Raw genomic sequence first — 57,671 nt, 5'->3', positions numbered from 1 at the left:
ATAGTTCTCTAAGTTTGATTTTGGATTTTTCTTGATTTCCATCCTAAATGTTTTTAATAGTTCGCTAATTTAATTAATTTATTTCAACTTTTACAAGCTTAATCTTTAAATAGCTTTATTTTTCTTAAAAAAAAGTTATAAACTATGAAAGCTATTAAAATACCCGTCGTGTTTGCCATTATATCTAAAACCTCTCCTGATCTATATGACGTTGTTGTAACTTGTAGAACCTCAATAATTATGCCGTAAAAAAAACAACAAAAAACAGTAATATATTTATTAATTTTTGTTGTTTTTAAAGCTAACAACCATACCAAACTTAACACGAAATAAGCAAAGGTATGTTCTAGCTTATCTATATGGTTAATTTGTATAGGAGCTTTTTCTATTTTTACTAAGCTAATAATAGCAATACTTAAAGTTATTAGTATTGCTATTATGGTTAGTTTATCCTTTAATAAGTTCTTGATATGCTTCAGCACTTAATAAATCTGCTACTTGTGAATCGTCAGATAATTTTACTTTTATCATCCACCCGTTTCCATAAGGGTCAGAGTTTACTAGTTCTGGTTCATCTTCTAAAGCTTCATTAAACTCTATTACTTCTCCTGATAAAGGCATAAAAAGGTCTGAAACTGTTTTTACTGCTTCTACAGAACCGAAAACTTCTTCAGCATCTAATTCCTCATCTAATGTATCTACGTCAACGTATACGATATCTCCTAACTCTCCTTGTGCAAAATCAGTAATACCAATAGTTGCTACACCATTTTCTACTTTAACCCACTCGTGGTCTTTGGTGTACTTTAATTCTGATGGAATGTTCATTGTAATGATTTTTTATTGTGTTTGTTTTAATTTCCTAAGTTGTATACTAAATTAATTCCTGCATTAATAGATTGTCTTGGAAAAGTGGTAGAAACTGCATATTCAAATGTTTGGTGATTGTAATAAAAAGATGCTGTTAAATTGCTGCTTAAATTATAGTCGGCAATAAATTTTAATCCAAATAATTTCTCCCCTCCTGTAATCTGACTATTTTCTTCATCTACACTTCTTATCAATGTTAAGTTATCTCTTAACGATATATCAGCTCTTAAATTTATATCTCCTTTTAAAGTTTCTTTTTTTCCTGTAAATCTAGTGACAAATTTAACATCTCTTATCTTGTATCCAAACCCTAAAACATATTCTGTTCCTTTAACATCTGTTAAAGTATTATTATTAAAGTTTAATGTTAAAGATCTGTCTCTTCTTATCTCTCCTTTGAATGAAACTGAATTCTTCATTCTAAAATCTACTTTTATTAATGGTGAAAACTCATCAATTAAAGTTGCGGACGAAATTAAGAGTTCTGGTTGATAATTACCAGAAGTATTTGTATTTGTTTCTCTATTATTTGAATCATACTGTAAATTATTAGAATAGTTACCTATTGTATACGATGATTTGTAACCATGTGATAGAGTAAATGAAGTAAAGTTCTTCTTAAACCATTTATATTTCATAAAACCATTATAGCGTAATGTCCAGTTAGGAATCGGAATATTTTTAAAGATTCCTGTACTTACCGAATTCGGACTATTACCAGAATATGCAGCAATAAATGCTGGAAGCATTGCTTGCTGTCCGTTTGTTTGATACGCTGCTGTACCCGTATTAGGCAAGCCTGTTTCTGCCGATAGTCTATTTGAAATAGTGCTTCTATAATCTAAGAAGTTTTGATATAATGTTTCATTATCAGTAAAAATAGTTCCTAACATAAAATGGCTAACACTATAATTACCTGTTTCAAAAGGTTTTATATTCGGGTCTTGCTCAAAACCTCCACTACCATTTGAAACAACATCTAACTGCTGTGTTAAGTTACTTGTTTGAATTCTGTTCCCTCGTAAATCAATAGTTAAATCTCTAAAAGGTTTTACAGACACATTATAATCTAGTTTTTTATATCTTGTTTTAGAGTAATTCTTACTGTAATACTCATCTCCAGCGTTTCTAGTAATTAACCATCCATTTTCAATTGCTGTATTTAAAATATCTGTTTGACTACCAAATACAAATCCTAAAGTTGGAGCTAAGCCTCCATCAAAACCATTTCTTCCTAAAAATCCAACTGAAGGCTTATATCCTTGTAGTAAAGTTCCATTATTTTGAGAGTAACTAATTTTTGCTCTTTTTACCGATGTTAACACATCATATACTCCCTTTCCTAATTTTTGACCAAAAGTAGCTTTCTTTTTAAGCTTTGGCTTTTGGGCTACTTGATTTCCTCCTAATGTAGCTGTTCCTTTTTGAGTTGGTTGCTTTTTTGTTCCTTTTAACAATAGTTTATCTACACCAACAATTTTATAAAAACGACCGAAATCTATATTTGTGTTTAAGTTATGTGTATTGGCATTCTGAATCATGTTTCCTACTTGCTCAATATAACTTTGTGAACCTGCTTTCCAATCAAAATCAGCTGTATATCCGTAATCTGCATTGATAAAATTCAAGAATGGAAACTTATTTAATGGTAATTTATAAGTTGTATTTAACTTTTGATGGTAATTATCTGGTCTTCCTATACTGAAAAATTGATCGTAAACTTCTAATTGTTCATCTTCTCCGAAACTATCGTATATATAATTGTTTGTCGCATTAAAGTTTAATTGTAATGACTTAGTTAAGTCGAAACCGATTGTATAATCCCAATTAAATAAAAATCTTCTTTGTATGAGTTCTGGTTGAGCAGGTAAAGGATTCACTGGGTCAATAATCAAGTTTCTTGACTGTTGACTGTTATAGTTTCTATTAATTCTTGAGTTTAATGCTATTGTTTTAGGTACTGGATTAAAGTTTAAATCTTTTATAAATTGTAAGTACCTACTTTTAAATCCTTCTGATTTTTTAAATGGCTCTATACTAAAAGGAACAAAAGTGAAATTATAACTAGCACCAGCCATTACATTTTTGTTTACATAACTTTCAATATTGTAATCTTTATGAAACTCCTCGCTATGTGAATATGAGGCTGAAAAATTCTCTACATCATAAAATTTAGGTTTCTTCTTACTTTCTGGGTTTCTATTCTTTTTTACATTAATGAAACTAATACTTTTCCTTCTTGTATAATCTTGAGCATTTTTACTATTTGGGTTTTTATCAATTGCGTCTTCTAATTCTACATCTTGAAATTGTGGATCGTATTTTGGGTCTCTAAACTCTTCTCCATAACTATAATTCATAGGTACTTGCATGTTCCATTTTTTTGGCATCATTTTACCTAACTGAATATTGGTAGCTACACTATATTGTTTTATTTCTTCAATACTTCTTTGTTGTACACGATCTTCTACATTACCAAAACCTATGGTTGACATTCTTCCAGCTAAAGAGACATCCATTACATCAGCCATATTAGCATCTGCATTTACAACTGCTGCCCATCCTCCTTTGTTATCAAAGCCTACTGCACGTAATTCATTAAACCAAACTTCAACAGTTTTATTATCGTTAACTGTATTTTTAACCCCTAACATCACCGTTCTTACTTGAGCTAAGGTTGGGTTTCCTCTCACAGAAATTTTTAATCCATTAGAGCTTATCGACGAGTACACATCAGTAAGATTGCTTCCTGTTGGTCTTTCAATTTTTAGGTTAGCTAACTCTTCTAATGGAATATCTAAATTATTTTCCTGAGGCCAAACATCTAAAGATGAAGCGTTTGATGTAGATATTTTTAATGGCTTTTCTACTTGGTAATAGTTATCGTTTAAATCGGTACCTAAACGTATAATTGCTACCATTTCATCATCATTTGCGCCTGTAACGCTATTTTGATTTTCAGCATGTAAAAACATACGCAGCTTTTTATACCTACGCATATCAATACTAATATTTTTATAAATGGTTCTAACCTCGTCAGCTTCTAAGTCAGTTACCTTTAACGTTACAGATTGCTCGTTTTGACGTTGAATTCTATTGGTTCCTTGCAAACGTTCTCTTTGAATTCCTGGTGGCAGTTTATAACGGTCTTGATTTTGTTCAATGCTAACTACTCCTACTTCAAACTTGTTTAATTTATTTGAATCTAAATCCTCAGGAGGAGTGTTTGTATCTGGTAATGTTTTTGTATAACGTCTCCAATCTCCTCTTACCAATTCTAATTCTCCAAAACGTAATACTACTGGCATTTTGAATTGCGTTAAAAACATTCGTATAAAACGAATGCTATTAAAATCAGTAATTCCATTAATTTTTTGAGCATCAGTAACATTTCTAACAGGTATTCTAAATTGATACCATTTAGTGGTTCTTGTTGCTCCGTTTAAAAGTGTTACATTTTGTGTTTTTACATCAATAATATTATTTTGACCTAATACTAAATCTGTTTTATTTAGAGAAACCTCATACTCAAAATAACTATTCACAGGATTCATTGTTTGATCCTTATTGATGTCTTCTGTATCTGGGTAGGTGGTTGATGATGTTGGATATGATTCGTTTGACTGACTCGCTGTTGGTGAGTTACCTTCTGTACCGTTAAAGTTTTTATATCTGGATAAAACTGATGGATTGGTGTTTTCTATTTCTCCTCCTCTAAAAAACTGGAAATTATCTCCCGCTGGGTCATCTAGTCCAGCAAATGCAGGGAATTTTATTCTTTCTTCTTCATCACTTAAACCGTCTAAACCAATATCTTGATTCGTTCTTGCATCATTACTAGAGTCAAAAGCATATAAAATAGAAGGATTTATAGGGGTATCTCCCCAAATAGAAGTTTGGATATTACCTCCGTCAGCTTTTTGTCCATCGGCAGGGAGCCCATTTTCATATTGCTTTCTTCCATCTTTTAATATATCTTCAGAAACATTACCTAAGTTTATAAATAATTTCCCTACTTGATTTGTTGGGTCATTTGGGTTAATTCCTGCAGGCAAACCTTCTTCAGTTGTAATTGAATAGTTTTCATACGGATCCATTAACCAAAATTGAATATACTCAACATTTGCTTGCTCAAAATTATTCGTGGTTAATGCTCTCATAATACCTCCCCAGCGCTCTTCAGCTGTTACACTGCTTGCATTTTCATTATAGTTATATGGTCCTCTTTCTGCAGGGTAATAAGCTAAATCTAAGGTTCTAACTAAGTTTTGTTGTGTAATATCTAAATCTGTGTTAGGAAATAATTCATTATATCGAATTTGACGTACCTCATCTCTAGACAATTCATTCTCATCAATATTACTTGGTCTGTTTCCACTTCCGTAGAATAGTTGATCAATATTGTACCAAGCTAATTTCCCTCTTTTGTAATTGTATTCTAAACCAAAAGTTCCTCCATCAAAACCTTGAGATTCTGGCGTACTCGCTAAAAACCATTGCTGTGGTGAGTTTAAGTTAATTGGTATTTGTGAAGCTTCAAAATCATCTAAATATGAAGTTGCAGTACCATCAACATTAATTCCACTAGGAGATCCTGGTAACAAATATGCCATGTCCGCTCTAACCGAAACATTTGACGGAGCTTCAGTTTCAACGAAAGGCAGTTTGTTTGCTAGTTTTGTTAAATAGGGTACTTCTGAAGAATAGTCTAAGTTCAAACCTAACATAATATTATCTATAGGCTCTCCTCCTAAATTTACCTTAGGTGTAATTGGCTTTTCACTAACATTTAAAAAAGTTCCTCCTAAAATAAAATCTTCAGAAAAACGATGTTCAACATCAATTCCTATAAATGTTTTTCGTTGCTGATTAAAAAATGTATTATTTTCTACAGATGCGTTAATTGGAATTCCTGAAGCTTCTAAACCTGGGTCTAAAATTTGCACACGACCTAATTGATAATCTACCACATAATCTATCCCTTCAACCAATTGTCTTCCTCCAGCTGTAACGCGAACTGACCCTCTTGGAACATTGAAAGCCCCCAAAGAGATCCCTCTACTTGTTTCTGATTTAAAATATCCTTTTAAGAAGAATTTATCTAAGTTCTGATACTCGTTTTTAGCTTGAATTTTAGTAGTTAAATATAATTCTTCGAAACCGTATTTTGTTTGATCTGTTGGATTGGTTAATTTCAGTAATAAATCTTCACCAAATGGTTCTGGTTCAGGAAACAAAATGTATCCTCTTTCAGAATTCACCGTAATTCCTTCTACATAATCAAAAAAACCATCTCCATTTGTAACTGCATATTCACTTTGGTCTAATTTATCTAAATTCAGCAACCTTAATAATGGTTCATTCTTTAACGCTGTATTTGCTGCATTTTGTAAAGTGTTTTGTAAGGTTCCTGTTTCATCATCACGATACAATAACTCAAAACGAAAACCTTCACGTTGTAATGGAAATGCTCCTAAAGCATATACGTTTTTCATCATTAAGCGCCACGTAGGAAAAGGCTCACCGGGACTATTTGCTGTAGCTGTTCCTGGTCGAACTGTATTTAAAATTTCACTACGTAATAATTTTACTGCTAGGTTTGCTGGTGCAACAACTCCATCGTTTGAAAACTCTCCTACTCTAAAAACTGTTTCACTATTAGAGGCTCCTACCACAGTATATTCAAAAGCTACTGCTAAAACTTCTCCGTCATTTAATCGTCTATTTAACGAGATAAACCCTAACTGTGGATGTAGTTTGAATTCATTAGGTTGTAACTTACGAGCATTTTGTAAGTATGTATAGTTAAAGCCTTGTCTCGCTGGAACACCAATACCATTAATTGCAGCATCAATAGTTGCAACATCTCTAATCCCACCTGAATTTGCTGTTAATAAAGAACTTAAATTATTCACTCCATTATAAGGTATAATTTCAGAATTAACTGATATAGCTCCAGGTGTTGTTGTTATTTCAGCTGGATTCACTTCATTTGCATCATCAGATTCTCCTAAATCGGCAAAAGCTACAATACTACGATAATCGGTTACGTTTTGATTTCTATTAGTTACCCAAACCTCAACTCTAGTAATATTTATAGGACTGTTAATTAAAGGGTAATTCTCTAAAGCTTCTTTGTAATTTTCTCTAAAATATTGTGATAAAAAGAAATGTCGGTCATTATCATAGTCAGATGCTCGTAATTCAAATGGTTCTATGGTTGCTCCACCTTCAGCAACTACTGTTTTAGATTGTGAATTTTGCTGTGAGAATGCAGCTGTAACATATGTTTTACCAAACTGCAATTCTGTTTTTACCCCAAATAACGATTGTGCTCCATTAATAAGTGAGTTTTTAATTGGCATACTAATATTACCTGCCTCGATATTTCTAATAATATCATCTTCGGTTGGAGTATATTCTAACTTAATAATATTTTGAAAATCAAAAGTAGATTGGGTATCATAATTTGCCGTTACCGTTAATCGTTTACCTACTTTTGCTTGTAAACTCGCACTAATTTGTTGATCAAAATCAAATGTAAAGCTGCTTTGATTTTCAACAGAGATTTGAGGGTTTTCATTGTTTTGATATACACCTCCAAGTTTAATATTTATTTGTCCTGTTGGGTTTACCTCAACAGTGTTACCTCCAAAAACAGATTCGAAAAACTTAGAATTTACATAGTATTTAGGTAATAAGTTTTTACGAGCAGCCTCACTGCCCTTCTTTTTAGGATTAGTAGCGTCTACTTTTTCTTTAAAATAATCTTTTAAATCATTTTTTAAGCGGTATTCATTATACTCTTTAGGTGTCATAAAAATAGGGGTACCTACATAGTAATCTCCTATTTTTTCAACAATCATAAACTTATTCAACACCTTATCATAAGTTACTACTTTTTGAGAAGGGTTGTTTAAATAAAGTGTTCCGTTTTGGTTATATTTAAAATTATACTTAAGGGGAATAACAGTATCCTGTTTAGCATTACTTGTCTTATTTTTTTGAGTATTTTGTGAAAACGAAACAACACTTACTAAAATAGCAAGTGCTGTAAGTAGTCTATTAATAACTGCTTTTTCCAACCTTTTTTATAAGTTTTTTAACGCCTGTTTTATAAGTTTTTCAACACTAGCATCAGGTGTTTCTTTTAATATATTCCCTATTACCTTGTCAGCTTGTTTTCGTGCAAACCCAAGAACTTCTAAAGCAGATAACGCTTCTTCTTTATTTGTATTGTTCTGTACCACAGAAACTTCATCTATATCAAAAGTTTTTAAGACTTTGTCTTTTAAATCAACAATAACTCGTTGTGCAGTTTTAGCTCCAATACCTTTAACCGTTTGAATTAATTTTACATCTCCAGAAGCTATTGCCTGTGAAACCTCTTGTGAAGTCATAGAAGACAACATGGTTCGCGCAGTACTTGGTCCTACTCCTGAAACCGAAGTTAGCAACCTAAAAACTTCTCGCTCTGTTTTTGTTGAAAATCCATATAACGTATGAGCATCTTCTCTAATGGATAAGTGTGTATATAACAACACATATTCATCGTTTGGTAATAATGAATATGTGTTTAAAGAAATATGCATTAAATATCCTACTCCATTGCAATCTACAACAGCGTATGTAGGATTTTTTTCCACAAGTTTTCCCCTTATTTGTGTTATCATCTAGCTATTTTTTTCTATTGGTCTAAAATAGAAAAAATTATCTTTTAAAAAAATTTCTCTTATCTTATTGAGAAACTTTGTTTTTTGCTTTCATTTCCTTGTTTTGAGCATCTACAACTGCTACTGCAGCCATATTTACCATTTCATCTACACTTGCCCCCAATTGCAAAATGTGTACTGGCTTACTCATTCCAAGTAAAATTGGCCCTATAGTTTCTACTTCATCAACAGCTTTCATTAACTTATAGGTAATATTAGCCGATTCTAAATTTGGAAAAATTAATACGTTTGCTCTTTTTCCATTTAGTTTAGAGAAAGGAAACTCTTTTGCTAATAGTTCTGGATTTAAAGCAAAATCTGCTTGCAACTCACCATCAACTACAACATTTGGATAATGACGGTGGATGTAAGAAACTGCTTCTCTAATCTTAGTTGAACTTTCAGATTTTGATGATCCAAAATTTGAAAATCCTAACATTGCAACGTTTGGTTTCATCCCAAACATTTTAGCCAACACAGATGTTAACTGTGTAATTTTAGCTAAATCTTTTGCTGTTGGATTGATATTAATTGTGGTATCTGCTAAGAACATAGGCCCTTGCTTCGTTAACATCATATTTGTTGCTGCAACTCTTGTTACTCCATGATCCTTTTCAATCAATTCTAACATAGGTTTCACTACTGAAGGATAAGGTCTTGAATATCCTGTAATCAATGCATCTGCCTCCCCAGAATTCACCATCATTGCTGCAAAATAGTTGCGTTCACGCATCCATTTTTGTGCCTCTAAAAACGTAACTCCTTTACGTTGTCTTGATTTCCAAAATATTTCAGCATATCGGTTTCTTCTTTCTTCTTCCTCATCTGTTTTAGGATCAATAATTGGCACATCAGCATCAAATCCTAACTCAGTTTTCAGTTCTAAAATAATTTCTCTTCTTCCTAATAAAATCGGTTTTCCAATTTTTTCTTCATAAACTCTCTGTGCTGCTTTTAAAACATCTAAATGATCTGCTTCAGCAAACACTAATCTCTTAGGATTCTTTTTAGCTCTGTTGTGTAATAAGCGTACTTCTTTACTTCCTGTTCCTGAACGATCCATCAACTCCTCTCTATACCTATCCCAATCATCGATAGGTTCTTGAGCAACTCCTGAGTCCATCGCTGCTTTTGCTATTGCTGGTGGAATTTCATAAATTAACCTTGGGTCAAATGGTTTGGGTATAATATATTCTTTTCCAAAAGAAAGGCTTACTTCATCATATACAATATTTACCTGTTCTGGCACTGATTGTTTTGCTAAATCTGCTAATGCGTGTACAGCAGCCATCTTCATTTCTTCGTTAATTTTTTTGGCGCGTACATCTAATGCTCCACGGAAAATAAAAGGAAAACCTAATACATTGTTCACCTGATTAGGGTGATCTGACCTTCCTGTTGCCATGATAATATCGTCTCTTGTCGCTATAGCTAAATCGTACTCAATTTCTGGTTCTGGATTTGCCATTGCAAAAACAATTGGGTTTTTCGCCATTGACAAAAGCATTTCAGGAGATACCACATTTCCTTTTGACAAACCAATAAACACGTCGGCATTTAACATTGCTTCCTCTAAAGTATTTACATCTTGATCTGTAGCAAATTCCGCTTTTTGTGATGTTAGATTATCTCTATCTTTTCTGATAACCCCTTTACTATCACACATAATTACGTTTTCACGACTCGCACCTAAAGCTAGATACAAACGCGTACATGATATTGCTGCGGCTCCGGCTCCGTTCACAACAATTTTTACATCCTTAATATCCTTTTCATTAATCTCTAATGCATTTTTTAAGGCTGCGGCTGAAATAATTGCTGTACCGTGCTGATCATCGTGCATTACAGGAATATCCAACTCCTCTTTTAATCTTCTTTCAATTTCAAAAGCTTCAGGAGCTTTAATATCTTCTAAATTAATTCCCCCAAAAGTAGGAGCTATAGCTTTTACTGTTTCAACAAATTTATCAACATCAGTAGCATCTACTTCAATATCAAAAACATCAATATCAGCAAAAATTTTAAAAAGTAATCCTTTTCCTTCCATTACTGGCTTGGATGCTTCAGGACCAATATTACCTAACCCTAAAACTGCTGTTCCGTTCGAAATAACAGCCACTAAATTGCTCTTTGAAGTATATTTATAAACGTTGTTTTTATCTTTCGCTATTTCTAAACAAGGTTCAGCAACACCTGGTGAATACGCTAATGATAAATCGTGTTGTGTTGCGTATTTTTTGGTAGGTACTACTGCTATTTTTCCTGGCTTCGGTTTGGCATGATAAAGTAAAGCTTCATGCCTTTTTCTAGAATCTCTCATAGGTTCGTTCTTGTTTGTTTGAACTTACAAATATACATTTTGTTTGTTAAGTAAAAGTAACTTGCTTACCTATAAAAGTTATATTATCTCATTAAACTCCTTTGGCTATTAACCCTAACTTTTGAGAATTATAAACATCATGAATAAAATTATTAAAAAATAATTAACAACCTGATAAAAGTCATATTTAGTCTTTCTTTTTCTTCTCAAATTTGCCCTAACCTTAAACCAATAGAAATGGAAACTACACAAAGACACATTATTAACGAAGAAGTACAATGGGATAAAACAAAAACCATTGTAAGCAAAACTGATGTTTACGGAACTATTTTATATGCTAACGATGTTTTTTCTAACACCTGTGAATACAGTACCATTGAGTTAGTTGGCGAACCTCATAATATTATCCGTCACCCAGATATGCCCAAGGTAGCTTTTAAAGTTTTATGGGACGCTCTTAAGAAAGGTGAAAACTTTCATGCAATTGTTAAAAACCTAACAAGAACCGGCAGATATTACTGGGTTATTACCGACTTTACCATTGATAAAGATGAAGAGGGTAAAATTGTAGGGTATACCGCTAGAAGGAAAGCCGTTCCTGATGGAGTTGTAAAAAAAATTGAACCTATATATAAAACACTTTTAGACATTGAAAAACTTAAAGGTGAAAAAGCTAGTGAAATGTATTTTGATGCCTACTTAAAAGAAGAAGTTGGTAAAACATATAATGAATTCGTAGTTGATTTGTTTAATGAAGAGCTTTCTAAAGAAGAAGCTGAAAAAATTAAGAATGAAACAAACCCTTTAAAGAAAGGATTAAATTGGTTTTTCTTTGGAGAAACAAACCCAACATAAATTTACTACCCCTAAATAATCCCTCTTAAAATGTTTTTAAAAGGATTGAAACAATTGTTTCAATCCTTTTTTTTCACATTTACTCCTTATTGTTAGTTAATAATACAATTCTATTATCAAAAAATAAAAAACTAACATAATTCTATTATCATATAACTAATATTTTAGACCAAATAAAAATTACATTCTCTTACCATAACTAAAAATCCTTTCAAAGCAAACTCCTACTTCAAAAACCTTATATTTGTTGATTATTTTTTGAGTAAACCACCCCGAATAACTATTAAAACAAAAAAAATGCACACAAACAATTCTCTTAGACCTTCTAAAGTTATAGATGAGGAAATAAAATGGGACAAATCAAAAACAATTATTAGTAAAACAGATCCTGCAGGGACTATTTTATATATGAACGATACCTTTGAAGAGGCTTCGGAGTATAATAAAGTAGAACTTATAGGAGAACCTCATAACGTTATTAGGCATCCTGACATGCCTAAGGTAGTCTTTAAAATATTATGGGATAACCTAAAGCAAGGAAATAATTTCCATGCTATTGTTAAAAACTTAACAAGAACAGGTAGGTACTACTGGGTTATTACTGATTTTGATGTAGAAAAAGATGATAACGGAAAAATCACTGGATATACTGGTAGGAGAAAATCTTTACCTGAAAACGTTATAAAAAAAATTGAACCTTTATACAAAACGCTATTAGAAATTGAAAAAGTTAAAGGTGAAAAAGCAAGTGAATTATATTTTAATTCTTTCTTACAAGAAGAGGTTAACGCATCTTATGAAGATTTTGTTGTAAAATTATTTGAAGGAGAAACTGTCAACGCAAAAGAAACAGAAAAACAAACTCCTGTAAAAGAAAGTGGAATGCTAAAAAAAGGACTTAATTGGTTTTTCTTTGGAGAGACGAATCCTAAATAATCTTTAAAACATAAATAAAACCGCTTAGAAAAGCGGTTTTATTATTTTATAAAGTCAATATTTCTTAATAACCCTGAAAACTTAGTACGCTTTACTGCCGATTTTTTAAACACTTTACTAAAGGTTTCTTGTGTTAACTCTTGCCAATCACGTTTTGTCATTTGCAGTAAGTTTTCTTGAGGCGTAAATAGACTTTCTTTGTGCGGTTGTGAAAAACGATTCCATGGGCATACATCTTGGCACACATCGCAACCAAACATCCAATCTTGCATTTCTCCTTTAAATCCTGACGGAATTGCATCCTTTAGCTCAATTGTTAAATATGAAATACATTTACTTCCATCAACTGTATTATTAGGCAAAATAGCTTGAGTTGGGCATGCATCAACACAACGAGTACAACTACCACAATGATCTGTTTTAAAAGGGTCGTCGTATTCGAGTTCTAAATCAATAATTAATTCCGCCAAAAAGAAAAACGACCCTTGTTGTTTTTGAATTAACAACGAGTGTTTCCCGTTCCAACCCAACCCTGATTTTTTTGCCCAAGCTCGTTCTAACACAGGAGCAGAATCAACAAAACAACGACCAGAAACTTCTCCTATTTCATCATTAATCAACTGTAATAATTCTCGTAATTTATCTTTGATGATATGATGATAATCTTGTCCGTAAGCATATTTAGAAATCTTATAACTTCCTTCTTGCTGAACTTCCGAAGGAAAATAGTTGTACGACAAGGAAATTACTGATTTTGCACCATCTACCAGCAGTCGTGGATCTAAACGTTTATCAAAGTGATTTTCCATATAATGCATTTCACCGTGATATCCATTTTGCAACCATTGCTCTAAACGAGGTGCTTCTTCTTCTAAAAAATCAGCTTTTGCAATACCACAACCTAAAAAACCCAAGCGTTTTGCTTGTGCTTTTATAAAATTTGAGTATTGCTGTTTCTTATTCAAAATACATAGTTTTATCGCCGCAAAATTACCAAAAGAAAAATTATAATTTTATTCACTTTCTATTTACAAATAAATGTTGAAATTTGTTCGTTAGTATTACATGACAAACTTTATTCATAATGAAAAAGATATATAAAATATTATTAGGTATTATAGTTTTTTTCTTCATCCTTTTGATTAGTACTCCCCTACTATTTCAAGATAAAGTGATGAACTTGGTAAAAACTACTATTAACAACAACGTAAACGCCAAAGTTGATTTTAGCGATTCTAGCTTAAGCCTACTTAGAAATTTCCCAAATGCATCAGTTCAATTATCTAACCTAACAGTTATTAACAACACTCCTTTTGAAGGTGATACTTTAGTATATGCTAAAGAAGTAAACTTAGCATTAAAACTTACAGAACTTTTTAAAGCTTCATCTGAGCAGCTAAACATTAAATCATTTACTATTGATGATGCTCTAGTAAACGTATTGGTTGATAAAAAAGGAAATGCTAACTACGATATTGCAAAACCTTCTGAGACAGAAGAGACAAAAAATGAAGAACCATCTACTTTTGGACTTTCCATTAATTCATATGCCATTAATAATGCTACGATAAAATACAATGATGAGCAAGGTAAACTAAACCTTGAACTAGCTGAGTTAAACCACAGTGGAAGTGGTGACTTTTCTCAATCTAATACAGAACTAGATACTCAAACATCTACTTTAGTTTCTTTTGGAATGGACGGTAATTCGTATGCAAAGAATCAAAAAATAGAGTTAGATGCTATTTTAGGAATGGATTTAACTAATATGAAGTTTTCTTTCTTAAAAAATGAAGCTAAATTAAATAACCTTCCTTTGGTTTTTGATGGTTTTGTTCAAGTAAACGAGAAAAACCAAGAGGTTGATATTAACTTTAAGACACCTTCGTCTGACTTTAAAAACTTTTTAGGTTTAATTCCTGAAGCCTATACTAAAAGTATTGCTGGAGTAAGTACTACTGGTAATTTTAGTGTAAATGGAAAAGTAAACGGAATTATTGATGATAAACACATTCCGAAATTAGACATTTCTATGAAGTCAAATAATGCTTCATTTAAATATCCTGATTTGCCTAAAAGTGTTCAAAACATTAATATTGATGCGCAAATAAAAAACACTACTGGTAAAACCGAAAATACGTTTGTTACTATTAATGGTCTTTCTTTTAAGATTGATCAGGATACTTTTTCTGGAAAAGGAAATATTTATAATCTAACTACCAATCCAAAGATAAATGCTAGTTTAAAAGGTGTTTTAAACCTTGCTAATATTAATAAAGCATATCCTATTGATTTAGAAAATGATTTGAGCGGAATTTTAAAGGCTGATTTGCATACGGAGTTCGACATGAAAGCGATTGAAAACAACACTTTAAGTCGTATTAAAAATAATGGAAAAATGGAGGTGAGCGACTTTATTTTTTCTTCAAAAGATGTTGTAAATCCACTTCATATTAAAAATACAGTGGTTAATTTTACACCTGGTACCATTACCTTAAGTAAGTTTGATGCTACCTCAGGAAAAAGTGATTTAAATGCTACAGGAACAATTAAAAACCTGTTAGGCTTTTTACTTTCTGACAAAAAACTACAAGGAAACTTCAAGCTAAACTCAAACAATTTTTATGTTAGCGATTTTATGCAAGAAAGCCCTGAAGCTATTGAAAAAAAAGAGGAAACATCTAAAAAAGACACACCTAAAGAATCTTTAAAAATTCCTGCATTTTTAGACTGTGCCGTTTCTGCAAACGCTCAAACTGTATATTACGATAATTTGACTTTGAAAAATGTAAGAGGAACATTGCTTTTAAAAGACGAAAAAGCCATTTTACAAAACATGAATGCCGGTATTTTTAATGGTCAAATTGCTTTAAACGGAGAAGTTAATACACAGCAAAAGAAACCTACATTCGATATGAAGTTAGGCATCAAATCTTTTGACATTTCTCAATCATTTACTAGCTTAGACTTATTACAATCATTAAGCCCTATTGCCGGAGCTATGAATGGTAAATTAAATTCTGACATTGATTTAATGGGAAGTTTGAATGACGATTTTACTCCAAACCTTACTTCAATTTCTGGTAATGCTTTAGCTGAACTATTGACAACTAGCATTAATCCTGAAAAAACAAAAGCACTTAGTTTATTAAACAATAAATTGTCTTTTATTGATTTAAAAAAACTAGATTTATCTGATATTAAGACATATTTATCTTTTAAAGAAGGTAATGTGATTGTAAAACCATTTGATTTAAAGTATAAAGATATTGGTATTACTGTAGGTGGTAACCATGGATTTGATAAAACAATGAACTACAACGTTACACTTAATGTTCCTGCTAAATATTTAGGTAATGAAGCACAAGGATTACTTGCAAAATTAAGCGCGAAAGAACAACAAAACATAACAGTTCCTATTACTGCTAATATTACAGGTAACATGACAAGTCCTTCTGTAAAAACAGATTTATCTTCATCGGTTACTAAGTTAAGCCAGAAATTAGTTCAACAACAAAAAGACAAGTTAGTAAACAACGCTATAGGTAGCTTATTAGGAAACAAAAAGAAGGATAGTACTAACACAACCAATAAAAAAGACGAAACCGTTAAAAAAGTAACAGATGTTTTAGGTGGTTTGTTCGGAAAGAAGAAGAAAAAACAAAAAGATACTGTTAAGTAATCTTTTGTAACATTATTTCTTTTTCATAGTCTTACATTATATATTAAGAGAACTTTGTAAGTTATTTAACACTTCTTAAATACAATTTACAAAGTTCTTCTTTTATGTTTGTCACCAACAACTAACTGACTATGAAAACCATAACTACATTTTTATTTTTAGCATTCTCTTCAATTGTTTTTTCTCAAATTACAGGAAAGGTTACCGATATTAAAAACCAACCTATCTCTTTTGTAAGTGTATATTTAGAAAATACTATTACAGGTGCTACAACCAACACAAACGGCAACTATGAATTAGCTTTTAACTCAACAGGACAGCACACTCTAGTATTTCAAATGTTAGGTTATAAAACTGTTAAAAAAACAGTTGAAATTAACTCTTTTCCTTTTATCTTAAATATTGTTTTAACTGAAGAAGAAGTTTCCTTAGATGAAGTCTTAGTATCTTCTAAAGAAAACCCTGCTAACAAAATTATTAGAAATGCTATTGCTAGTAAAGCAAAAAATACTGATAAATTTGCTGAGTATACTGCCGATTTTTATTCTCGTGGTTTATTTAAAGTAAAAGATTTACCGAAGAAGTTTTTAGGACAAGATATTGGTGACATGGGTGGTGGATTGGATTCTACTAGAACAGGCATCGTTTACCTGTCTGAAACCGTATCTAAAATCTCATTTCAAAAAAGACCTAAAAACTTTAAAGAGCATATTATAGCTTCAAAAGTTAGTGGACAAGACAACGGAATTAGTTTTAATCAAGCAGAAGAAGTAAATTTTAACTTCTATGAAAATTCTTTTGATTTAGCTGATGTTAAAGTTATTTCTCCTATTGCTAATGGTGCTTTTGGATACTACAACTATAAACTCACTGGTGTTTTTTATGATAAAAACGGAAAACTCATTAACAAAATTCAACTTTTACCAAAACGTAAAAACGATCGTGTTTTTAGTGGCTTCATCTATATAGTTGAAGATGATTGGGCTATTTATGGTGCCGATGTTATTGTCACTGGTGCACAAATAAGCCTACCAATTGTAGATTCACTACACATTAAACAAAACTATAATTTCTCTACTAAAAACAAAGCTTGGGTACCTGTTACTCAAACTATAGATTTTAAAGCTGGTTTATTTGGATTTCATTTTAATGGACGTTTTTCTGCTGCTTATTCTAACTATAATTTCAACCCTAACTTTACCGAAGATACTTTTGGTAACGAAGTACTTTCGTTTGCTGAAAATGCTACAGAAAAAGATTCGGTATATTGGAATGAAATTCGTCCCGTGACTTTAACTTCTGAAGAAATATCAGATTACAAATTAAAAGACAGCATAAAAACTATTCGAAAATCGAAGAAATATTTAGACTCTATAGACACTAAAAATAATAAGTTTAAACCGTTAGATATTCTTTCTGGGTACACTTACCGAGATTCTTACAACAAGTGGTCGTTAAGCACTTCTTCCCCCATTGAAAGCCTTAACTTTAATACGGTGCAAGGGTGGAATTCTTCTTTAGGTGTTAACTATCGAAAATCACTTAACAAAAAAGGAAAACGTTTTAGTATTGGGGCTAATGTTAATTATGGTTTTTCAGAGAAAAAAGTGCGTCCTACAGCCAACTTCAACTATCGTTGGAACAATACTACGCGACCAGTTTTAACAATTTCTGGAGGAGTTGCCACACCACAATTCAACTCTAAACAACCCATTTCTAAATTTTGGAACACAATAAGTTCTATTGGTTTTGAACGAAACTATTTAAAAATTTATGAAAAGACATTTGCTAAAGCAATCTTTTCACAGGAAGTAACTAACGGAATACGCATGTTCTCTTCTTTAGAATTTGCAGACAGAAAGCCACTATTTAATACAACCGATTATGTAATGTTTCCGCAAGACGATGTAGACTACACTTCTAATAATCCGCAAGATCCTACAGATTTCTCTACAGGTTTTACGCCGCATCAAATGTGGACTTTTTCTTTAGGAGCAAACATTAGTTTTGGTCAAAAGTACTTATCATATCCTGATGGAAAATATAATATACCAAGTCGTAAGTATCCATCGCTATATATTGGTTATCAAAAAAACTTTGGATCAGGAAACTCTGAATGGAACTCTGATGTGGTTTTTTCTCAATTGTATCAACAAATAAATTTAGGTAATTGGGGTGAATTTGCTTACAAAGCAAAGGGAGGTGTGTTTTTAGAGAAAAAAGACATTCCGTTTATAGATTATGCTCATTTTAATGGAAATCGCTTGTTAATAGCTCCAAAAGACAACTATTTGAACAACTTTTATATGCTTCCTTATTATAAACTAAGTTCTAATGATAAATATGCTGAACTTCATGGTGAATATAACTTTAAAGGAGCATTATTAAGCAAAGTTCCTTTGTTAAATAAACTTAACTTTCATTTAGTTACTGGTGCAAAAGGATTATTTACAGCGGGTAACAAACCTTATTCTGAGTTTGCTATTGGTTTAGATAATGTTGGTATTGGAAAATGGCGCTTTTTACGTGTAGATTTTGCTCGCTCTTACTTTAATGGAAAATCTGAAAATAGAGTTGTTTTCGGGATAAAATTGTAGATTTGTTATATGAAAATAACTCTACTATTTTTCGGTATATCAACAGATTTAGTTGATAATTCTTCATTAGAAATTGAACTACCTAACAAAAGTACGGTTGCTAGTTTTAAAAAATTTCTTATGGCAGAATTCCCTGAACTACAAAAAATGAGTTCGTATGCGGTAGCTATTAACGAAAGTTACGCTACTGACAACATACTAATAAAAGAGAATGATGTAATCGCTATTATTCCTCCAGTAAGTGGAGGATAATTATTTTCTTCCTAATAAAAGAAACTATTAAGCCTCAACCTTTTTTAAGTATTTTCCAACGAAAAATGTTCCGAAAGGTAGAATAGACAGTAAACAAACGATTCCGAAAGTTTTACCATTCCAATTTAGCTCGTACTTTAACATAATAGCTAATACAATATAGCCAACAAATAGTAATCCATGAGGCATACCAAGCATTTTAACATACTCTGGATTTCCTTGTAAATATTTAATTGGCACAGCAATAAAAAGTAATAAAATATAAGATATCCCTTCTAATAAACTTACTAATCTGAAAAAATTAATCATTTGGATTTTCACTTAAAAATTGGTTAGCAAAGATACTGAAATATTACGTCCTGCAGCTGAAACCCCTGAAGCAAATTCTTTATAATGTTCATCAAACAAATTAGACAATTGCGCTTGCAAAGCAATGTTTTTTGTGAACTGATATTTCCCATACAACCCAACAGTCATCCAACTAGGGCTTCCGTAGTATTTATCAATATCCTCAGTCGCATCTGCATTTACAATTGGTGTTTGTTCATGGTTATCAATACCCTCAGTTATATTATAATCTGAAATATCTTTTTTTGCATTAAAAACTAAGTTGGCTCCACCTTCTAACTTCTTGCTTACATAACTTACATCAAAACGACCAAATAATGGAGGAATAGACGACATTGGCTCGTTGGTATCATAAGTTTTTCCATACGTATAAGTAACAAATCCTGAAGTATTCCAATTTCTATGTAACTTTCCTTGATAACTAACTGTAGCACCCGTAACATAAGCTGTTCCTTTATTAACATTAGCTACAATAGCTCCGTCTTCTCCGTCATACTCAATAGTTGAACTTCCATTTAGTTCAAAATTTTCTCTATAAATGTAATTATTCAACAAAGTGTAATACACATTTGCCCCAACCCTAAATTTTCTATTGTTAAAATATTTTTGAGCTCCAATTTCAGCATTGTATGCATGTTCTGGTTTTAAACTTGTATTCGGTATAGTTACCTTACCGTTCTTCTCTCTTATTTTTCCTACATCATCAATATTTGGTGATCTAAATCCAGAGGATAACACCGTGTTTAATTGCCAAGTTTTATTTGGCTTATATACATACCCTATCGTTGCTGTTAGCGATTGATTATCTAGCCTTATATCATTTTGAGGAATATCTATAAACGTTTCATCTAACCATTTTGCTTTCAATATTGTATTAGTGCCTCTAATTCCTGTATTTAATGTTGATTTATCATTGATATCTTGACGATAATCTACATAAAAAGCTGAACTTAAGTAACTGCTTCCTCCATCAGGATATCGAGATTGTACAGTAAAGTCATTATCAAAACCAACAATTTTATTACCATTAACACGTAATGTTTTTCCGTAAGAGTTTGATGCTACATCATTGTAAGTAACTTCTACTCCATACCCTAAATTCCTTCTTTTAGCTAAGGGTATTGTAAAGTCTCCATTTAAACTAAAAACATCAACTTTTTCTTCTCTGTAAGACCTATCTAAGCTTCCAAACTTTCTTTGTATTCGACTTTCTTTTATATTTTGGTATGCTAAAGTAATAGTTCCATTATCCATCCATTTTTTCTTAGGATTTATAATTAACTGTGGAGATACTAACAAACGTTCTTGTGGACCATAATACCATTCAGCAAACTTTAAATTTCCATTTTTTAACTCTGTTAACTTATCAAAACGAGGAATGTTTGAAGAGGTTGAATACTGTAAGTTTAGTTTAAAGTCTGTGTTTTTTGAAAAAGGAACATAAAACTTTTGTAATACATCTGTTTGACTATAGCCTGTATTTCTTTGTAAGTTTTGATTAGAATTAACAACCGGTGTCTCGTTATAAAAAGTATTAGTATTGTTAGAGTAAAAAGGCACCTTCCCCCAGTTTTCAAAACCATGAGAACGGTTTTCTCCCATCTTTAAATCTCCAAAATTACTATGAGCTACACTTGTAAAAGACGCCCATTTTTTAAATCTTAATTCAGCAGAAGCTACATTAGTTATTTCATTGTTTGCTGAACTATATCTTAAAAATGTATTTCCTTTAATTTCACTTCCTTTTTCTGATAACTTCGGGGGTTTAGTATAGTAGTGAATTACACCACCTAATGCATCTGAACCATAAATTACTGATGACGGACCAAAAACAACCTCTGTTCTATCTAATAAGTTTGGAGCTACTGTAATTGAGTTTTGTAAGTGTCCTTTTCTATAAATTGCATTATTCATACGAACACCGTCAACCACCAAAAGAACTCGATTACTTTCCATTCCACGTAAAACAGGACTCCCTCCTCCAAATTGTGATTTTTGAACTTTAATTCCAGGTACACTCGCTAATAAATCTGCTGAAGTCTGTGGAGATAGTTTTTCTATTTCTTTTGAAGACACCACTGCTATTTGCTCTGCTATACGGTTGGTTTTTTCTCTGTTCTTAAAAACAGAAACAACTACCTCATCTAACTGTTCTGAGTTTTTTGATAAATATACGTGGTAATTATTCTTTTTTATTACAGATATTTTTTCTTGGTATCCTGCATAAGATACATGAGCAAACGTAAGCAATTCATTTTTTTTAAAATTAGAGACATCAATTTTACCTAATTCATTACTTATTGCAGATGTTGTTTTGTTTTTATTAAAAACTGCAACAGCTTCTACAGGTTTTCCTGTTTCAGCATCAATTACAGTAATAGTTTGAGAAAAGATTGTAACAGTTAAAAGTAAAAAAAATACAGTAATTATGTTTTTCATATTAATTAAACACGGTTTCTAAAACATCTAATGATTTAGGTTTTCTAAATCCTTCCAAATGTAATTCATAATATTGAACTATAATTCGGAGAATAGTTTGTCTTTCTTTTTTTGAATAAGAAATTGAATTTATTGCATCAAAATTTATGCCTAATATACCTTTAAAAAGAAGTAATTTTTTTCCCGATAGAGTTAGCTTTTCATATTCCGTATCGGTAAAACCTCCTTCTAACAAATTAAATGCTGTTTTATCAATATTGGTTGTATCTGGATAAAAACCTAAATACCTAGATAAATTTAATAAAAATAGTAAATGAAAGTTTGCAACCTCATTATGTGTATCTAACCAAATTATAGAAGTTTCAATATAACTGTATAAAGGATTATTTTCTTCCTCTTCTTGTAGAATATATGATAACACTTCAGATAAAAATAATACAATTGTTTGCTTAACAACAGAAGTATAAATAGTTTCATACGAATGAATCACTTGCACTTCTTTAATAGAATGCAATGAGCTTTTATTACTATGGTTTGCCGTAAGGTTTAGCTGTGTTAATGGTTGAAAGTGCGCAGGTTTTAACTTTCCTTTTTTTGATTTTAGCACTCCTTTTATCATGTACGATTTTACTCCTTCTTGTAAAGTAAAACATTTTACTATCAAACTAGTATCTCCATATTTAAGAGAACTCAAAACAATGGCTTTTGTAGTAACTACTGCCATTTAACCAAGTTTAACTATTAAAATCATTAATCAAAGATATACCAATAATACCAACAAAAATAGTACATTCGTGTAAAATTGATTCCTTTAGTATGGCAACAGAGATAGAGCGAAAATTCTTGGTAAAATCTACAGACTTTAAACAAGAAGCTTTTCAAAAAAACTACATAAAACAAGGTTTTTTAAATTCAGATAAAAAAAGAGTAGTACGAGTTCGCTTAAAAGATAATACTGGTTTTTTAACTATCAAAGGGGCATCAAGTGCTAATGGAACTACTCGATTTGAATGGGAAAAAGAAATTGATAAGAAAGAAGCTGAGAGTCTTTTTGATTTATGTGAAAAAGGTAGTATTGAGAAATATAGATATTTAGTAAAAATTGACAATCATATTTTTGAAGTAGATGAATTTTTAGGGGATAATGATGGATTGCTTATTGCTGAAGTTGAGTTAGAAAATGAAAATGAAAGTTTTACAAAACCTGAATGGTTAGGTAAAGAAGTTACTGGAGATGCTAAATACTATAATTCTAACCTAAGTAAATTACCGTATAAAAAATGGTAAAACCATCTAAAAATAGATGATTTTACCATTTTTTATTTTAATAATCTTTTTATTTTTTTAAAATACTAAGTGTTTTTATTTCTTCTCCTGATTGTATTTTCAACAAATACATCCCCTCTTTTTTTAAGATGCTTTCATCAATCACTACATATGTTGAGGAGGAATTAACCTTTTCAGTATAAATATGTCTCCCCAATAAATCGTATACATGTAATTGTATATCCTCTTTTTTAGAAAAACCTGAAAGGTTAATTTTTGTTTGTGATTCAAAAGGGTTTGGTGCAGCATAAAGCGTAACATTTTTACTTAACTCATTATAACGAGCTCCAACAGCTCCAATTCTGTTTACGGTTGTAATTGGCAAGTTTGCCACTTTATTATAGGCATAATCTGTTAGTGTGTAAGATTGCCCATTACTTGCTACTGAAACATGAAACCATCCATAATGTGTATTTCCATTTATTTTAAAAGAAAAACCTATAAATCCTGTTTTTCCATCCCATAGAGTATAATCAGAAGAACTAACTAAAAAACTATGTGAATCTGTTACGAAATTACTTGAACTTCCAATTACTACTCCTTCTTCTAAATACGACACTTCATTACTCACTCCATTACATACCAATTCTTTACCGTAAGTTACTAATCGTAAAGTATTACCTGTATACCAAGCACCATAATCTGTATCATCACCTGATTCGATTCTAAAAAATTTCCAAGTATCATTTGATCTGACTGTAAGGTCATCTATATCAACATATACAATATTATCTGTGGTATCACAAGGCAAACATGAACCTCCACAATCAACACCAGTTTCATCACCGTTTTGAACACCATCATTACATGTTGGCAAAGAATTCTCAGATATTATTATTTTATAATCCTCAACCTCTCCATAACTAAAAGACTCACAAGATGTTGCTATACCATTATACTTCATTGAGACCCTCATTCTAGTATCTCCTAATACTGCCGAGTTAGGCACAGTAAATTGTCCAGAAACTATATTATCTTTAGACGCTGATTTACTCCAAACCAGTTCACCTGGATCTGTAAAATCTCCATTTTTATTATAATCAATCCAAACACTATAACCTTCAGAATATTTTGTTGTTCTCCAACTCGGAGTTATTGTTACTGAATAACTATCTCCCCTTAATAAATTAGTAGATATAGAAGCTGTATAATCAGCATACCCATTGCTTGAACTAGAAGAACTATTATCTATTGTATGTAATTGTACTCTACTAATAAATTCATCGTTAGCATTTTTACCATTAGAATCACAGTAAGTAATAGCTACGTTACATGGCTCACAAGTACCACCACAATCAACACCAGTTTCATCTCCATTTTGAATACCATCATTACACGTTGGTTGACCTCCATAAACTTTACTTCCTGCTTTAATTTCTCCATAGGGTTCTGTACTATACGCATAATCTAGAAGTGAATAGGAAGAACCATTATTATTCACTTGTACTCTAAACCATCCATAATTTAACTTTCCTGGATATAGTTGAAATTGAAACCCTATATATGCCGTTTTACCATCCCAAGCTGTATAATTTACATCTCTAATCACATGCAAATCGGGGTAAGCCCCTCCTGACACCCATGAACTTTGCTGGTTAATTTCAGTATTGAGTGTTAATGGTATTGGGTTTCTTGTTCCTGGTTGACATACCAACGCTTTTTGATACGTTTCCAATTTTAGTGCGTTGTTTTCAAAAAAAGTTCCGAAAGCATTATCATTTTCTGCTCCTTCTATCCTAAAAAACGTCCAAGTACTACCTGAGTTCGCGGTATAATCCTGGTTATCTACATATACTATTTTGTAAGGGTCATAAAAACTAAACTCAAAAGCTACTTTATTTGAGTTTAAGGCTGTTGTACCTCCCGAAATTGCAGCATCTTTAAATGTTATAATTCCGGTTGAATTATTTGCTTTTACATGGTTCAGAGCTTTACCTGTAAAATTTACACTTAACTTTCTGTTATTAACTACCGAAATTTGTGCTGATATTCCTTGTGGAAGATTTAAGTCAAAATGAGTACCAAGAGACAGGTTTCCAGATCCAACAGCAAATGTTCCTCCCTCTAATGTAATGTGCTTTACTTCATTAACAATTGTACCGTTATTTGTTAGTGCTTCTTCAACTTTATTATTATCTACCACAAGTGAACCTCCTGACAAATTAACTCCTGTAGCTACTAAGTTAGATGGTTGCCATAAGGGTTTACGAGCTGGATGATCTAATGCTACTAACATTCTATTTATTTGCCCTTGTGTAAACATTTTTGCACAACCTGATGCGGAATCATAGCCCATATAGTTTTCATAGTTAATTAAATTACCACAATCACTCGCACCAACATTACAACCATCATCTCCTGAGTTAGTGTCTTCTTTTGGAGTATCATCTACATAATCTCCATTGGGATCATTACAACCCCCTTCAAATGTATGAATAAGATTTAACCAGTGACCAAACTCATGGGTTAATACTGATGCAAACTCTTTATTGGTATTTCCATGAATATAACGTCCATTATAAACTACTCTTGCTGTATTATTATTAGACATTGCTGTGTTAGGATACCATGCAACTCCTGAGTTTGTCGAACTTCCATCTGCATATAAGTCTCCCATAATATATACATTCATGTACTTATAATTATCCCAGGCATCTGCAGCTATTTGAGCATCATAACCACCTCCATTCCCATAACCAGCCTTTTCTGGGTGGAATACAACACCATTAGTGCTCCCTCCATTAGGATCTATCTTAGCTAATGCAAACCGTATACTAAGTGTACCTCTTCTACCAGAAAAAACAGGGTCTACCGTATTAAAGTCATCATTTAGTCCATTAAAATCTTCATTTAACTTATCTAATGCTACTTTTATCTTATCGTAAGTTACAGTTAATCCATGCTGAGTAGCACCATAAACATGTACTACTACTGGAATGATGTACGTTTCTCCCGCTCTATTTGATTGCGAAATTTGCTTTTTACTAACTACTTTTTTTGTGTAGTGGTTGAACCTCTCAAACTCTTTCTTTGATTCAGGGTATTTTGAAAATACCTTTTGATTTTCAATTGTAACTTTACAGTCTTGAGCCAACATAACCTCAACACAGAAAAACAACAAAAAGAAGAAGGGGAACAAAATATTTTTTTGTTTCATAATTGATTGATTTTAAATTACTTAACAAACCTACAACTACAAAACAAATTAAATTAATACAATAGTAACCAATATAAATAATAAATTACCAATTAATATAAATTTAACTTTAAAATGATTTTTTATTTATTTTTTTAACATTAAAACTAAACAAAAAACAAAACACATGTGAAATGAGATAAACTTCCAAGCAAAACAAAAACATGAAATGTTGCGTGATTATAGCTCAATTTTTTTATAGAATAGAAGATAGCTCCAACGGTATAAAAAACACCTCCAAGAAAAAGATACATTACCCCATCTTCATGCAACCTTTCCATTAATGGTTTTATCAAAAAAACTACTTGCCAACCCATTAATAAATACAATGCTGTAGAAAGCCTATCAAACTTCCCTGTAAAAAAGAATTTTAATATAACACCTATAAATGCAAACACCCAAACAAAGATAAACATATACCAACCTAATTCTCCTGACAAAGTAACCAGACAAAAGGGAGTATAAGTTCCTGCTATTAACACATAAATAGCTGCATGATCAAAAATATTTAGTTTTCGTCTTAGCTTAGGTTTTTTAGCTGCATGATAAAAGGTAGATGCTGCATATAGAATTATTAAACTAAATCCATAAATTAAAAAACTGACCATCTGCCATAAGCCATCGTAATTGAATGATTTATGTACCAGAAAAGGTAAGGCTATAATACTTAACAATAGCCCAAAACCATGAGTAAGTATGTTTAATCTTTCCTCTTTTTTGCTGTAATGGTTATTTAAACTTTCTTTCATGAATGGAACGATTTGTGTCTTTCATATACAACTCATCATTAATTAATTCATTGTATATTATATTATAAGTCTGCTCCCTTAACTTGTTCTTATCTTGAGTAATTAAATTTTTTGTCTCTATGAATTTACATTGTTTTACTCGTAGTACACCTGGTGACCCTTTAAAGAAATCCCATGAAAATAAACGCTTCCCGTCATAATAAACTTGAGGTACAATAGGTATTTGATGCTCAATAGCCAAACTGAATGCTCCATTTTTAAAAGGTGCTAAAACTACATCTTCTGTTGGCACTAAACCTTCAGGAAAAATAGCAATACTTGTTCCATTTTTTAATCTCTTATTGGCTTCTTCATATACTTTTTTTCTACTTTCTAAATCACTCCTATCAACTACAATAACGACTTTTTTATAAAAAAAACCAAAAATTGGAAATTTTGCTAATTCTTTCTTCCCTACAAAAACTATTGGATTTTTACTCATTGCTATTAACACCCACGGATCAATAAATGATGCATGATTGCTACAAAACATGTAACTCTCATTACAGTTTATTTCCTGTTCCCTTTCTATATTTAATCGAAACCCCATTCCATAAATTAAAAAGAAAGCCCAAACTCTAACCATTTTCCAAAAAGCAGGGTAATACTTCTCATCTGAAGTTAAGACTAGTAAGAAAGGTAACATTATTAGTATGGAAACTACTATTAACGTGTAAAACCAAACACGCCAAATAAAACGAATAGGAAAATATATGTATTTCAAATTTTTAAAATTTATAATTAACCAACTAACCTTATTTTTCTTTTTCTTTTTTGAGGAATTTAAAAACCCAAACTCGTTTAAAATGCGAAAGTAGTAATTTCTTTTGTTTGATAAATTTTAAGCTTATTTTTGTTGACTTAAGCAAGCACTTATTAATAATATTTCAAAACAGACTTATGTCAAGAATTTTAACAGGAGTACAAAGTACAGGAACCCCACATTTAGGAAATTTATTAGGAGCAATTTTACCTGCAATTGAAATGGCTAATGATTCTAAAAACGAATCATTTATATTTATTGCAGATATGCACTCTTTAACCCAAATTAAAGATGGGAATGAATTACGCGAAAACACTTATAGTGTTGCAGCTACTTGGCTTGCTTGTGGTATTGATATTAATAAAACCGTATTTTATCGTCAAAGTGACATTCCTGAAGTTACTGAATTAACTTGGTATTTAAGCTGTTTTTTTCCATACCAACGTTTAACCTTAGCACATGGTTTTAAAGACAAAGCTGATCGTTTAGCAGACGTTAATGCTGGTTTATTTACCTACCCTATGTTAATGGCTGCGGATATTTTGCTGTACGATGCTGAAGTTGTTCCTGTAGGAAAGGATCAGTTACAGCATTTAGAAATGACACGTGATGTAGCTAATAGATTCAATAATATTGTTGGTGAAACTTTGGTTCCACCTCAAGCCAAGATAAATGAAAACACAAAACTAGTACCTGGCGCTGATGGCGAAAAAATGAGTAAATCTCGAAATAACTTTATTAATATTTTCTTACCAGACAAAAAGTTACGTAAGCAAATTATGGCTATTCAAACGGATAGTAAAGCGTTAGAAGATCCAAAAGATCCAGATAGTGACAATGTTTTTGCTATATATAGATTGTTAGCTTCAGAGAAGCAAATTAGCGAAATGCGTGCTAATTATGAAAATGGAGGTTATGGATACGGACATGCAAAACAAGCTCTTTATGAATTAATTGTAGAAAAATTTGCTGATGTACGTACTAAATATAGCCACTATATGGAAAACCGTCATGAAATTGATGAAGCTTTAGCTGTAGGAGCAGAAAAAGCTCGTTTAATTGCCAAAGATGTGCTACAGAGAGTTAGAGGAAAAATAGGATACTAATTATATCATCTAGTAAATAAGTCATTTTATCCTTAAAAAATTAGGAGTATATCCCCTATGAAAAACGGGGAATAGGTAACCTTTGTTAGTTGTGTTTTTTGATAGTTTTACACTACTATTAACCTCAAACTAACATATTATGCCACATTATGCACAAGGAACAACAGGATGGACAAAACTAAAAGAATATCAAGCTTTATGGGATCCTAAAATTGATTTGGGTAAGTTTTACTTTACGACATTTCAGGGGAAAAGACAGGAAACTCCATATATGACAGCAGATAATTTTGCTAGAGTAATTGACATTTTAAGAAATGAAACTCCTGTATATGGAAACGCAACTACTGGATCTGTAACCACACAAGGAGAACTTGTAGGTGAAGAAGAAAGCTAGGAAATTCAAATATAATAACTAAACCCAGAATATATATTCTGGTTTTTTTATACTTATTTTCACAAATTCATAACATGAAAAAATTATTAATTTTAGTATTCTTAGGAATCGCTTCCTGCAGTACCTCAAAAGAAAAAACACAAATAGCAGAAGCTTCATGCGGTCAATGTAAGTTTGGTTTAGACAGCCAACATGGGTGTGATTTAGCTGTAAAAATAGATGGACAAGCCTATTTTATTGATGGTGCACACATAGATGATTATGGTGATGCCCATGATAAAAATATCGGTTTTTGTAATGTAGTTAGAAAAGCAGAAGTTATTGGAAAAATCGAAAATAACCGATTTAAAGCTTCTTCTTTTAAAATAGTTGAAGAATAGTTTTAAACAAAAAATAAAAAATCCGAAGTAAGATTACTTCGGATTTTTTTGTCTTAATTCTATTTACATTACGGTGCTGGATTAGGAATCATTGTATGCACCGCTTCAATCTCTGCTAAAATCTCATCAGACAGTTCAATATTAATAGAATTGATATTCTCTTTTAACTGACTCATTTTCGTAGCTCCAATAATATTACTCGTTACAAATGGTAACTGATTAATATATGCTAAAGACAACTCTGTTAATGTTAATCCGTGTTTATTAGCTATTTTTTTGTACTCTAAAACTGCTTTTTCTGAACCTTCATTTTTATATCTTGCTATAAACCTTGGAAATAAAGTTCCTCTCGCTCCCTCTGGAGTTTTACCATCAATATATTTTCCTGTTAATACTCCTTGTGCTAATGGAGAATACGCTAACAAACCAATATTTTCTCTCATAGAAACTTCAGACATTCCTACCTCATATCCTCTATGAATTAATGAATATGAGTTTTGAATCGTAACCATTCTTGGTAAACCATGCTGTTCTGCTGTTTGCAGATATTTCATCGTTCCCCAAGGAGTTTCGTTAGACAAACCTACATGTTTTATCTTTCCTTGTTTTACGAAGTCATTCAAAGTTTCTAAAATCTCTAAATGCTTTTCAGCTTCTTCTGCAGAAGTTTTATACGGATAATCACGTACTCCAAAACAGTTTACTCCACGATCTGGCCAATGCAATTGATATAAATCGATGTAATCTGTTTGTAACCGTTTCAAGCTACCTTCTATAGCTTCTGATATATTTTTTCTATTGAAGCCACCTGTTCTAATATGAGCTGTGTAATCGCCTCCTCCAGCAATTTTAGACGCTAACACTACTTTTTCTCTGTTTCCTGTTTTCTTAAACCAAGAACCAATAATTTTTTCTGTTGCTCCGTATGTTTCTGGTGTTGCTGGTACAGAATATAGTTCCGCCGTATCAAAAAAGTTTACCCCTTTCTCTAAAGCGTAATCCATTTGTTCATGACCTTCTGCTTCCGTATTCTGTCGACCCCATGTCATTGTTCCTAAACAAATTTCAGAAACTTTTACATCGGTATTGGGTAGTGTTGTGTATTTCATTTATTCTGTAATTATTAAAGATTTACTGTAAACCAATGATCATTTCGAAAGAGGTACAATTGAGAAATCTTTAATTTAAAAAGTTACTCCTTTATGAGATTTCTCGCTACCACTCGAAATGACGAATTATTTTAAAATTGCTTCAATACCAGGTAAGGTTTGTCCTTCTAGCATTTCTAACATTGCTCCTCCACCTGTAGATACATAACTCACTTTATCAGCAAATCCGAATTGTTTTACCGCAGCAACCGAATCTCCACCACCTACAAGTGAGAACGCTCCATTTTTAGTTGCTTCTTCAATAGCATGTCCTAAACCAATGGTTCCTTGTGCAAACTTTTCCATTTCAAAAACTCCTAAAGGACCATTCCATAAAATTGTTTTTGATTTTGCGATAACTTCAGCAAACTTTTCAACGGTTTTAGATCCACAATCTAATCCCATCCATCCATCAGGAATTTCGTTTGTATCTACTACTTGCGTATTCGCATCGTTTGAAAAAGCATCTGCAATAACAGCATCTACTGGTAAATGGATTTCTGTATTATTCTCTTTTGCTTTCGCTAAAATTTCTAATGCTAACTCTAATTTATCCTCTTCAACTAATGAGTTTCCTATCTTACCTCCTAAAGCTTTGATAAACGTAAACGTCATACCACCACCAACAATAATGTGATCTACTTTTTCAATAATATTTTCAATCACACCAATTTTAGACGACACTTTCGCCCCTCCTAAAATAGCGGTCACTGGTTTCTCTGAATTGTTTAATACCTTATCGATGCTTTCAATCTCAGTTGCTAATAAATTTCCGAAGCATTTATTTTCTGGAAAAAATTGTGCGATAATCGCAGTAGATGCATGTGCTCTGTGTGCTGTACCAAAAGCATCATTTACATACGCATCTCCCCATTTGGCTAATTGTTCAGCAAAAGCAACATCTCCCGCTTTTTCTTCTGTATAAAAACGTAAGTTTTCTAACAATAAAACTTCTCCGCTTTTTAAATTAGTTACTGCTTCTTCAACTACTGAACCAATACAATCATCAACAAACTTCACTTGTACACCTAACACTTCTGTTACCTTGCTAACAATATGACGTAACGAAAATTGATCTTCTTTTCCTTTCGGACGCCCTAAATGCGACATTAACACACAGCTACCACCATCTTCTAATATTTTAATAATCGTTGGTTTTGCTGCTTGGATTCTTGTATCGTCTGTTACTTCAAAACTATCGTTTAAAGGCACATTAAAATCTACGCGAATTAATGCTTTTTTATTTTCGAAATTGAAATCGTTCAATGTTTTCATTTTAAGTTGTGTTCTGTTTCAGCAAACAAAAATAATTATTTAAATCTGATTGGTTTCTATTCTTTTTGAGCTTTCAATCTTATATCTTTGTTAAACTTACATGCTTATTAATATGAACACAACATCTATAAAAATAACTTCTGAAAAACTTAATTTACAGGAATGTTACGATTTTGTAGCTGATCCTTCTTGTGGTGGAATCGCTGTTTTTGTAGGTACTGTAAGAAATGCTACACAAAACAAAAAAGTAACTCAACTAGATTTTTCTACCTACAAGCCCATGGCAATTAAGGAAATGCAAAAAATTGCGGATGCAGTTTTGGGAAAGTTTAGTGTAACAAAAATTGCTATTCACCATGCGGAAGGCTTGTTAACGATTGGTGATGTTCCTGTAATTATTACTGTTTCTTCTCCACATAGAAAAGCGGCTTTTGAAGCTTGCCAATATGCTATAGATACCTTAAAAGAAGCAGTTCCTATTTGGAAAAAAGAATTTTTTGAAGATGGTGGAGTTTGGGTGAATGCGCACCCTTAAAAACACTATATTTGGTAATAAATCATTTCTAATAATGTAAATGCATAACAATCTTTATTGGGGCATTAGCTCAGTTGGCTAGAGCGTTTGACTGGCAGTCAAAAGGTCATCGGTTCGACTCCGATATGCTCCACTATTTTTAAAATTATGATTGAGTTTACCACAGCTTCTAATCAAACAGAATTGCTTCAAATATTGAAGTTGCAACAACAGAACTTGCCTGGTAATTTATCAGAAATAGACAAAAAAGAACAAGGTTTTGTTACCGTTCATCATGATTTGGAATTACTGCAAAAAATGAATGATGTACATCCGCATATTATTGCAAAAAGTAACGGACTTGTTGTTGGTTATGCTTTATCCATGTCTAAAATTTTCAGAAATGACATCCCTATTCTCATTCCTATGTTTGATGAAATAGACACTACTTCAGAGGGTGCTAAACCTTATATTTTAATGGGGCAAGTTTGTATAGACAAGCATTACCGAGGAAAGGGAATTTTTAGAGGTTTATATACTAAAATGAAAGAAGAATTCTCTGAAATATACGATTCTATCATTACTGAAATTGATAAGAAAAACACTCGATCTATCAATGCACATAAAGCGATTGGTTTTAGAATTTTAAAAACCTACACAAGTAACGACCAAGATTGGGAAATTGTTTATTTAAAGATTTAATAAGGTAAATCGGTAGGCTCAATAAAATTGATTGTCGGGTCGTATAATTCCGTTAACAGATTCTTTATTTCTGCTATAAATTCTTCTAATCTTTCTTCTGTAATAGCGTTATCAGGTTTTCGATAATTAGATGAGAAATTCATCTGTAAAAAGCCACTTTTTAAGTTTTTGAAGGAGATAATTCCTGCTGCCAATCGTTTCTCAAAATTAAATTGTGTGTGTTGAGTATATAAAAACGCATATAACATTACCTGAATGGCTTTGTGGTATTTTAAATCGCGTATCACTTCAAAGTCGAGTACTTTTAAGTTCGTGCTATCAACCATTCCTGTTTTATAATCAATAATTCTAGTAACACCGTTGAGTTCATCAATTCGATCGACAATTCCTTTTATTTTTATTGGAAAATCAATTCCTTCAACCTTTATTTCTGAAGACAATTCCTGCTCAGTAGCAATTATTTTTAGTTGGTTATTCTCATCTTTCAGCAATTGTTTTTCCTTTAGTAAAAAATTCTCTACAAAACGATTTGCAACTTCAAAAATTAATCGATTCTTTCCTGTAGTTAAATCTCCGTTTTTAAAATGTTTTGAAAAATAAAAAGTTACGAGTTCTTTGGTTTTCTTCTGCATATTTTCAACATCTCCTAATTGCAAATATTTTCCTTCAAAGGGTTTATATAATTCTTCTAAGATATCATGCACAACAGTTCCCAGCGTATTTGCAGCAACTGTTTCTTCAACGTCGTCTAGTTCATTAATTTTTAAAATTTTCTGTTTGTAAAAGGCAATCGGATTGTACAAATAATTGGTTAATGCTGATGGAGAAATCCCTTTTTGAGCTAATTCTTGTAAGCGTTCAAGAACTTTTTCATCCTTCTGAATTTCTTTCAATTGAACAGGCGATGTTACTACTTTAGGACTCACTATTTTTTCGGTAATATCGTCTCGCATCATTTCTAACTGCGTTACAAAACGACTTTTTTCTCCGCTTCCAAATACATCATGCTCTGTATTGTACAAAATGTAAATGTTTTTAGCACGTTGTAACAATCGGAAAAAATGGTAGGAGAATAGCGCATCTTTTTCTCTGTAGGTTGGCAACCCAAATTCAATCTTTACATCAAAAGGAATAAACGTGTTTTGTTGCTGATTGGCAGGCAAAACTCCTTCATTCACAGAAGTTATAATAACATTTTCAAAATCTAATACACGTGTTTCTAATACTCCCATTAACTGCAACCCTTGTAAAGGTTCTCCTTGAAATGATAAACTTTCCGATTGTATTAGTTGTCTAAAAAACTGATGTAAGGTTTTTAAATCTTGTACATAACCAAACTCATTATGCAAGTTTTGTAACTGAGTAAATGCAGTATAAAATCGGAATAAGTACTCTTTTTCTAACTCGTTAGTATTTTCCTTCAACAAGTTAATTAACTCTATAATTCTGTTTAAAAACTCACTAATTGATACTAACGGATTAAAAATTGTCGTTATAGTTTTCTTTATTTCTTCACTTACAACAGACAAAAATGTTACAACCTCTTCTTGACCAACAAACGTATTGTTTTCTTTAGCAATCGCTTCTGAAAGTGTATCGGCTATATTAGTTTGCTCATCAATCTGTAATAATCGATAAATGGTGGTATCTTTTACTAATCGAATTACATCTTTATGATAAAAAAGATTTTCTTTCTTCTTTTCTAACTTTTCTTGATTTATAAATAGATGGAAAATAGCAAATACTAAACTTGTAGTAGGCACATCTTTTAAAGGGTATCCCATTGTAATGTTAACTGCATTTACAGTTACGGGTAATGAATTTAAGGTAATTGGCAACAAAGTTTCATCTGCCAAAACCAATGCTGTATTGTTGTAATTAGGAAGTTTAGCTAAAATCTCTCCTGCATATTTTATCTGCGTGATGTTTTTTGAAGCTCCGATAACCTCAATATGTTTCTTTTCAGAAAAATATTCTTTAATCGTTTTAATTGGGTTCTGCTGATAGTATTTCCAACGGGTTTTATATTTCCTTAAAAAACTTCCTGCTTGATGCTGACTTTCATAAAATGTTTGATCAACATCCCAATAAACTTCTGCTTTTCCGTTTAATAAAAATTGTTCAAACAAGAACTCTTCCGCTGCATTTAATGCGTTGAACCCGATAAAAAAGTATTTTTTCTGTTGATTTCTATGGATAAAATCCGTTACTTTTTTAGTTGATTCTCTATATAAAACCCCTTGGTATCCGATATTATTTTCAAGTAAAAACTGATAAAAAGTATCGTAATATTTATTCAACTTTTCCATGAAAGCAAAATGATCTTTCATTAATTCAGTTTCTTGAAACTCTCCCTTTACTGACCATTTTCGTAAGCGATGAATGTCTCGCAAATACACAAATATTTCTCGTGTGTTAATCAAATGCTGATCGATATCATTAAAATCTTGCAACACCGTAAATGCCCATGATGAAAACACATCAAAAGAATCTGGGGTTTCTTCTTGTTTTTTATAAATTGTATAAAAATGAAAAAGGAGCTGGACGGAGTCTACCTTTTTCATTTCTGAAATTTCTTCAACAAAATCACCAATATTGATAATCTCTGGTAAAAAACCTGCCGAAATTTTCTTTTTAAACGTTTCTTTTACAAAAACTCCTGCCCTTTGTGAAGGCAATATAAACACAACATTTTCAAACGATTTGGTGTTTTGTAAAATAGTATCTAACGTTTCTGAGATAAAAGACTGCATACCTTGGTTTTCTTGTAAGCAAAGTACAATTTTTATCCTACTTTTGATAGTACAGACAATATATGATTATGAACACAACGAATACTTTAAAAGTAGCTTTGATTCAATCGGATTTGGTTTGGGAAAATCCAACAGAAAATAGAAAACGATTTGAAAAAAAAATCAATGGTTTATCAGACGAGATTGATTTAATCGTTTTACCTGAAATGTTTACTACAGGTTTTACCATGAATGCTTCAGCAGTTGCTGAAATTATGGAAGGAGAAACAGTACAATGGTTGCAAAATTTAGCACAAGAAAAGAGCATTGCTATTACTGGAAGTATAATTATTAGTGAAAATAATAATTTTTACAATCGTTTATTATTTGTGCATCCTTCAGGAAAAATAGATTCGTATAACAAAAAACATACGTTTACGCTAGCAGGCGAACATGAAGTATTTTCTGCAGGAACTGAAAGAATTATAATTGACTATAAAGGATGGAGAATTTGTCCGTTGATATGTTATGATTTACGTTTTCCTGTATGGGCCAGAAATACTGAAAATTACGATTTATTACTCTATGTGGCAAGTTGGCCTAAACCGCGTATTGAAGCATGGGACAGCTTATTAAAAGCGCGTGCTATTGAAAATATGAGTTATACGATTGGAGTAAATAGAGTAGGTGTAGACGCTAACGGTTATGAATATATTGGAAATACGGCTTGTTACGATACTCTAGGCAATTGTTTAGTCAAAAATAATCTAGGAACTGAGGAAATATTGATTATTGAACTAAACAAACAAGAGCAAGCAAAAATTCGTGATCGATTTTGTTTTTTAGATGACAGAGATGCCTTTGTTATTAAAAAATAACGTCATTACGAGGAATTTATGACGAAGTAATCTGTTTGTAGAATAACCATAAACCAGAAGATTACTTCACTACCGTTCGTAATGACGCTACTTAATCAGTTTATGCAGGAATCATCCATTTAAAATTGAACTTAGTATCTGGTACTACAATACGTTCTGTGATTCGATACATTCTATCTGGTAACTTCATTAAGAAATCTCGTGCTTTTTCTGCTTCTGAAGTTAAATTAGTAATCTTATCTATTTCCCAAGCTTCATTTAGTTTTCTCACAATATCAACATAGTCAAAGCCGGTGTATACACCTATTCGTTGCGCAACGGTTGAAAAATCGTCAAACAGACTTCCTTTCTCCCCAAATGATTCTCTTAAATGCATTGCAGGCATAACTATTTTGTGTTTCATCATGTGTTGAAATGCCAACATCATTTCACTTGGGTCAATCTTGAAGATTTCCTTTACAAACTCTGTATACGCTAGGTGATGACGCATTTCATCTCCCGCAATAATTCGAGACATTTTTGCCAAAGCTTTGTGCCCTTTCTTTTTCGCTATTTTTGCTACATTTAAGTGCGAAATATACGTTGCTAGCTCTTGAAAACTAGTGTAGACAAAGTTTTTATACGGATCTGTTGCTGTACCGATATCAAATCCATCAGCAATTAAATGCTGTGTAGATACTTCTACCTCACGCATATTTACTCTTCCTGAAAGATATAAATACTTATTTAACACATCTCCATGACGATTTTCTTCAGCTGTCCAAGCACGAATCCATTTTGCCCAACCATTGTCTGGTTGTTGTGTTACTCCATCTAAATCTAACAACCATGATTCATAGGTTGGTAAAGCTTCTTCAGTGATTGTGTCACCTACTAAAACCACCCAAAAATCATCGTCAAGCTCCTTTGAAATTTCTTGAATTTCTTTTACTTCATCAATAAAAGAATCTTTTTGAGAATTAGGTAAAAAATCGGTTGGTTGCCAAATTTTTTCAATTGGCATTAAGAATTTGTCTACAAAACTGTCTATATTTTTTTCCAGCGTTTGCATTACTTCCTTTCGTATGTTTTGTAATGACATAATAAAATTTAAGGGTTATATTTATTGTTGTTTGTTTTTAGTGTATTCCAGATTTAACTGTTGCTTCCACTTTGGTAATTAACTCATCAAACGGTAAGCTATCTACTTTTATAGGTTCGTGAGTCTGGATCTTTATAGGACTTCCTATTCCTAATGGAAATTTTCCGTATTTAAATACTTTCCACGAATTATTTATTGATAACGGAACGATATAAGCTTGTGGATTGTATTTAGCTATCATTTTAAGCCCGTTTACAGAGAATACCTTTGGTTTTCCTGTTCTACTTCTTGTTCCTTCCGGAAAAATCGCGGCAGACCATTTATTTTTATTAATTCGTTTGGCGAACTTACCTAATTCAGATAAGGCTTGCTTAGGATCTTTCCTATCAATTAAAGCAGCTCCTCCATATTTTAAATTGAAAGAGATACTGGGAATTCCTTTCCCTAGCTCTTTTTTTGATACAAATTTTGGGTAGTGTTTTCTAAGGTACCAAATTATTGGCGGAATATCAAATGTACTTTGATGATTTGCTACAAAAATCAACGTTGTGTTTTTTGGCAACTTGTGTTTGTTTTCAAACTCAACTCGAACTCCTAAAATCAATAAAGATTTTATTAGGAACCAATTCATAATATTTACTACATTTTGGTGTCCTTCTTGACCAAAGAGTTTTAACCCTAACCATTGTATTGGATGGAAAATTAATAGTAAAGAGAAAAACACCAATGCAAAGATTGATGATAAAATATAACTTAAAACCTTCATTCTATTTAGTTGTTTTGTTGTTTACTAGTTTCTTTTTTAACTAACTAAAACCGTTACAAAAACATACCGATTTCATTATTAAAACCTTACTAGTCCGCAAAAATAGAAAATCCCGCGGAAGCGGGACTATAATTTTATCTTAAAACCAATTATTCCAAGGAATTCTTGAGAGAATTAATAACAACGCTAATCCGTAAAAGATAGCAAAGGTTTTAAACTTGGCTTCGCTTTTTACTTGTTTTTTATGTTTAGACCATCCTATCGTAATTAACACTATAGCAATAATCATAGTTAATGGGTGTTCAATTGCCAATAATCTTGCTGCTGGTTCTTTCATCACCTCTCCTCCATTAGCTTTTAATGCTTGATACCAAGGAGACATAAAATACCATCCTAAGCCTATTAATAATTGAATATGAGTTGTGATTAAAGTAAATAAACCTAAACGGAACTCTTTATGGGTAAATTCTTTTTTTTGTACTAAGCCTATAATAGCATTTACTACCGTAAATATTAAAACTGCTAATACAATATATGCCCAATAAGAGTGCAAATTTTTCATCATGATTTGTTAATTTTTTGTACTTGTAAAAGTACTGAATTTTCTGCATAAAAAAACCACCTCTTTTGAGGTGGTTTTCAATTTATTTCTAATTTGAAATAATTAGAAGTTATATCTTACTGAGAAGTTCCATGTAGTACCCATACCAAAATAACCTTGGTTACTAGTATCAATACCTTTATATGTATTAGTTGTTCCCGCTCCAACTGGATTGTTAGTTCTTAATTCTGTAAGATATTCTTTATCTAAAACATTATTAACGTTTGCTCTAAAGTCTAAAGATTTAGTTCCTTCACCTAATCTTAATTTATAAGACACTCCTGCATCTAATAAACCATAAGAAGGTAACTCTAAGTTTTCTTTAACCGCACCAACGTTGGCGTATAATTTATCATAGAATCTATAATCTGAATCTATACTTAAATTTTCTGTAATAGAATAGTCAAAACCAAGACCTAGTGTGAACTGTGCTGCATCACCTACTTTACCTCCATCTACATCTACAACTGTACTAGCTCCAGTTACATTTCTATCTTCATCTAATGTTCTAGTTGTAACCTCTCCTGAATATATCCAATCACCTAATGAAACAAAACCTCTAACATCTAATTGTTGTAATGGCTTAGCTACAAAATCTAATTCAATTCCTTTATGATACTGACTTTGACCTGTTGTTTCAGTAGTTGTAAGAACACCACCACTTAAACGTGATGTTGCTTCAACTCTATTTTTCCAGATAGTGTTATACAAGTTAACATTTGCACTAAAGAATTCTGATTTAAAGCTATACCCCATTTCTAAACCAAAAATATCTTCATTTTGGGAACTTGGATTGATAGAATTATCATAGTTATTAAAAATATTATCATGGTAAGGTTGACGTGAGTAATAACCTGTATTAAAGTAGAAAGATCCTTTTTCAGACATTTTAAAACCAAGTCCTGCCTTTAAATTATAGCCTAAGTTGTTAATTTTCTTAGATTCTTCATGCTCTGGTAAATAATCGTATCTATCAAATCTTTGGTGTTGTTGATTAGAGATAGCTCCTTGAAAGAAAGCAGACATATTATCATTTGAGTATTCAAGTTGAGTAAACACTCCTCCGTAAGTAATTCTCTCACTATTATCATAATCAATTCTCTGATTCTCCTCAGCTCCGTTAAACATTGCAGACCAAGGGTTAGTACCAAAGCTTTCAGTAGCTGTAACAGCTACAGTAGGACCAACTCTATTGTGAGTATTATCTTTTAAATCTCTATCTTCAGTCCAAGAGTCTAAACCATGAAAATCAGCTACTTGCCTAAAGTGAGTTCCATAATATGTTCTAAGATCAGCTCCTATATTGAAAGTAAGATTATCATTAATATCATGTTCGAAGTTTGATACTAAACCATACCACGCATGATTGTTAACTGATGACCTAGTAATATAAGTATCATTACCAAACATTCCTACACCTCCCGCAGCAGCGTTATTTGCATAAATTGCATCATAATCTATAAGCCCCTCAGCAGTTCTTTGTCTAGCTCCTCTATTTCCTGTTCCTCCACCTCTACCAAATGAAGCGTATAAAACAGTAGATAAATTTGACACTTCTGATATTTTATAATCCCAGTTTAAGTTTAGAACTGGCTTATGATAAAAGTTTCTTCTCTCTGTCATGTACTTACCATTATAAGTACCCCAGTTATTATTATATTTCACTCCTTTATCTAAGTAAGTTTCAATACTTTGAGCAAAATTTTGATCATGCCATTGTGGTGCTCCTGTAAGTAAGAAGTTAAAACTATGCTTATCATTTGGCTTATAACCAACAGAGATAAAATAAGTTTGACCTTGACCTTTAGTACCATCAAAGTACCCATCTCCTTGCCAATGAGAAAGCATTACACTTGTTCCCCATCCACTTTCACTCATACCTGTGTTGTAAACAGCAGATACCTTGTAGTAATTATCGTTTGCTGTACCAGCATAAAAATATCCTCCTTCCTTCTTGTCAGTTGTTTTAGTTACAAAGTTCATTGTACCACCAACAGAAGAAATAGCTAATTTAGAAGCTCCTAAACCTCTCTGAATCTGTATTGCAGAAGCAATATCGTTAACTCCTGACCAGTTAGACCAATACATCTTACCATCTTCCATACCGTTAATTGGTTGTCCGTTTAATAAGAACGCCGTATTTGTTTGATCAAATCCACGTACGGAAATTCTTGAATCTCCAAAACCTCCTGAGTGACCTGCAACATATACCGAAGGAGTATTTACTAAAGCCATAGTAACATCTTGTGTTCCTATCTTCTTTTGGATTTCTGCTGCCTTAATTGTAGAAACAGCAACTGGTGTTTTCCTGCCCCCTGCTAAATCGATAACTCCTTTACCAATAATTACAATTTCATCTAAAGTGTTAGATGGTTCCAAAGCGATATTTCCTAGGTCTGACCCTCCTGAAAAAGACACTTCTTTGTTAGTATACCCAACAAATGACACTATTACTATTCCTGAATTAGAACTAGCGTTTAGCATAAACTTTCCATTGAAATCAGTAGCAGATCCGTTTGTAGTCCCTTTTACTACAACATTAGCTCCTGGCAATGGTTCCCCCATTTCGTCAACTACTGTACCAGTAATTTTTGTTTGACCTAAAACCGTAGCCGTTACAAAGAATAAAGCTACAAGTAATACATTTTTAAATGTTTTCATTTTTTAATCTAATTGTTATTAAATGCAGGTGCAAATATCCTGCTTTTCATTAGCGCTAATATTAACTTAATGTTAAGTTTTAACAAGAAATTAAGACCTTACCATATCTAAAAAAAGATTCCAGACACTGAACAACAACAATTTAACCCCTAAAGTTATCGTTAAGAAAATCTATATATAAGTTAAAAAAAGTATAAGAGATACGATTAACTAGAGCTTAATCGTTTGTAAGTTTTTTTTGAGCTAGTTCTTTTCCTAATTCTACACCAAATTGATCGTATGAAAATATATTCCATATAACTCCTTGAGTAAAAATTTTGTGTTCATATATAGCTAAAAGCATTCCTAAAGAATAAGGAGTTAGTTTTTTAAAAACTATAGAATTACTAGGGCGATTCCCCTTAAATACTTTGTAAGGTAAAAGTGTATTTACTTGACTTAACTGACCTTTTGCTTTTAAATCTAAGTGCGCTTCTTCTTTTGTTCTACCAAATGCAAGTGCTTCTTGTTGCGCATAATAATTAGCTAATAACCTCTCTTGATGCTCCTCTAAACCATGTAATGATTTTTTAAATCCAATAAAATCAACAGGTATTAATTTAGTTCCATGATGTAATAATTGCATAAAGGCATGTTGAGAATTTACACCTGTTCCACCCCAAACAATTGTGCCTGTTTGATAATCAACTTTATTTCCGTTTCTATCAACATCTTTACCGTTACTTTCCATCACCGCTTGTTGCAAATATGCTGGAAGTTTTTCTAAATATTCACTATAGGGCAGTACCATTTCGGTTTCAGAATTGAAGAAATTATTATACCAAATACTTAAAAGAGCTAAGACAATTGGTATGTTTTTATTAAAATCAGTAGTTTTAAAATGGTCATCCATTTTTTCGGCTCCTTTTAATAATTCTTTAAAATTTTCAAACCCTATAGACAGAGAGATTGATAAACCTACGGTTGACCAGAGAGAAAAGCGTCCACCAACCCAATCCCACATTTGAAATATATTTTTTTTATCAATTCCAAAACTATCAACAGCTTCAGTATTACAAGAGACAGCAACAAAATGTTTAGAAACATCAAAAACAGTTGCATGTTTTAAAAACCAATCTCTTATTGTATTAGCATTATTAATTGTTTCCTGTGTTGTAAAACTTTTGGAAACTATTATAAAAAGTGTTGTTTCTGGGTTTATTTTTTTAAGAGTTTCTGAGACATGGTCTCCATCAATGTTTGACACAAAATGTATGTTCAGTTTATTCTTGTAAAACTGTAATGCTTCTGTAACCATTTTTGGACCTAAGTCAGATCCTCCAATACCTATATTAACAACATCTGTTATTGACTTCCCTGTATAGCCTTTCCATTTTCCTGAAATAACTTTATTACTAAAAGCTTTCATTTTTCGTAAAGCTGTTTTAATTTTAGGCTTTACATCTTTTCCTCCTACAAAAACGGGTAGGTCTGTACTACTTCTTAAAGCTGTATGCAATACTGCTCTGTTTTCCGTAGCATTAATTTTGTCTCCTGAAAAATATTTTTCAATAGCATCTTTTAATTCGACTTCTTCTGCTAAAGAAATTAATAAGTCGATTGTTTCTTGAGTTATTCTATTTTTAGAATAATCAACACTTAATTCATCTAACAAAATAGAAAAATTATCTTTTCTGTTTTTATTCTTACGAAACAGTTCTTTTAGCTCATAATTTTTCGCTTCATTAAAATGTTTTATTAACTTCTCCCAAGCATTTGTCTTTCTTGGGTTTATATTTTGTAAGGGCATAATTAATTAGTAGCTAAAATTTCTTTTTCTTTAAATGAAAGTGGTTCAGGTTGTGGTAATTTTATATTATCTAACTGTCTTTTAAGTGGTTTTATATACTCTAAATACGTTGGTTTTATTTTAGGGTCTAAAGGTTCTGCTGATGGTAATTTTTCACGAAATGGATCTACTTGTCGTCCATTTTTCCAAAAACGATAACAAACATGCGGACCACTTGTATTCCCTGTCATACCAACCCAACCTATAATATCTCCTTGCTTCACATAATCTCCTACTCTAACATTACGTCTTTTCATGTGTAAGTATTGTGTTGTATAGGTACTATTATGTTTTACTTTCACATAATTACCATTTCCTCCTCTTCTTGCTGATTCTACAACAGTACCACTTGCTGTTGTCATAATAGGAGTTCCGTACCTAGCAGCAAAATCAGTTCCTTTATGCGGTCTTACTCTATTACCATATAACTTAATTCGTCTTCTTAAATTATATCTTGAGGAAATTCGATATTGAAATTTAATTGGTGATTTTAAAAAAGCTCTTCTTAGCATATTTCCTTCCTGATCGTAATACTCTGGAATTTTTTTTATTGAATCGGCTACATATCTGTAAGCATACAAATCTTCTCCGTTATGTTTAAAAATAGCTGCTTTGACTTTACCATAGCCAACAAAGGTAGTATCATTAATAAACTTTTCTTCATATATCAACTTAAATGTATCTCCTTTTTGCAAACGATAAAAATCTAAGGTCCAAGCATAAATATCTGCTACAGTATTCGTTAACGTTGGTTTTAACTGTAGGCTATCCATTGTTACAGATAAATTAGAGTAAATTTCACCAGCTATTTCTTTTTCAACAGTTTTTATCTTTTTTCTATGTTTATATGCAGATATTATTGAGTCTTTAAAATCTATAACTGTAGCTTCTACTTTATTATGTTTGTAAATAAAAACTTGAGCCTGATCTAAACTATCTTTTGAAGCTAAAATTGTGTACGCCTTTCCAGATCGTATTCTCCTTACATCAAAAGTATCTTTAATTTTAGTCGCTATCTCATTAATTTTTGGGTACATTACGTGGTGTCTATCCATAATAACGCCAAAACTTTCTCCATTATTTATAGTATCGTTAATAACCTTATAATTATCTAAATTAAACCCGTAAGCTATAACAGGTTTAGGTTTTTCTATTTTAACGGGCTCTTGCACGACTACTTTCTTTTCTTTTTTACACGAAAAGAAAAGACATAAAATAATGAATGTAAAAATGATTTTTTTCAAAAAAAGCTGCTTTAAATTTGAGTTTATGCGCAAAAGTACAAATAAATAGTATTTTTTCTCTCACTTTAACAATTCTTAAACAGCTTATATATTTTTTTTCAATCAACTATTATTTCAAAAGGATTTGCTAATCCTTTATAAGCATCTAATTCTGCACGTAAAGAACCTACGGCTAAAGAGGCTTTCATTTTTATTGGAATTTTATTATCATCTGCTGAAATCCAAATAGTAACACTTTCTTTAGCTTTGAAAACTCTACCTGCTTGTACTAATGGTCTAAATTTTTGTGTTTTAACCTTACCAAATTTTGTTTTTAATGTTTCATAGCCTAAAAAACGTAATTTAAAAGGATAACTTTTATTATCAAAGAACATATCAAGCTTAATTTCATCTCCTTTTCTTAATTTTTTTGTATTCTGACTTCTTAAAAAATAGAACGTAGAAATCATATCTTGAGGAGACTTAATAGAAATTAACGTATCTTTTTGTTTACGGAAATCCTGTACGTACGCTGTTTTTTTCTTGTGATTGAAGGTTATATGTCGATTTTTTTTATGTCCGCCCTCATCTATTTTTCTTTTGAATAAGTAGGGCTCAACTTTGTCAATTCCAAAGTAACTTTCATATCTATCATCAACTTTAAAGAACCAACTAATAACACCAGTTGTTTTACCTGTTCCTATAGCATGTAGTACTTTTTGGTTATTTAGGTTCTTCTCTTTTAGTTGTAAAACAGCTGTTCCTGCTTTTAAAAAACCACTATAACTCATATCAAACCGGAGCCACTCTCCGCTTTTGTATGCTTTTGGTTGACTTTGTGCAAAAAAACTTTGTGCAACGATTAAAAATGTAAAAAACAATATTCTTTTTCTCATAATGTTCAAACTTATGAAAATTGATAGACAATTACCATTCCAAAAATTAAAAAAACTGTTTAACAGAACATTATGCTTCTTTTATCTTCTTGTTACTAGAATTTAAAAAGTTCCCCAATTTTTTAATTCTTCTTCGCTCCATAAGTATGGAAAGAAAATTCTTCTTTGGTACTTTGGATGTAAATACTTTCTCCAATTACTTCCTCCTGTGGCTTCCAAATCCCCATCAGTTCCCCCTAAATACTTTCCTGCTGCATTGTAATGAGCCATTACCCATTTTACATTTACTGTATAATCGTAGTGACGCATTGCTTTTATTAGTTCTTCATTTGCTTGAACTTCTTCAGGTAATTGTTTGAATTTTTTTGAAAGGTTACAGTCATTATAATCTTCCATAAAATCTATAAATTCACCCATATACTTTTTCTCAAACAAATTTAATAATGTTGTTTTTTGACCCGTTGTATAATTTTTACCTGCTGCTTGCCAATATAAATGATCATAGGCATTTTTAAATGATGAATTTCTATCAATTGTATCTCGATAACGAGCATCTATCAAATTAATAAGATCGGTAGACGCAAATTCAATCTTACGATATTGTGCACTTTGAAAACCACTTGCTGGAGTTAATGTGTTTCTGAATTTTAAGTATTGGTCTACATCCATTCCATCACCCATAACTGTAAAAGAACTACATAACATATCAAAATAACGACTTATGCGCATTAAATGCTTTGAGAATTTATCTGGTGTAATTTCTTCTGCTTTTGCTACTTGGTCAATTTCCCACAAAATCATTTTAAACAACAGTTCATTTACTTGATGATACATGATAAAAACCATTTCATCTGGTAACGTAGTTCTAGGAATTTGCAATCCTAAAAGTGCATCTGTTTGTATGTAATCCCAATAAGTTATTGGCTCACTCCATAGCAGCCCTTCTAGCATTGCTTCTACAGGAACTCCTAACTTATCGTATTTTTCTTCTATTGCCTTTAATATTTCTTCTTTACTCATTTTCTTGTTTTTTTGAGAAAAAAGAAAAGAGAAAAGAGAAAACAGACAGTCTAACTATCTATTTTCTTTTCTCTTTTTTCTATTATCTATCTTAGTCTATAAAGTTCCTCTTAATTGTTGTTCTCTTTCAATTGATTCGAACAATGCTTTAAAGTTTCCAGCTCCAAAACCACGGGCTCCCATTCTTTGAATAATTTCAAAGAATAAAGTTGGACGATCTTCTACTGGTTTTGTGAAAATTTGTAATAAATATCCTTCTTCATCAGCATCAATCATAATTCCTAAAGATTTTAGCTTTTCAATATCTTCTCTTAGCTCGTGACTAAATTCTTCTAATCTTCCTGGAACTGCTTTATAATATTCTTCTGGTGGTGTTGATAAGAACTCTACTCCTTGAGACCTTAATTGGCTTACTGTTTTTATAATATCATCAGTAGCAACCGCAATGTGTTGTACTCCTGCTCCTTCATAAAAATCTAAATACTCTTCAATTTGAGAACGTTTTTTTCCTTCAGCTGGTTCATTTATTGGAAATTTAATTCTTCCATTTCCGTTAGACATTACTTTACTCATTAACGCTGAATATTCTGTATGAATTTGCTTATCATCAAATGATAAAAAGTTTTCAAACCCCATTACATCTTCATACCATTTTACCCAAACATCCATTTGATTCCAACCAACATTACCTACCATGTGGTCGATATATTTTAATCCTGCTGCTGGTGGATTATAATCTGATTCCCATTTTTGGAAACCTGGTAAAAATGTTCCGTTATAGTTTTTACGCTCAACAAACATATGAACTGTTTCTCCATACGTATAAATCCCTGCTCTTACAACTTCTCCGTGCTCATCTTTTTCTACAGTAGGCTCCATGTACGATTTTGCACCACGTGAAGTTGTTTCTTCGTATGCTTTTCTTGCATCTTCTACCCAAAGCGCTACCACTTTAACTCCATCACCATGTTTTACAATATGATCATTAATTGGAGATTTACTATTTAATGGTGTTGTTAAAACCAGCTTAATTTTGTCTTGCTTAATAACATAACTTACTTCTTCTGTAGACCCTGTTTCTAACCCTTTATAAGCATATGATTGAAAACCGAAAGCCGTTTTATAAAAGTGTGCTGCTTGCTTTGCATTACCAACATAAAACTCTACATAATCTGTTCCTAAAAGTGGTAAGAAGTCTTGCGCTCCTTCAAATATTTTTTCTAAACCGTAGTTTACTGATTTTATTTCTTTTGACATTTTTCTCTATTTTGAAAATTTGATAATTAGTTAATTTGAAAATTGAATTGACACATTTTCAAATTGTCTCATTAATATACTGAATTACTCTAGCCAAGATTTATAATAATCTTCATCTGCTATTTTCATAGCTTCTTCAGTTACTTTTAAAGGTTTAAAAGTATCTACCATTACTGCTAGTTCTTCAGTTACTTTTTCTCCGATACTTCTTTCTGTGGCTCCTGGATGTGGCCCATGAGGAATACCTGCTGGATGTAAAGAAATATGACCTGCATCTATATCATTTCTACTCATAAAATCTCCATCAACATAATACAATACTTCGTCAGAGTCAATATTACTATGATTGTATGGTGCAGGAATAGCCTCTGGATGATAATCATACAGCCTCGGAACAAAACTACAAATTACAAAAGCATCCGTTTCAAATGTTTGGTGTACTGGTGGCGGTTGGTGTATACGCCCTGTTATTGGTTCAAAATCATGAATTGAAAAAGCATAAGGATAGTTATATCCATCATACCCAACAACATCAAAAGGATGTGTTGCGTATACCATTTCAATAATTTCGTTTTGTTTCTTTACATTGATAATGAAATCTCCTTTTTCGTTATGTGTTTCTAGCTCTTCTGGTCTGCGAATATCACGCTCACAAAATGGCGAGTGCTCTAATAATTGACCAAACCAGTTACGGTATCTTTTTGGGGTGTAAACTGGACGATACGATTCTACAATAAACAACCTGTTGTCTTCTGTATCAAAATCCAATTTATAAATAACTCCGCGAGGAATTACTAAATAGTCTCCATACTTGAAATCTAAGTTCCCAAGCATTGTACGTAATTTCCCTGTCCCTCTATGAATAAAAATTACCTCATCTGCATCCGTATTTTTATAAAAATAGTCTTTAGTAGATTCTTTTGGAGCCGATAAGATGATGTTACAGTCAGAATTGGTAAGTACTACTTTTCTACTTTGTAAGTAATCATTTTCTTGCGGAACTTGAAAACCTCTAAAACGATACGATTGGATATTATTTTCTTTTGCTACTTTCGGAGCAATAGAGTATTGCTTACGAATTTCTTTAACCATTGTTGGTCTATATTCATGATAACTATTGGTTGACATTCCGTCAAAACCAATTGTACCAAATAATTGTTCGTAATATAAACTTCCGTCTTCTTTACGAAACTGGATATGTCGCTTATGTGGAATTTTTCCTAATTTATGATAAAAAGGCATCTTTAATTAATTTGATTATTCAACAATTTGTTAATTATATAATTAACTCTCTTTCTTTATTTAGCCTATCATTTATATTAATAGTAGCTAAACTTCAAAACCAAACAACAATAGCTATTCCGGGTTCCTTTTTATCATGAACTTTAAATGCGCTAAAAGGTCTTTCCAATGCATTTTAAATAGGTTTTTAGTTGTGCTTTACAAATATACCAAAATTAAAAAGATGTTGATATCTCATTAAATTTCAAAATTTTAGATTTTTTTATTTAAAATTAATCTAAATAAGTTTTGACATTAAGTTTTGTTAAAATATTTTTGCCTCATAAAATAACTTTATTAAATCTAAATAATAATAAAAAATGAAAAAAATCATACCCATATTGTTGGTATTGTTTTTATTTATTACAACATCAATAGTCGCTCAAAACAGCTCTGTTAAGGGTTTTATTGTATCAGAAAACAATAACTTCCTCTCTTCTGTGAATATAACTTTAAGTTCTACAAATCATGGAATTATTAGTAATGAAAAAGGAGAGTTTGAGTTTAAAAACTTAAAAAAAGGTAAGTATGTAATTAATTTATCAATGGTTGGTTTTGAGAAAAAATCAATTACAGTAAGACTTAAAAATAATGAATCTAAAAATCTTGGTAGGATTCTTCTTAAAGAAGCTATCGATGAGTTAGACGAAATCACCATTAATGGAGTAAAAAACAGATACGCTAAGAAGAAGGTCTCTAATTCTTTACGCTTACAAACACCTATTAAACAACTACCTCAAAACATTCAGGTAGTTGGGTCAGAGGTTTTACAAGATCAACTTGTTACAAACATGCTCGAAGGAGCTTTTAGAAACGTAAGTGGGGTTAGTAACATAGAGCATTGGGGAAATTTCGCACGTGTTAACATGCGTGGGTTTAGATTACCAGCTTTTAGGAATGGTGTAAATATTCAAGACTCTTGGGGACCTTTATCTGAAGATACTTTTATGATAGATCGTATAGAATTTGTCAAGGGACCTTCAGGCTTTATGATGGCTGCGGGTGAACCTGGTGGTTTTTATAATGTGGTTACAAAAAAACCTACCGAAGAAAAAACAGGGTCTATAAACTTAATGGCAGGCAGTTTTGATACATATCGAGCTGCGGCAGATTTTGGTGGATCTTTAACAAGTGATAAGCGTTTACTAGCTCGTTTGAACGTTTTATATCAAAACGCTGGAAGTCATAGAAGGTTTGAGGATAGTGAACGTATTGGTGTTGCTCCTTCATTATCATATAAAATAAGTGATAAAACAGACTTCTTAACTGAGTTTTCTTTTCAAAAACTAAACACTCTTTTAGGAGCTGCTTATATTTTTGCTCCTTTAGATAAAGGATTTGGGAGTCTTCCTAAGAACTTTTCTATGGTTGACAGTAATTTTCCTGATACTGATATTAAAGAAGTTAGTTTATTAAACCAACTAACACATCGCTTTAATAATAACTGGTCAGTAGAAGCAAAATATGTTACTATGTTGTATACTCAACAGGGAGCTTCTGCTTGGTTAAATAGTATGCAAAATAATGGTGATGCTATTAGAAGTGTAAGTATTTGGGATGCTATCTCTGAAAGTGAATATTTTCAATTATATGCTAACGGAAATTTTAATACCGGAGCAGTAACCCATAAAGTTATGGGAGGGTTTGATTATACGGATAAAGAGTATTTTGCTGATTTTTATCAAGGTGGTGCAGTAGACACTCCTACAAACCCTTTTAATATATACAATCCAACTTACGGAGATCGTATTTTTCCTGTATTTGATAGAAGTACACCTTTAAAAGACCGTACACCTTCTTACTCTTATGGAACAAAAATAAACTCTATATATGCTCAAGACGAAATAGGATTTTTAGAGAATAAAATACGTTTAACATTAGCGGGTAGATACACTCAGTTAACTCCTAAAGGAGATATTACAACTAAAAAGTTTACTCCTAGAATTGGTTTGAGTGCTGATATAACTCCACAAATTACTGCGTACGGTTTATATGATCAATCATTCTTAGCAAATGATGCCATAGATAATACAGGAAACAGATTTGACCCTATTGAAGGAACTATTTACGAAGCTGGTTTAAAAACCAATTGGTTAAATGGTAAAATAAACGCTTCTTTAAGTGCATATATTATTAATAAGAATAACATTACTACTAGCGATCCTACCGACCCTACTCGTCAGTTTAGTATTTTACTTGGTGAGGTTGAATCAAAAGGTTTTGAGTTTGATATGCAAGCGCACATTACAAGTGAATTAGACTTATTATTAAATTACGCTAACACAGATGTGAAAATCGCAAAATCAAACATATCAAACGCAGTAGGAACTCGAATTGCAGGACACGCTAAACATATTACCAATGGTTGGTTAAACTATAATTTTAATCAAAATTCTGCCTTAAAAGGCTTTGGAATTTCTTTAGGATATCAATACTTAGTAGATAGAACTTCATGGACAATAGGGGCCAATAATAAGGCAGAACTTCCTGACTATTTTAGAATGGATGGTGGAGTGCATTGGAAAAATAATAAACTTCGTATTGCTTTAAATATTAATAATATTTTAAATAAACATTTATATTCTGGCACCAAAAACGATAAATTTCTTTATTGGCAATCTGAACCAGGAATCAATGGTAGGATTTCTCTTACCTATAACTTATTCTAACAACCCAAAAACCACCTAAAATTTAGGTGGTTTTTATAAATTATTAAAAAATGAAAAAATCAATTCTTACTTTATTATTCTTAGCTGTATTTAGCAATTCTTTTGCTCATTATATTTGGATTGAAACTAGCTCTACAGGAACATTAAACAACGAACACGAAGTAAAAGTTCGTTTTGGAGAGTTTTCGGAAGGTGTAATTGAAAAAGTAGGCGGAGAAAACTATAACAATGTAAAAAACTTTACTATTTGGTTAATCGCTCCTGATGGAACTAAAACAACTTTACAAACAATAGCTAAAGACGATTATTATAGTACCTCTTTCGTTCCTAAACAAAAAGGAACATATACCATTGCACTTGACAATAAAAATATAAAAGTGTTTGATTTTACAAAATACGATTACACAACCTTTAAACCCGAATATCATGCTAAAGCTAGAGTTGTCGTAGGTACATCAATAACAGAATTAAAAAGTACAAACCCAGAAGGAATTGAAATTATCGACGTTACTCCAAAACACCATACAAATGCTGATGAAGTTACCTTAAAAGTATTATACAAAGGCACTGCCCTTAAAGAAGGAGAAATTACTTTATTCACTCAAGGAAAATGGTCGGTAAAAGAAAAAACCAATGAAAAAGGATTAGTAACATTTAAACTACCTAAAAAGACTACTTATACCGTAGAAGCTACACATGAAGAAAAGACACCTGGTACGTACAACAATGTTAACTATAACATTATTTGGCATTGTGCGACTTATTGTATAAAAAACTAGTGTTAAAATTTATTTAAAATAATTCTAAATAAATTTTGGTGTTAATTTTTCTTAAAATACATTTGCTTAATTATATTTATTAAATCTAAATAAGAAAAAAAATGAAGGGCTTATTAACTACCATTCTATTATTTTTAGTAATGGTAAACACAGTAGCACAAGAGGGAAATATTAGTGGTACTGTACTAGACAACAACAATGAACCTTTGGTAGGGGTTAATATTATTGTTAAAGGGACAAAAAATGGAGTACAAACTGACATTGATGGTAACTTTACATTATCTAATACAAAGGGAGAAACAACATTAATAGTGTCTTATGTTGGCTTTAAAACGAAAAACATAAGTACTAATAGTGGTACAAAAAACTTAGTAATTACCTTATATGAGGGTAACGAGATACTTAATGAAGTTACTATTGACACTCATAGAAAAAATAAATTCTCAAGAAAGAAAACAGCTTATGTAGCTAAATTACCTTTGAAAAATATTGAAAATGCTCAGGTATATAGTACAGTTACCAATCAACTACTAGTATCACAGTCTGTTACTAGTTTTGAAGAAGCTTTAAAAAATACAACAGGTGTTGAAAAATTATGGTCATCTACTGGTAGAGGTGGTGATGGAGCAGGTTTTTACTCTATCCGCGGTTTTTCTGTTCAACCACAATTAGTAAACGGTGTTCCTGGAATTACAAATGGGTTTATAAACCCAGACAATGTTGAAAGAATTGAAGTTGTAAAGGGGCCTTCTGCTACCTTATACGGGAGTACTGTAACATCTTACGGTGGTTTAATTAATATTGTCACTAAAAAACCATACAAAGGAACAGGAGGAAATATTACCGTTGGTGGAGGTTCTTTCGGATTTAAAAAACTAACAGTAGATCTTAACACAAACTTAGAAGATAATGAAAACATTTCATTACGATTAAACGCTGGATATCAAACACAAGATAGCTTTCAAGATGCTGGGTTTAGAAAAGCATTATTTTTAGCCCCATCTGTTTCTTACAAAGTAAATAATAGGTTAACTTTAAACTTTAATTATGAACTTTCTTCAACAGATCAAACAAATCAAGCTTTCTTATTTTTAAACAGGTCAGCCCCGCTTACCTATAAAAATTTAGAAGAATTAAACTACGATAGAAATAAATCATTTACAAATAATGATATCTCTATTAAAAATCCAACGCAAAACTACAGAGGTGAAATAGCTTATAAAATTACTGACAATTGGTCTTCTCAAACAATTATAGCTGGCGGTAATGCTAAATCTAAAGGATACTATACATATTTGTACAATGTTCAAAATGATTTGTTTGGAACGTATGCTATAAAATCAGATGCAGAAACAAATACACTTACATTACAACAAAACTTTACTGGTGATTTTAAATTAGGTTCTTTAAGAAACAGGTTAGTTATTGGTGTCGATTATTTAGACTCTCAAGTTTTAGACAATAGTACAGATCCAAAAGGGATTAATGTTGTAAACCCTCAAGGGCAATTAATTCCTGTACCACCTGCTTTTGGTTTTCCTAATTTACCAACTACAAGAGCAAATATTGATACTGTTTTAGCCAACTCTTCAAGAGCTAATTCTGATATCAATCAAAATATTCTTAGCGGTTATATTTCTGATGTTATAAACATTTTACCAGAACTATCGGTAATGGCAGGGGTTCGTTATGATAGATTTAATTATAAAGGTGATGCAAACGACCCAAGTGACGATGAAAAAGAATATACTAAGTCTACTTTTTCTCCTAAATTCGGAATTGTTTACCAACCAATTTTAGATCAACTATCTGTTTTTGCTAATTATCAAAATGGTTTTTCTTATGTTAATCCAGAAAGAGTTCCTGTTGATATCGCCAACCCTGACGGAGATTCTAAGTTACAATCTTATGATTTAGAACAAGCAAACCAATTAGAATTTGGTATAAAAACAAATTTATTTAATAATAAACTGGAAACTACTTTAAGTTATTATGACATAACAGTTAAAGATAAAGTTATGGGTTTCGGTGCTAATAAACAACAAGACGCTACTGTTAAAAGTAAAGGTTTTGAGCTAGAAATGAATGCTAACCCTGTTGACGGATTAAACTTACGTGGTGGTATTAGCTATAATGATGCTAAAGTAACAAAATCAAAATCTAGACCTGATTTAGTTGATAAACGTTTAGCTGAAGCAGGCCCTGAAACTTCTTATAATTTTTGGGCTGATTATAAATTCCAAGAAGGAGCTATTAAAAATGTAGGATTAGGTTTTGGGTTAAACGGTGCAAGTAAATATAATACTATGGTAGGTTATCCTGCTGCAGGTGATTTTTACCTGCCTGCCTATACTATTTTTAATGCCTCAATTTATTATGAAGTTGATAAATTTAGAATTAGTGTAAAAGGAAATAATTTAGCAAACGAAGAATATTATACAGGATGGAGTACTATTACTCCTCAAAATCCAAGAGCCTTCCTTGGAACTATAAGTTATAAGTTTTAAATATGAATATCTATTTGAATTATTAAATGTTGCAAACACAAAACTCTGAACTTTTATGTTCAGGGTTTTGTTATTTCATTGAACTACTATGAAAACAGTTACTCTTTTCCTTATTTTCATCGGATGTTATGCCGTATACAGCACTTCTGAAAAAGCATTGTTAATTAAGAACACCCGCTTACAAAAATGGTTTCATAATAATAAACGTAATACCAAGATAATTGGAACAATTACATTATTGATAAGTTTGCTCTTATCAATAACCTTTTTTGGTCTTTCTGCTGGAATTATTACATGGATTGTAGCTGCCTCTTTGTTTTTAAGCCTTATCGTACTCATCACTCCATTAAGAGTGATAAACTACGCTTTTCTAACTGCTTTATTTATGTTAACTTTTTTAATAGAACTCATTTTTTAATATGCCTGCTAATTCCAAATATTTAAACCAATCCCCTTGGCAACAATTTGCAAAAATATCTGCAGGTCTCATTGGTGGATACGTAATAAGTGCCTTACTACATATGTGCTTAGTTTTATGGCTACCAAACCCAAAAGGAATACTAATCACATCTATCTACACCATTTTTATTGTTTGGGGTGCTTTACTAATTGTTCCTTACCTATTTAAAAATGGATGGAAAGCTTGGGTTATATATCTCATAATTTCAATAATCTTATATGTAATTTATTATTTAGGAAACCAACAAAATCCGTTTATATAATGAGTAATAGAAATTACAATGTGTTCTTTAACACACATACAGTTAGCGGTATTGTTATAAGTGTAGCCTTGTATATTATCTTTTTTACAGGCGCATTTGCCCTTTTTAAAGATGAAATTGCTTCTTGGGAAGAAGGTAAGCACTCAAAAAATATTGCTCGAGAACATATAGATTATGATTTTTTATTAAAAAAACTCTCTAAAAACTATCATTTAACTAGTAGAGATATTCGTTTTTATTTAGGAGATAAAAACGATGAAATATATGTATTAACTTATCCTGCAAAAGACACAGTAAATATCCCTAATGAGGCTAAGTATCAAAATTATCAAGCAATAAATATTCATACTGGAGAAACTGCTTCTTATGTAGAAAAATATAGCTTAGGAGAGTTTTTATATCGTCTACATTTCTTTACTCAAATACCTACTATTGGAATTTACCTTGCTGGTTTTGTTTCTTTATTCTTTTTGTTTGCTATTGTTACCGGAGTCATCGTTCACTGGAAAAAAATAATTTCAAACTTTTATCAGTTCAATCCCAAAATTGCTTTAAAAAGAGTGTGGACAGATGCACACACTGCATTAGGTATTATTGGACTTCCCTTTCAGTTTATGTATGCTGTTACTGCAACTTATTTTTGTCTTAGTCTTTTTGTTTTACTTCCTGCTAATTTTTTATACGGTGGTGATCAAACAAAATTAATGAATGATTTACGTCCCGACCGCAAAACTTATGAATGGGCTGCTGAAACTAACAAAACGCTTCCTAGTGTAAATGAATTTGTAAAAGAAAACACCAACCGCTGGTCTCATTTTAACCCTACCTATGTTTTAATTAAAAATTATGGAGGTACCAACATGAAATACTTTCTTATTGGAGAGTTGGACCATAAAGAACGTTTTTTAAGTTCGGGAATGGTAATTTATGATTTAGAAACCAATAAAACTTCAGTAATAAGAAACCCCAATGAAAGTAAATATACCGACGATGTGCAGCTTTCTTTAGGGCGTCTTCATTATGGAAATTTTGGAGGAATTGCTGTAAAAGTTATTTATTTTGTATTAGCTCTTATTACATGCTTTGTTATTATAACTGGTGTGTTGATTTGGATTGAAGCTCGTAATAAGAAAAGTATGACCTTAAAACAACGTTTATATACTGCGA

The 57,671-nt window shown here is 31.7% G+C and carries 44 protein-coding genes and 1 tRNA gene (2 of these 45 cut by a window edge); 19 read left to right on the top strand and 26 right to left on the bottom strand.

The features are described from left to right. The 6 genes from D6200_RS11685 to D6200_RS11660 form a co-directional block, all read right to left on the bottom strand. Positions 1-42: the 5' end (the start) of an energy transducer TonB gene (locus D6200_RS11685; RefSeq protein WP_047787899.1), read on the bottom strand. Its footprint begins 681 nt before the window's first position; 42 of the gene's 723 nt are visible here — the first part of the coding sequence; the start codon lies at positions 40-42; the stop codon falls past the left edge of the window. A gap of 56 nt (positions 43-98) precedes the next feature. Further along, a complete protein-coding gene (locus D6200_RS15530) occupies positions 99-482 on the bottom strand; it encodes a VanZ family protein (protein ID WP_082118582.1) in 384 nt (127 codons plus the stop codon). Further along, complete coding sequence (gene gcvH / locus D6200_RS11675) at positions 448-828, bottom strand: glycine cleavage system protein GcvH (RefSeq protein ID WP_073182256.1); 381 nt, start codon at positions 826-828, stop codon at positions 448-450. The genes D6200_RS15530 and gcvH overlap by 35 nt, the downstream gene beginning before the upstream one ends. Before the next feature lie 26 nt (positions 829-854). After that, the gene (gene sov, locus D6200_RS11670) at positions 855-7,955 is read right to left on the bottom strand and encodes a T9SS outer membrane translocon Sov/SprA (RefSeq protein WP_073182257.1); all 7,101 of its coding nucleotides are present in this window, start codon (positions 7,953-7,955) and stop codon (positions 855-857) included. A gap of 6 nt (positions 7,956-7,961) precedes the next feature. After that, positions 7,962-8,543 (bottom strand): Holliday junction branch migration protein RuvA, encoded by a 582-nt coding sequence (gene ruvA / locus D6200_RS11665; protein ID WP_047787902.1) that lies wholly within the window; start codon positions 8,541-8,543, stop codon positions 7,962-7,964. A 64-nt stretch (positions 8,544-8,607) separates the two neighbouring features. Beyond that, positions 8,608-10,902, bottom strand: a complete 2,295-nt coding sequence (locus D6200_RS11660; RefSeq protein WP_047787903.1) for an NADP-dependent malic enzyme — start codon at positions 10,900-10,902, stop codon at positions 8,608-8,610. Between the two features lie 237 nt (positions 10,903-11,139). Here D6200_RS11660 and D6200_RS11655 point away from each other — a divergent pair, with 237 nt between their 5' ends. Next, positions 11,140-11,757, top strand: a complete 618-nt coding sequence (locus tag D6200_RS11655; protein ID WP_047787904.1) for a PAS domain-containing protein — start codon at positions 11,140-11,142, stop codon at positions 11,755-11,757. Positions 11,758-12,054: 297 nt separating this feature from the next. Next, on the top strand, positions 12,055-12,693 hold the full coding sequence (locus tag D6200_RS11650; RefSeq protein WP_047788346.1) for a PAS domain-containing protein: 639 nt from the start codon (positions 12,055-12,057) through the stop codon (positions 12,691-12,693). A 41-nt stretch (positions 12,694-12,734) separates the two neighbouring features. Here D6200_RS11650 and queG read toward each other — a convergent pair whose 3' ends face one another. Beyond that, positions 12,735-13,658, bottom strand: coding sequence for a tRNA epoxyqueuosine(34) reductase QueG (gene queG, locus D6200_RS11645; RefSeq protein WP_047787905.1), 924 nt, complete (start codon positions 13,656-13,658; stop codon positions 12,735-12,737). Between the two features lie 119 nt (positions 13,659-13,777). Between queG and D6200_RS11640 the strand changes: the two genes are divergently transcribed. The 3 genes from D6200_RS11640 (at position 13,778) to moaD (ending at position 19,224) form a co-directional block, all read left to right on the top strand. After that, positions 13,778-16,375 (top strand): AsmA-like C-terminal region-containing protein, encoded by a 2,598-nt coding sequence (locus tag D6200_RS11640; RefSeq protein WP_073182259.1) that lies wholly within the window; start codon positions 13,778-13,780, stop codon positions 16,373-16,375. Positions 16,376-16,506: 131 nt separating this feature from the next. Continuing rightward, positions 16,507-18,972, top strand: coding sequence for a DUF5686 and carboxypeptidase regulatory-like domain-containing protein (locus D6200_RS11635; RefSeq protein ID WP_073182260.1), 2,466 nt, complete (start codon positions 16,507-16,509; stop codon positions 18,970-18,972). A gap of 9 nt (positions 18,973-18,981) precedes the next feature. Continuing rightward, entirely contained in the window at positions 18,982-19,224 is a 243-nt protein-coding gene (gene moaD, locus D6200_RS11630; RefSeq protein WP_073182261.1) for a molybdopterin converting factor subunit 1, read from the top strand. 27 nt (positions 19,225-19,251) lie between these two features. On the opposite strand, the gene D6200_RS11625 is transcribed toward moaD, so the two are convergent. Genes D6200_RS11625 through recO form a run of 3 tightly spaced genes read right to left on the bottom strand, consistent with a single transcriptional unit; the run spans position 19,252 to position 22,735 of the window. Further along, positions 19,252-19,533: a DUF3817 domain-containing protein gene (locus tag D6200_RS11625; RefSeq protein ID WP_073182262.1), complete on the bottom strand. Its 282-nt coding sequence runs from the start codon at positions 19,531-19,533 to the stop codon at positions 19,252-19,254. A gap of 12 nt (positions 19,534-19,545) precedes the next feature. Beyond that, positions 19,546-22,011, bottom strand: a complete 2,466-nt coding sequence (locus D6200_RS11620) for a TonB-dependent receptor (protein WP_073182263.1) — start codon at positions 22,009-22,011, stop codon at positions 19,546-19,548. 1 nt (position 22,012) lies between these two features. Then, entirely contained in the window at positions 22,013-22,735 is a 723-nt protein-coding gene (gene recO / locus D6200_RS11615; protein ID WP_073182264.1) for a DNA repair protein RecO, read from the bottom strand. Between the two features lie 92 nt (positions 22,736-22,827). Between recO and D6200_RS11610 the strand changes: the two genes are divergently transcribed. Then, positions 22,828-23,298, top strand: coding sequence for a CYTH domain-containing protein (locus D6200_RS11610; RefSeq protein WP_073182265.1), 471 nt, complete (start codon positions 22,828-22,830; stop codon positions 23,296-23,298). Between the two features lie 49 nt (positions 23,299-23,347). On the opposite strand, the gene D6200_RS11605 is transcribed toward D6200_RS11610, so the two are convergent. The 3 genes from D6200_RS11605 to D6200_RS11595 form a co-directional block, all read right to left on the bottom strand. Beyond that, positions 23,348-26,494, bottom strand: coding sequence for a M43 family zinc metalloprotease (locus tag D6200_RS11605; RefSeq protein WP_082118583.1), 3,147 nt, complete (start codon positions 26,492-26,494; stop codon positions 23,348-23,350). A gap of 146 nt (positions 26,495-26,640) precedes the next feature. Next, positions 26,641-27,282: a PAQR family membrane homeostasis protein TrhA gene (trhA, locus tag D6200_RS11600; protein ID WP_073182266.1), complete on the bottom strand. Its 642-nt coding sequence runs from the start codon at positions 27,280-27,282 to the stop codon at positions 26,641-26,643. Beyond that, positions 27,263-28,045: a lysophospholipid acyltransferase family protein gene (locus D6200_RS11595; protein ID WP_047787914.1), complete on the bottom strand. Its 783-nt coding sequence runs from the start codon at positions 28,043-28,045 to the stop codon at positions 27,263-27,265. The genes trhA and D6200_RS11595 overlap by 20 nt, the downstream gene beginning before the upstream one ends. Positions 28,046-28,221: 176 nt before the next feature. Here D6200_RS11595 and trpS point away from each other — a divergent pair, with 176 nt between their 5' ends. From trpS to D6200_RS11580, 3 genes are all read left to right on the top strand, one after another. Beyond that, positions 28,222-29,190 carry a tryptophan--tRNA ligase gene (gene trpS, locus D6200_RS11590; protein WP_047787915.1) on the top strand — a complete coding sequence of 323 codons (969 nt, stop codon included), beginning with the start codon at positions 28,222-28,224 and terminating at the stop codon, positions 29,188-29,190. 139 nt (positions 29,191-29,329) lie between these two features. Further along, the gene (locus D6200_RS11585; RefSeq protein ID WP_047787916.1) at positions 29,330-29,584 is read left to right on the top strand and encodes a hypothetical protein; all 255 of its coding nucleotides are present in this window, start codon (positions 29,330-29,332) and stop codon (positions 29,582-29,584) included. A gap of 74 nt (positions 29,585-29,658) precedes the next feature. Further along, positions 29,659-29,964, top strand: a complete 306-nt coding sequence (locus D6200_RS11580; RefSeq protein ID WP_073182267.1) for a DUF6370 family protein — start codon at positions 29,659-29,661, stop codon at positions 29,962-29,964. 68 nt (positions 29,965-30,032) lie between these two features. On the opposite strand, the gene D6200_RS11575 is transcribed toward D6200_RS11580, so the two are convergent. Further along, complete coding sequence (locus tag D6200_RS11575; RefSeq protein WP_073182268.1) at positions 30,033-31,073, bottom strand: NADP(H)-dependent aldo-keto reductase; 1,041 nt, start codon at positions 31,071-31,073, stop codon at positions 30,033-30,035. 126 nt (positions 31,074-31,199) lie between these two features. After that, entirely contained in the window at positions 31,200-32,387 is a 1,188-nt protein-coding gene (locus tag D6200_RS11570) for a phosphoglycerate kinase (protein ID WP_047787919.1), read from the bottom strand. Positions 32,388-32,499: 112 nt separating this feature from the next. Here D6200_RS11570 and D6200_RS11565 point away from each other — a divergent pair, with 112 nt between their 5' ends. From D6200_RS11565 to D6200_RS11555, 3 genes are all read left to right on the top strand, one after another. Continuing rightward, positions 32,500-32,922 carry a molybdenum cofactor biosynthesis protein MoaE gene (locus D6200_RS11565; RefSeq protein WP_047787920.1) on the top strand — a complete coding sequence of 141 codons (423 nt, stop codon included), beginning with the start codon at positions 32,500-32,502 and terminating at the stop codon, positions 32,920-32,922. Between the two features lie 59 nt (positions 32,923-32,981). After that, positions 32,982-33,055: transfer RNA gene (locus D6200_RS11560), tRNA-Ala, on the top strand. Between the two features lie 14 nt (positions 33,056-33,069). Then, on the top strand, positions 33,070-33,603 hold the full coding sequence (locus tag D6200_RS11555) for a GNAT family N-acetyltransferase (RefSeq protein WP_073182269.1): 534 nt from the start codon (positions 33,070-33,072) through the stop codon (positions 33,601-33,603). Here the strand turns inward: D6200_RS11555 and D6200_RS11550 are convergent. After that, on the bottom strand, positions 33,600-36,356 hold the full coding sequence (locus D6200_RS11550) for a PD-(D/E)XK nuclease family protein (RefSeq protein WP_073182270.1): 2,757 nt from the start codon (positions 36,354-36,356) through the stop codon (positions 33,600-33,602). The genes D6200_RS11555 and D6200_RS11550 overlap by 4 nt on opposite strands. A 68-nt stretch (positions 36,357-36,424) precedes the next feature. On the opposite strand from D6200_RS11550, the gene D6200_RS11545 reads away from it, so the two are divergent. Beyond that, positions 36,425-37,213, top strand: a complete 789-nt coding sequence (locus D6200_RS11545; RefSeq protein WP_073182271.1) for an amidohydrolase — start codon at positions 36,425-36,427, stop codon at positions 37,211-37,213. Between the two features lie 100 nt (positions 37,214-37,313). Here the strand turns inward: D6200_RS11545 and D6200_RS11540 are convergent, their stop codons facing one another. From D6200_RS11540 to D6200_RS11495, 10 genes are all read right to left on the bottom strand, one after another. Further along, the gene (locus D6200_RS11540) at positions 37,314-38,294 is read right to left on the bottom strand and encodes an acyl-ACP desaturase (RefSeq protein WP_073182272.1); all 981 of its coding nucleotides are present in this window, start codon (positions 38,292-38,294) and stop codon (positions 37,314-37,316) included. A 37-nt stretch (positions 38,295-38,331) separates the two neighbouring features. Further along, positions 38,332-39,060 carry a lysophospholipid acyltransferase family protein gene (locus tag D6200_RS11535; RefSeq protein ID WP_047787925.1) on the bottom strand — a complete coding sequence of 243 codons (729 nt, stop codon included), beginning with the start codon at positions 39,058-39,060 and terminating at the stop codon, positions 38,332-38,334. Positions 39,061-39,199: 139 nt separating this feature from the next. Beyond that, entirely contained in the window at positions 39,200-39,622 is a 423-nt protein-coding gene (locus tag D6200_RS11530) for a hypothetical protein (protein WP_047787926.1), read from the bottom strand. A gap of 102 nt (positions 39,623-39,724) precedes the next feature. Next, positions 39,725-42,322, bottom strand: a complete 2,598-nt coding sequence (locus tag D6200_RS11525; RefSeq protein WP_047787927.1) for a TonB-dependent receptor — start codon at positions 42,320-42,322, stop codon at positions 39,725-39,727. A gap of 217 nt (positions 42,323-42,539) precedes the next feature. Then, the gene (gene pgi / locus D6200_RS11520; RefSeq protein ID WP_073182273.1) at positions 42,540-44,111 is read right to left on the bottom strand and encodes a glucose-6-phosphate isomerase; all 1,572 of its coding nucleotides are present in this window, start codon (positions 44,109-44,111) and stop codon (positions 42,540-42,542) included. 2 nt (positions 44,112-44,113) lie between these two features. After that, positions 44,114-45,394, bottom strand: coding sequence for a peptidoglycan DD-metalloendopeptidase family protein (locus D6200_RS11515; protein ID WP_073182274.1), 1,281 nt, complete (start codon positions 45,392-45,394; stop codon positions 44,114-44,116). Positions 45,395-45,492: 98 nt separating this feature from the next. After that, complete coding sequence (locus tag D6200_RS11510; RefSeq protein WP_073182275.1) at positions 45,493-46,269, bottom strand: DUF3108 domain-containing protein; 777 nt, start codon at positions 46,267-46,269, stop codon at positions 45,493-45,495. A gap of 102 nt (positions 46,270-46,371) precedes the next feature. Next, positions 46,372-47,289: a tryptophan 2,3-dioxygenase family protein gene (locus tag D6200_RS11505; RefSeq protein WP_047787931.1), complete on the bottom strand. Its 918-nt coding sequence runs from the start codon at positions 47,287-47,289 to the stop codon at positions 46,372-46,374. 96 nt (positions 47,290-47,385) lie between these two features. After that, positions 47,386-48,546 carry a 4-hydroxyphenylpyruvate dioxygenase gene (gene hppD, locus D6200_RS11500; RefSeq protein ID WP_047787932.1) on the bottom strand — a complete coding sequence of 387 codons (1,161 nt, stop codon included), beginning with the start codon at positions 48,544-48,546 and terminating at the stop codon, positions 47,386-47,388. 84 nt (positions 48,547-48,630) lie between these two features. Then, the gene (locus tag D6200_RS11495) at positions 48,631-49,788 is read right to left on the bottom strand and encodes a homogentisate 1,2-dioxygenase (RefSeq protein WP_047787933.1); all 1,158 of its coding nucleotides are present in this window, start codon (positions 49,786-49,788) and stop codon (positions 48,631-48,633) included. Positions 49,789-50,147: 359 nt separating this feature from the next. On the opposite strand from D6200_RS11495, the gene D6200_RS11490 reads away from it, so the two are divergent. The 6 genes from D6200_RS11490 to D6200_RS11465 form a co-directional block, all read left to right on the top strand. Further along, a complete protein-coding gene (locus D6200_RS11490) occupies positions 50,148-52,496 on the top strand; it encodes a TonB-dependent receptor domain-containing protein (protein ID WP_073182276.1) in 2,349 nt (782 codons plus the stop codon). Positions 52,497-52,546: 50 nt separating this feature from the next. Then, positions 52,547-53,275: a DUF4198 domain-containing protein gene (locus D6200_RS11485; RefSeq protein WP_047787935.1), complete on the top strand. Its 729-nt coding sequence runs from the start codon at positions 52,547-52,549 to the stop codon at positions 53,273-53,275. Between the two features lie 101 nt (positions 53,276-53,376). Further along, complete coding sequence (locus D6200_RS11480; protein ID WP_073182277.1) at positions 53,377-55,782, top strand: TonB-dependent receptor; 2,406 nt, start codon at positions 53,377-53,379, stop codon at positions 55,780-55,782. Positions 55,783-55,870: 88 nt separating this feature from the next. Further along, positions 55,871-56,200, top strand: coding sequence for a hypothetical protein (locus D6200_RS11475; RefSeq protein WP_073182278.1), 330 nt, complete (start codon positions 55,871-55,873; stop codon positions 56,198-56,200). 1 nt (position 56,201) lies between these two features. Beyond that, the gene (locus D6200_RS11470) at positions 56,202-56,504 is read left to right on the top strand and encodes a hypothetical protein (RefSeq protein ID WP_047787938.1); all 303 of its coding nucleotides are present in this window, start codon (positions 56,202-56,204) and stop codon (positions 56,502-56,504) included. Then, a protein-coding gene (locus D6200_RS11465) for a PepSY-associated TM helix domain-containing protein (RefSeq protein WP_073182279.1) crosses the window boundary here: on the top strand, positions 56,504-57,671 show its 5' portion. It continues 896 nt past the right edge of the window; only the first 1,168 of its 2,064 coding nucleotides appear in the window; it begins with the start codon at positions 56,504-56,506; its stop codon lies beyond the right edge, outside the window. The genes D6200_RS11470 and D6200_RS11465 overlap by 1 nt, the downstream gene beginning before the upstream one ends.

Source organism: Tenacibaculum mesophilum (assembly GCF_003867075.1).
GTDB classification, from domain to species: domain Bacteria; phylum Bacteroidota; class Bacteroidia; order Flavobacteriales; family Flavobacteriaceae; genus Polaribacter; species Polaribacter mesophilus.
Note: the sequence above shows the minus strand (reverse complement) of the source record. Positions and strands in the feature narration are given on the sequence as shown.

What these genes read in the sequence shown, in the direction of transcription:
- gcvH (WP_073182256.1), bottom strand. Translation starts at nt 828, where the DNA reads ATGAACATTCCATCAGAATTAAAGTACACCAAAGACCACGAGTGGGTT.
- ruvA (WP_047787902.1), bottom strand. Translation starts at nt 8,543, where the DNA reads ATGATAACACAAATAAGGGGAAAACTTGTGGAAAAAAATCCTACATAC.
- D6200_RS11660 (WP_047787903.1), bottom strand. Translation starts at nt 10,902, where the DNA reads ATGAGAGATTCTAGAAAAAGGCATGAAGCTTTACTTTATCATGCCAAA.
- D6200_RS11655 (WP_047787904.1), top strand. Translation starts at nt 11,140, where the DNA reads ATGGAAACTACACAAAGACACATTATTAACGAAGAAGTACAATGGGAT.
- D6200_RS11650 (WP_047788346.1), top strand. Translation starts at nt 12,055, where the DNA reads ATGCACACAAACAATTCTCTTAGACCTTCTAAAGTTATAGATGAGGAA.
- D6200_RS11640 (WP_073182259.1), top strand. Translation starts at nt 13,778, where the DNA reads ATGAAAAAGATATATAAAATATTATTAGGTATTATAGTTTTTTTCTTC.
- D6200_RS11635 (WP_073182260.1), top strand. Translation starts at nt 16,507, where the DNA reads ATGAAAACCATAACTACATTTTTATTTTTAGCATTCTCTTCAATTGTT.
- moaD (WP_073182261.1), top strand. Translation starts at nt 18,982, where the DNA reads ATGAAAATAACTCTACTATTTTTCGGTATATCAACAGATTTAGTTGAT.
- D6200_RS11625 (WP_073182262.1), bottom strand. Translation starts at nt 19,533, where the DNA reads ATGATTAATTTTTTCAGATTAGTAAGTTTATTAGAAGGGATATCTTAT.
- D6200_RS11620 (WP_073182263.1), bottom strand. Translation starts at nt 22,011, where the DNA reads ATGAAAAACATAATTACTGTATTTTTTTTACTTTTAACTGTTACAATC.
- recO (WP_073182264.1), bottom strand. Translation starts at nt 22,735, where the DNA reads ATGGCAGTAGTTACTACAAAAGCCATTGTTTTGAGTTCTCTTAAATAT.
- D6200_RS11610 (WP_073182265.1), top strand. Translation starts at nt 22,828, where the DNA reads ATGGCAACAGAGATAGAGCGAAAATTCTTGGTAAAATCTACAGACTTT.
- D6200_RS11605 (WP_082118583.1), bottom strand. Translation starts at nt 26,494, where the DNA reads ATGAAACAAAAAAATATTTTGTTCCCCTTCTTCTTTTTGTTGTTTTTC.
- trhA (WP_073182266.1), bottom strand. Translation starts at nt 27,282, where the DNA reads ATGAAAGAAAGTTTAAATAACCATTACAGCAAAAAAGAGGAAAGATTA.
- trpS (WP_047787915.1), top strand. Translation starts at nt 28,222, where the DNA reads ATGTCAAGAATTTTAACAGGAGTACAAAGTACAGGAACCCCACATTTA.
- D6200_RS11585 (WP_047787916.1), top strand. Translation starts at nt 29,330, where the DNA reads ATGCCACATTATGCACAAGGAACAACAGGATGGACAAAACTAAAAGAA.
- D6200_RS11580 (WP_073182267.1), top strand. Translation starts at nt 29,659, where the DNA reads ATGAAAAAATTATTAATTTTAGTATTCTTAGGAATCGCTTCCTGCAGT.
- D6200_RS11575 (WP_073182268.1), bottom strand. Translation starts at nt 31,073, where the DNA reads ATGAAATACACAACACTACCCAATACCGATGTAAAAGTTTCTGAAATT.
- D6200_RS11570 (WP_047787919.1), bottom strand. Translation starts at nt 32,387, where the DNA reads ATGAAAACATTGAACGATTTCAATTTCGAAAATAAAAAAGCATTAATT.
- D6200_RS11565 (WP_047787920.1), top strand. Translation starts at nt 32,500, where the DNA reads ATGAACACAACATCTATAAAAATAACTTCTGAAAAACTTAATTTACAG.
- D6200_RS11555 (WP_073182269.1), top strand. Translation starts at nt 33,070, where the DNA reads ATGATTGAGTTTACCACAGCTTCTAATCAAACAGAATTGCTTCAAATA.
- D6200_RS11550 (WP_073182270.1), bottom strand. Translation starts at nt 36,356, where the DNA reads ATGCAGTCTTTTATCTCAGAAACGTTAGATACTATTTTACAAAACACC.
- D6200_RS11545 (WP_073182271.1), top strand. Translation starts at nt 36,425, where the DNA reads ATGAACACAACGAATACTTTAAAAGTAGCTTTGATTCAATCGGATTTG.
- D6200_RS11540 (WP_073182272.1), bottom strand. Translation starts at nt 38,294, where the DNA reads ATGTCATTACAAAACATACGAAAGGAAGTAATGCAAACGCTGGAAAAA.
- D6200_RS11535 (WP_047787925.1), bottom strand. Translation starts at nt 39,060, where the DNA reads ATGAAGGTTTTAAGTTATATTTTATCATCAATCTTTGCATTGGTGTTT.
- D6200_RS11530 (WP_047787926.1), bottom strand. Translation starts at nt 39,622, where the DNA reads ATGAAAAATTTGCACTCTTATTGGGCATATATTGTATTAGCAGTTTTA.
- D6200_RS11525 (WP_047787927.1), bottom strand. Translation starts at nt 42,322, where the DNA reads ATGAAAACATTTAAAAATGTATTACTTGTAGCTTTATTCTTTGTAACG.
- pgi (WP_073182273.1), bottom strand. Translation starts at nt 44,111, where the DNA reads ATGCCCTTACAAAATATAAACCCAAGAAAGACAAATGCTTGGGAGAAG.
- D6200_RS11510 (WP_073182275.1), bottom strand. Translation starts at nt 46,269, where the DNA reads ATGAGAAAAAGAATATTGTTTTTTACATTTTTAATCGTTGCACAAAGT.
- D6200_RS11505 (WP_047787931.1), bottom strand. Translation starts at nt 47,289, where the DNA reads ATGAGTAAAGAAGAAATATTAAAGGCAATAGAAGAAAAATACGATAAG.
- hppD (WP_047787932.1), bottom strand. Translation starts at nt 48,546, where the DNA reads ATGTCAAAAGAAATAAAATCAGTAAACTACGGTTTAGAAAAAATATTT.
- D6200_RS11495 (WP_047787933.1), bottom strand. Translation starts at nt 49,788, where the DNA reads ATGCCTTTTTATCATAAATTAGGAAAAATTCCACATAAGCGACATATC.
- D6200_RS11490 (WP_073182276.1), top strand. Translation starts at nt 50,148, where the DNA reads ATGAAAAAAATCATACCCATATTGTTGGTATTGTTTTTATTTATTACA.
- D6200_RS11485 (WP_047787935.1), top strand. Translation starts at nt 52,547, where the DNA reads ATGAAAAAATCAATTCTTACTTTATTATTCTTAGCTGTATTTAGCAAT.
- D6200_RS11480 (WP_073182277.1), top strand. Translation starts at nt 53,377, where the DNA reads ATGAAGGGCTTATTAACTACCATTCTATTATTTTTAGTAATGGTAAAC.
- D6200_RS11475 (WP_073182278.1), top strand. Translation starts at nt 55,871, where the DNA reads ATGAAAACAGTTACTCTTTTCCTTATTTTCATCGGATGTTATGCCGTA.
- D6200_RS11470 (WP_047787938.1), top strand. Translation starts at nt 56,202, where the DNA reads ATGCCTGCTAATTCCAAATATTTAAACCAATCCCCTTGGCAACAATTT.